A 57,671-nucleotide genomic window follows, 5' to 3' on the forward strand; every position below is an offset into this window, starting at 1 on the left:
CCGCCCGAAAGAGCCGGTTTTCGGCCCTTGCCCGCCTTTCACCGCCACGCTATCACGCGGGACAGGGAGAAGCGGCACGACCATTGCCGCCGGGAGTATCATGTCCATAGCCGATGCCATACTGCTTTTCGTCGCCGGATTCCTGTCCGGCGTGGTCAATGCCATTGCCGGCGGCGGCACCTTCCTCACCTTCGGCGCGATGACGCTGACCGGCCTGCCGCCGATCGTCGCCAACGCCACCTCCTCGATCACCCAGTTTCCGGGCTACGTCACGTCCTCGCTCGCCTATGCCAAGGAGATCAGGGCGGACTGGCGCGAGGCGGCGCTGCTCGGCGGCATCTCGCTCGTCGGTGGCCTCGCCGGCGCGCTGCTGCTGCTGTCGCTCGACAACCCGTCCTTCCGCGCGCTGGTGCCGTGGCTGCTGCTCGCCGCCACCATCATCTTCGCCGCCGGCCCCTATCTCAAGCCGAAGACGCTGCACGCCGAAACGCCGGTCTCGCCGCTCGGCTTCGTCGGACAGTTCCTCACCTCGATCTATGGCGGCTTCTTCGGCGCCGGCATGGGCATCATGATGCTCGCCGTGCTGGGCCTCACCAAGGGCGGCGACTACCATCGCCTCAATGCGCTGAAGAATTTCCTGGCCGTGGTGATCGCCGCGGTCGCCATCATCGTCTTCGCCAGCGGCGACGTGGTCGGCTGGCCGCAGGCCGCCGTCATGGTGCCGGCCGGCGCGCTCGGTGGCTGGTCCGGCGTGTGGGCGGCGCGGCGCGTGCCGCAGCCGGTGATCCGCGGCCTGGTGGTCGCGGTTGGTGCTGCGTTAACGATCTACTATTTCGCGACGGGCTGAGCGTCGAGCAAGTCCGGCCGGCGCTCGCGCGTCAGCTTTTCCGCCTCCTCGCGTCGCCATCGGTCGATGGCCGCGTGGTTGCCGGAGGTCAGCACGCCGGGGATCTCCTGCGCTTCCCAGACCTGCGGCCGCGTATAATGCGGATGCTCCAGCAACCCGCCCTCAAAACTCTCGTGTTCGCCGGACAGCGCATTGCCCATGACGCCCGGCAGGATGCGCACGATCGCGTCGAGCAGGATCATCGCCGCCGGCTCGCCGCCGGAGAGAATATAGTCGCCGATCGAAACCTCTTCGAGCTGCCGCCCATCGATGACGCGCTGGTCGACACCCTCGAACCGGCCGCAGACCACGATCGCGCCCTCGCCGGCCGCAAGCTCACGCACACGGGCCTGCGTCAACGGCCGGCCACGCGGGCTCATCAGCAGGCGCGGACGGTTATCACCCTCGGAAGCGTGGTCGATGGCGCGGGCCAAAACATCGGGTTTCAGCACCATGCCCGCCCCGCCGCCCGCCGGCGTATCGTCCACGGTGCGGTGGCGGTCGGTGGTGAAATCACGGATCTGCACGCAATCCAGCGCCCAGTCCCCGCGCGCCAGCGCCTTGCCGGAGAGCGACTGGCCGAGCAGGCCCGGAAACATTTCCGGGTAGAGCGTCAATATGGTGGCGCGGAAAGCCACGTCATTCCCCGCCGTCTTCTTCAGGCGGACGGCGGCGCCGGCTGCCCGGCCCGTCCTTTTCCTCTTCTTCGAGGCCGGCGGCAATCGGATCGATCACCAGGCGCCCGCCATCAACATCGATTTCCAAGACGGCTGCCTCGGAAAACGGAATGAGCACCGGCCGCTTGCCGGGACCCTTGAGTTCCAGCAGGTCGCCCGCGCCAAAATCGAAGATACCCGTGACCGTGCCATGGCTGCGGCCCTCGGCATCGACGGCCTCCAGCCCTTCGAGGTCGGCATAGAAGAACTCGTCCTCGTCGAGCTCCTCGTCCGGCAGGTTGTCGCGGTCGATATAGAGATCGGTGCCGTTCAGCGCCTCGGCGGCGTTGCGGTCGTTGATGCCGCGAAAGCGCACGACGACGACATTCTTCGCCTCGCGCACCTCCAGCACCTCAAAGGCGCGGCCGTCATCCGTGTGGAGATGGCCGTAATCGCCGATCGCCGTGGGATCGATGGTGTAGGATTTCACACGGACTTCGCCGCGCAGGCCCTGGGCCGCGCCGACAGTGCCCATGAGGACGGGATTTTCCAGTTTCACCATGGTTGCTTCCGTGCGTTCCTTGAAACTTCTGCTGCGCGAAATCGCTTTACGATGTTCCGCGTCCCGCTCCAAACGAAAACGGGCGGCATGAAACACGCCGCCCGCTTCAAAAGAATGTCGCCGTCGATTATTCGGCGGCAGCAGCAGCGGCGTCTTCTTCCTTCTGCTTCTTCTCGGCAGCGCGCTCGAGCGCCTTCTTGCCGGGCTTTGCCTTTTCCGGGTTGCTGCGGGCTTCGCGCTTCACGACGCCGGCTTCGTCCAGGAAGCGGGCGACGCGGTCGGTCGCCTGGGCGCCCTTGGAGAGCCATTCCTTGATGCGGTCGGCGTCGAGCTGCACGCGGTTGGCGTCGTCCTTGCCGAGCATCGGGTTCCACGAACCGACCTTCTCGAGGAAGCGGCCGTCACGCGGCGAACGGGCGTCGGCAACGACGATCTGGTAGTACGGACGCTTCTTGGAGCCACCGCGGGCGAGACGAATTTTCAGTGCCATGTCATTTTCTCCTTCAAAGTGGTGAACCCACGTTTTGGTTTACGCAGGGGTATGGTTTGCGCCGCTGTGTTCAGCGGCAATGGCTTCGTGGTGCCGGATCACCTCGTGGATGATGAAGTTCAGGAACTTCTCCGCGAAATCCGGATCCAGATTGGCATCCTTCGCCAGGCGGCGAAGGCGCTCGATCTGGTATTCCTCGCGCGCCGGGTCGGCCGGCGGCAGTTCATGCGTCGCCTTCAGCACGCCCACCGCCTGGGTGCAGCGGAAGCGCTCGGCGAGCATATGCACAAGAGCAGCGTCGATATTGTCGATCGACTGCCGGTATTCTCCCAATTGCTGCTTGACCTTCGGATCGATCGTCATGCCTCAACCCCTCACTTCTTCTTCGGCAGGCCGGGAAGGCCCGGCAGGCCACCAAGACCCGGAAGACGCCCGCCGCCGCCGAGGCCCGGAAGACCGCCGCCGCCCAGGCCCGGCATGCTGCCGGGCTTGATGCCGGCCGCTTCCGCCTGCTTGGCGAGCGCTTCGAGCTGCTTCGGATCCATCTTCGACAGATCGGGCATGCCGCCCATGCCGCCGCCAAGGCCACCGAGGCCCATCTTGCCGGCAAGGCCGCCCATCATCTGCTTCATCATGCCGCCGCCCTTCTTGCCGCCCATCATCTTCATCATGTCCGCCATCTGGCGGTGCATCTTCAGAAGCTTGTTGATGTCGGCCGCATCGGTGCCGGAACCGGCCGCGATGCGCTTCTTGCGGGAATGCTTGAGCAGGTCCGGATTGGCGCGCTCGGCCTTGGTCATCGAATTGATGATGGCGATCTGGCGGCCGAACAGCTTGTCGTCGAGGCCCGCGGCGGACATCTTGTCCTTCATGCCGGCCATGCCGGGCATCAGCCCCATGATGCCGCCCATGCCGCCCATTTTCTGCATCTGGCGCAGCTGGTCGGCGAGGTCGTTCAGGTCGAACTTGCCCTTGGCCATCTTGGCGGCCATGGCGGCCGCCTTCTCGGCGTCGATATTTTCCGCCGCCATCTCGACCAGCGAGACGATGTCGCCCATGCCGAGGATGCGGTCGGCGACGCGGCGGGGATGGAATTCCTCCAGCTCGCCCATCTTTTCGCCGACGCCGATCAGCTTGATCGGCTTGCCGGTGACGGCGCGCATCGAAAGGGCCGCACCACCGCGGCCGTCGCCGTCCATGCGGGTAAGCACGAGGCCGGTAATGCCGACGCGGTCGTCGAAATTGCGGGCGAGGTTGACCGCGTCCTGACCGGTCAGCGCGTCGGCGACGAGCAGGATTTCATGCGGATTGGACTTCCGCTTGATCTCCGCCATCTCGATCATCAGCGGCTCGTCGATATGGGTCCGGCCGGCGGTGTCGAGGATGACGACGTCATGGCCGCCGAGTTTTGCGGCCTGCACGGCGCGCGAGGCGATATCGGTCGGCGACTGGCCGGCGATGATCGGCAAGGTATCGATGCCGGCCTGCACGCCGAGCTGGCGCAACTGCTCCTGCGCGGCCGGACGGCGCGTGTCGAGCGAGGCCATCAGGACCTTCTTCTTGTCACGCGTCTTCAGCCGGTTGGCGATCTTGCCCGAGGTGGTGGTCTTGCCCGAGCCTTGCAGACCCACCATCATGATGACGACGGGGGCCGCCGCATTGAGGTCGATCGACACACCCTCGGAGCCGAGCATCGAGATCAGCTCGTCATGCACGAGCTTCACGACCATCTGGCCGGGCTTGATCGACTTCAGAATTTCCGCGCCGACGGCCTTTTCGCGCACCGCATCGGTGAAGGAGCGCACCACTTCCAGCGCCACGTCCGCTTCGAGCAGCGCACGGCGGACCTCGCGCAGCGCCGCCGAGACATCGGCCTCGGAAAGCGAGCCACGGCCTGTCAGTCCATTCAGAATGGAGCCAAGGCGGTCCTGGAGTGTTTCAAACATCACGTCATCCTTCTTGTTTCCGCAAGTAGCGGAAACGTCGGTGCCATCGGTGACAAAAACAAGACGCAAAGCCAAAAAGCACCCGAGGGCGCATCGCGCTGTCGGGTGTTGACCTCCGGGATCTGTTTATACCGCTTTGGGTCCCGGTCGGTGGCTTCAAGTCGTCTCACTTGTCGCAGATGGCGCGGCTTAAACCCCATCGGGGCCGGAAAGTCAAGGACATCGGGCAAATCCCGCCTCTCGTCACATTTCCGCGAGCCCGCGGCGACCCGTTGCAGCAAAGGGTGTGGACGCTTATCTTCCGTCAATGAACCGTCGCAAGTTTCTCAAATGGTCCGGTATAGGCGCCCTCACGATGCTCGCGGGTGGCGCGTTTGCGAGCCGCAGCCTGGCGGCGAACCGGTATTATGACGGCCCGGTCAGCGACCATTTCAACGGCACGCATTTCTTCAATCCGAACGGTGAGGAGCCGAACAATTTCTTCGAGCTGATGCGCTGGCAGTTCGGCGGCGGGCGCGCGGCCTGGCCCGCCGATTGGCCGAGCCCGTTTCCGCCGGCCGTGCCGGAAGCGCGTGTCGAGGGCGAACGCCTGGTCGTGACCATGGCGGGCCATGCGGCCCTGCTGATCCAGACGGCCGGGCTCAACATCCTGACCGATCCCGTCTGGAGCGACCGGGCAAGCCCCTTCTCCTTTGCCGGGCCGAAGCGCGTCAATCCGCCGGGCATCAAGCTCGCCGACCTGCCGAAGATCGACGTGGTGCTCGTCACGCACAATCATTACGACCATCTCGACCTCGCGACGCTGAAGGCGCTGGCCGAGCGTGACAATTGCCTGATCTTCACGCCGCTCGGCAATGACAGGATCATGGGACCGGTCGTCGGCGAAGGGCGCATCACGACCATGGACTGGGGCGGCAGCACGCCCCTGACGACTGACGTCACCCTCCATTGCGAGCCCTGCCACCACTGGTCGGCCCGCGGCCTCGGCGATCGCCGCATGGCGCTATGGTCCGCCTTCCTCATCGAAACGCCGGGCGGAAAGATCTACCATATCGGCGATACCGGCTTTCACCAGGGCATCAATTACCGGGCGGTCCGCGAGAAACACGGGCAAATCCGCCTAGCCAACCTGCCCTTCGGCGCCTACGAGCCACGCTGGTTCATGCGCCCGCAGCACCAGAACCCCGACGAGGCGGTGCAGGGCATGGCGGCATCGGGCGCCGCCTATGTGGCAGGCCACCATTGGGGCACGTTCCGGCTGACCAACGAAGGCGTGGACGAACCGCTGGCAGCACTCGAAACCGCCCTCGACGCAGCCGGCATCGCCCGCGAGCGCTTCCGCGCGCTGCGGCCCGGCGAGGTCTTCGAGGTTCCCGCCGCCACGGCCTGATGCAAGACACTGGAAATCCGCGGGCTTTTCCGCCATATAGCCCCCAAAGGGGCCTTTCGGCCCGAGACGGGCAGACGTGATGACAGAGACGGTCGATTTCGCGAAGATGAACGGGCTGGGAAACAAGATTCTGGTCGTGGACATGCGTGGCCGCGCCGATGTCGTGACGCCCGCCGCGGCCATCGCCCTCAACGCCGATCCCGCCACCCGCTTCGACCAGATCATGGCGGTCCACGACCCCAAGGTCGACGGCACCGATGCCTGGATCGACATCCTGAATTCGGACGGTTCGAAGGCGCAGGCCTGCGGCAACGGCACGCGCTGTGTCGTGCAGGCGCTCGCCGCCGAGACGGGCAAGAAAATTTTCACCTTCCAGACCGTCGCCGGCATCCTCAACGCCGTCGAGCATGAGGACGGCACGATCTCGGTGGACATGGGCAAGCCGATCTTCGAGTGGAACCGGATTCCGCTCGCCGAGGAATTCTACGACACCAGCCGCATCGAATTGCAGATCGGCCCGATCGACGCGCCGATCCTGCATTCGCCCTCCGTCGCCTCGATGGGCAACCCGCATGCGGTCTTCTGGGTCGACCGCGACGTGATGTCCTACGATCTCGAACGCTTCGGCCCGCTGCTGGAAAACCACCCGATGTTTCCGGAACGCGCCAACATCACGCTGGCGCAGGTCACCTCGACCACCTCTATGACGACCCGCACCTGGGAGCGCGGCGCCGGCCTGACGCTCGCCTGCGGTTCCGCCGCTTGCGCGTCCGGTGTCAGTGGCGCGCGCACGGGCCGCACCGGCCGCAAGGTGGCCATCACCGTCGCCAGCAGCCCGAACCGCGGCACGTTGCAGATCGAATGGCGCAACGACGACCACGTCATCATGACCGGGCCCGCCGAATGGGAATGGTCCGGCACGCTCGACCCCACGACCGGCGCCTTCCGCCGGGACGATGCCGAGGCGGCCGCCCTTTGAGCGGCGTCGAGGTCATAACCTTCGGCTGTCGGCTCAACACCTACGAATCGGAAGTGATGCGCGCCGAGGCCGAGAAGGCGGGGCTCAACAATGCCGTGCTGGTGAACACCTGCGCCGTCACCGGCGAGGCCGTGCGCCAGGCCCGCCAGGCGATCCGCCGCGCGCGGCGCAACAATCCCCATGCCCGCATCATCGTCACCGGCTGCGCCGCGCAGACGGAGAAGCACACCTTTGCCGAAATGCCGGAAGTCGACGCCGTGCTCGGCAACGAGGAGAAGCTGAAAAGCGCCGCCTACCGCGCGCTGCCGGATTTCGGCGTCTCGGCGGAAGAAAAGCTGCGCGTCAACGACATCATGAGCGTGCGTGAGACCGCGCCGCAGATGGTGAAACTCATCGACGGCCATGTGCGCGCCTTCGTGCAGGTGCAAAACGGCTGCGACCATCGCTGCACCTTCTGCATCATCCCCTATGGCCGCGGCAATTCCCGCTCCGTGCCGATGGGCGCCGTCGTCGAGCAGGCGCGAAAACTCGTCGAGGGCGGCTATTCGGAAATCGTGCTGACCGGCGTGGACGCCACCAGCTACGGCGGCGACCTGCCGGGCAAGCCGAGCCTCGGCCAGCTCGCCAAGTCGCTGCTGAAACAGGTGCCGGAGATTCGCCGCCTGCGCCTCTCCTCGATCGACAGCATCGAGGCGGACGATCACCTCTGGGACCTGATCGCCGACGAGCCGCGCTTCATGCCGCACCTGCATCTCTCGCTCCAGCATGGCGACGACATGATCCTGAAGCGCATGAAGCGCCGCCATTCCAGCGCCGACGCCGTCGCCTTCTGCGAGCGCGTGAAAACCTTGCGTCCGGAAACGAGCTTCGGCGCCGACATGATCGCCGGTTTCCCGACGGAGACGGAAGAGATGTTCGCCAATGCCGCGCGGCATGCGGAGGACTGCGGCATCGCCCACCTGCACGTCTTCCCCTACAGCCCGCGCGCCGGCACGCCCGCCGCGCGCATGCCGCAGCTCGATCGGGCGCTCGTGAAGGAGCGTGCCAGCCGCCTGCGCGACGTTGGAAAACGCCTGCACGAGGCCCATCTCGAAGGGATGGTCGGCAGCACACAGGAAATCCTGGTCGAGAACAACGGTCTCGCCCATACCGAGAATTTTACGCTCGTCGACGCCGCGGGCCTCAAGCCTCGTGCGCTTGTGCCGGTGACCATCACCGGCCACAATGGAAAACACCTGACGATGCGGCCAGCGATCCTTGCCGGTACCGCCTCCCTTCGCAACTAGCGGACACATTTCATGGCCTTCGGCTTTATCAAGAAGATTTTTACATTCGGAAAAGACACCGCCGCCGAGCCGGAGACGGAGGCGCCGCTTGCCGAGCCGCAGTTCATCGAGACGGTGCCGGAACCGGTGATCGAGACGCCGAAGACAGCCATCGCCGAAGAGCGCGATGCCCTGCTCGAAGAAGCGGAGGCCGCCAATCCCGAGGCGCCCCATCACGTCCCGGCCGAAGCCGAGCCGGATATCTACCCGCTCCCGCACGCCCCCGCCCTGCCGGTCGCCGAAGACCCCGTCTCGCCGGCTGAAATCGAGACGGCCGGCGGACCCGCAGATGACGACGTCGCTCCGGAAGCCGAAGCGATCGAGGAACAGGCCTTCGCGCCAGTAGAAGAGATCATCGAGGAAGAAGCTGCCGCGGAGCCGGTCGCAGAAATCGTCGAGGAAGAACCCGCGGCAGCGCAAGACGAGATCGCACCGGTCGAGGAGCCCCCCGCCGAAGCCGAGGACCCCGTGCTCGAAGAAGCGGCACGCATCGAGCCGAAGGCTGAAACGCCGGTCCTGCCGAAGGGTTTTGCCACCGCCGAGCGCACGCCGGTCGAGGCGGTCGTCGCACAGCAGCCAAAGCGCACCTGGTTCCAGCGCCTGCGCGAGGGCCTGTCGCGCACCTCCTCGCAACTGACGGGCCAGATCACCAGCCTCTTCACCAAGCGCAAGCTCGACGACGCGACGTTGCAGGACCTCGAAGACCTGCTGATCCAGGCCGATCTCGGCGTGGAAACGGCGCTGCGCATCACCGACACGCTCGCCTCCGAGCGCTACGGCAAGGACGTGACCGGCACCGACGTCTCGCGCATCATGGCAAGCGAGATCACCAAGGTTTTGTCGCCGGTCGCCAAGCCGCTGGAACTCGACCTCAACCACAAGCCGCATGTCATCCTCGTCGTCGGCGTCAACGGCACCGGCAAGACGACGACGATCGGCAAGCTCGCCGCCAAACTTTCCGGCGCGGGCCTAAAGGTCATGCTTGCCGCCGGCGACACCTTCCGCGCGGCGGCGATCGAACAGTTGAAAATCTGGGCGGAGCGCACCGGCTCCGACATCGTCTCCTCCAAACTCGGCGCCGATGCGGCGGGACTGGCTTACGAGGCCTACGAACAGGCGAAGCTGAAGCAGAGCGACGTGCTGATCGTCGATACCGCCGGCCGTTTGCAGAACAAGACGGAGCTGATGGCGGAGCTGGAAAAGATCGTGCGCGTGCTCGGCAAGCTCGATCCGGACGCGCCGCACACCGTTCTCCAGACGCTCGACGCTACCACCGGGCAGAACGCGATGAACCAGGTCGAGATTTTCCGCAACGTTGCGGGCGTCACGGGCCTGATCATGACAAAATTGGACGGTACGGCCCGCGGCGGCATCCTTGTGGCGATTGCCGCCAAACACAAGCTGCCGGTCTATTTCATCGGTGTCGGGGAAGGGGTCGACGATCTCGAACCCTTTGAGGCCAAGGATTTCGCGCAGGCGATCGCAGGAGTTGAAGCATGAGCAAGGCAACGCTGGAAGTGCCGGCCAAGGCCGAGGAGAAGGTCAGCCCCCTCCTCAAGATGGTGCTGGAGCTGGGGCCGCTCGTCGTTTTCTTCTTCGCCAATTCCCGCGGCGAATGGCTGGCCGCGCAATTTCCCGTGCTTGCCGAAATGGGCGGGCCGATCTTCATCGCCACCGGCCTCTTCATGGCCGCGACCGCACTGGCGCTGATCGTCTCGTGGATCCTGACCCGCACTCTGCCCATGATGCCGCTCATCTCCGGCATCGTGGTCTTCGTCTTCGGCGCGCTGACGCTCTGGCTGCAGAACGACACCTTTATCAAGATGAAGCCGACCATCGTCAACACGCTGTTCGGCGCCATCCTGCTCGGCGGACTGTTCTTCGGAAAATCCCTGCTCGGCTACGTCTTCCACGCCGCCTTCAAGCTGACGGACGAGGGCTGGCGCAAGCTGACGTTGCGCTGGGGCCTGTTCTTCCTCTTCCTCGCGGTGATGAACGAAGTGGTCTGGCGCTCCTTCTCGACGGATTTCTGGGTCGCCTTCAAGGTCTGGGGCACCATGCCCATCACCATCCTCTTCACGCTCTCGCAGATGCCGCTGATCATGCGCCATTCCATCGAGCCGCCGGAAGAGGGCAAGGCGCCCTGAGCCTCAGCTTGCAGGCGCGCCGAGCGCCTTCTCGATGGCTGGAAAGAGCCCGTTCTTGAGGCTGTTCTCGTCGAACGGGCCGACCTTCTTGTAGAGGATCGTGCCGTCCGGGCCGACGAGATAGGATTCCGGAATGCCGTAGACGCCCCAGTCGATCGCCATCTTGCCGACGGGATCGAGGCCGATGGCTGAGAACGGATTGCCGAGTTCGCCGAGGAAGCGCAGCGCATTTTCGCTGCCGTCCTTGTAGTTGACGCCCACGACATTGAGGCGCGGGTCCTTCGAGAGCGACAGGATGACCGGGTGCTCCTGCCGGCAGGGCACGCACCAGGACGCCCAGAAATTGACGAGCGTCAGCTTGCCCTTGGCGCCTTCCGCGGTCAGCGCCGGCATCGGCAGACCATCCTTTACGGCGCCGGCGAGCGGCTCCAGATCACGCCACGGCGCCTTGGTACCGATCAGCGCGGAGGGGATTTCGGAAATGTCGCGGCCGGAATTGAGCTGCGTCCAGAAGATCAGCGCAAGGCCAAGGAAAATCGCCAGCGGCAGAGCGGCGAGAATGACGCGCGTGCGGGTGCCCGTGCCTTCGGCATTGCTTTCCGTCTCGCTCATCGGGCGTCCTCGGTGCGTGCCGAGCGGCGCCGCACGCCGGCCGCTTCCAGCCGTTCGAGCTCGCGATGGCGGCTGCGATGATCGAGCCAGACCCAGAGGATCAGGCCGATGCTGACGGAGAAGGCGGCGATATACGAGGCCGTGACGTAGAAGGCGTGGCTCATGCGGCATCTCCCTCGCGGCCGGCGGCGCGCGCGGCATGGCGGCGCAGCACGGCGATGCGGCGGCGCAGGATTTCGTTGCGCATGGCGAGAATGTGCAGCGTGAAGAACAGCAGCGTGAAGGCGATGGCCATGACGAGCAGCGGGCGCAGGAACTCGGCCGAGATCGTCGGGCCATCCAGGCGGATGACGCTCGCCGGCTGGTGCAGCGTGTTCCACCATTCCACGGAAAACTTGATGATCGGGATGTTGACGAAGCCGACGAGGATCAGCACGGCGCTGACCTTGGCGGCCCGCGTCGGGTCGTCCATGGCGCGGTTGAGCGCGATCAGGCCGAGATACATCAGGAACAGCACGAAGACGGAGGTGAGCCGCGCATCCCACACCCACCACGTCCCCCACATCGGCTTGCCCCAGAGCGAGCCGGTGATGAGGGCGACGAGCGTAAAACAGGCACCGATGGGCTCGGCGGCCTTGGCGGAGACATCGGCCAGAGGATGGCGCCAGACGAGCGTGCCGAGCGCGGATAGCGCCATCACCGTGTAGCACATCATAGCAAGCCAGGCGGCTGGCACATGCACATACATGATGCGCACCGTCTCGCCCTGTTGGTAATCGCCGACCGTGGTGAAGGCGAGATAGAGCCCGACCGCGAACAGACAGAGCGTCAGCCCGGCAAGATAGGGCCAGACGATGGCGACCAGCGCCAGAAACCGCGTCGGGTTGGCGAGATCACTGAATTTTCGGATGGCAAGGCTCGGTTCGCTCATGATGGTTCTTTAACGTGTCAGCCCGGCATCTTCAATTGATCTGCCGCAATCACATTCGTGTCAGTCGCTCGAAAGCCTGAGTGCCGCGGCGGCTGCGACCGGCCCGATGACCGCGAAGAGCAGGTTGAGGGCGACGAGAATGAGAAACGGCGGCAAGAACGGCGCCGGCTCCTGGATCGCCGCATAGACCGCGCTGACGCCGAAAATCAGCACAGGAATGGCGAGCGGCAGCACGAGGATGGAGACGAGCAGCCCACCGCGCGGCAGCGCCACGGCGATCGCCGCCCCCGCCGCGCCGATGAACGTGATGGCGGGCGTGCCGGCGAGCAGCGTCAGCGTCGTCGCAGCGATTGCCGTCTCGTCCATGTTCATGAACAGGCCGAGCAGCGGCGCGGCGATGACGAGCGGCAGGCCCGTCGCGAGCCAGTGCGCGATGCATTTGACGAACACCGTGAGCACCAGCGGCGTCTCCTGCATCAGGAGCAGGTCGAGCGAGCCATCTTCGCGTTCGGCCTGGAACAGCCGGTCGAGGCCAAGCAGCGAGGCGAGCAGGGCGCCGATCCAGAGGATGGCGGGGCCGATGCGGGCGAGGAGATTGAGATCCGGGCCGACGCCGAAGGGAATGACGGCGACGACCGTCATGAAGAACAGCACGCCGATCAAGGCGCCGCCGCCGGCGCGGACGGAGAGCTTGAGGTCGCGGGCGAGGAGGGCGATCATGCCTGCATCCTCGGGCGTTTCAGATGTGGCTCACCCGCCTCTGCCCTGCCGGGCATCTCCCCCTCAAGGGGGGAGATCGAATCGTTGCGACGTCTCGCCAAACTTAGGCCAGGAAAACCGGGCAACCAGCGTGCTTCTTGCCAATCTCCCCCCTTGAGGGGGAGATGCCCGGCAGGGCAGAGGGGGGTCGCGAAGCGCATAGGCATCACCACACTGTCTCCGCCACGCCCGCAAACCCCGTCATCCGCAACTCCTTCACCCCCTCCAACCCCAACGGCTGGTGAGTCGCAGCAATCGCGATGCCGCCGCTGCCAAGATGCGCCGTCACCAACCCCGCAAACATCTTCTCGGCCGCAACATCCAGCGCCGCCGTCGGCTCGTCGAGGATCCACACCGGCCGCCAGGCGACCAACAATTTCGCCATGGCCATGCGGCGCTGCTGGCCGGCGGAGAGATAGCCGAAGGGAAGGTGCGCGATGCCGCCGAGGCCGACTGATTCGACCGCCTCGTCGACCTCCACACCCACGCCTCCGGGGAAATCCCCGAAGAAGTCCTTCCAGAAGGCGAGATTCTCATCGACCGTAAGCTCGCGCTTCATCGCATTGCGGTGACCGAGATAGTGGCAGGCCTCGCCGAGCCGCTCCACCGGGTGCGGTGCAGCAAGCAGCTTCGCCGTGCCGGATTCCGCCGGAAGCAGACCCGCCAGAACCCTCAGCAGCGTCGACTTGCCGGACCCGTTCGGCCCCTTGACGACAAGCGCCTCGCCGCCGGCGATTTCGAAGGAAATATCTTGGAAAATCAGGTCCTCGCCGCGCGTGGCGCTCAATCCCTCGGCCACGAGCCGCATGGCTGTTCACTTTCCTTTTACGACCTTGGTCGCAACGCAAAAAAATTGTCCCGATTTGCCTATAAGCGCTCTGGAACGTTTGGTGGAAATTATCTATAACGCCCGCAACACGCCAGCGGTCGGCGTGAATTTCATCCAAGCGCCGAACACGGGAATGATTCTCGCGTACGGACAGCGGAAATGGCCGCACCCGCATCCCATTCGCGCTAAACGCGCACGGGCGTTCGTACGTCAGTTTTCTGGCGACCAGACGGAACGGGGTATAAAGTGTCCAAATCCCTAGACAGCTTCAATTGTCGTTCGACCCTTACGGTCAACGGCACCGACTATGTGTATTACAGCCTGCCCAAGGCCGAGGCGAACGGCCTCGCGGGCGTCTCGAAGCTCCCCTACTCGATGAAGGTGCTTCTGGAGAACCTGCTGCGCTTCGAGGACGGCCGGTCGGTTACGAAGGAGCACATCCTTTCCGTCGCCGAATGGCTGACCAACAAGGGCACGGTCGAAAACGAGATCGCCTATCGCCCGGCCCGCGTGCTGATGCAGGACTTCACCGGCGTTCCGGCCGTGGTCGACCTTGCGGCCATGCGTGACGCGATGGTGTCGCTCGGCGGCGATCCGGAAAAGATCAACCCGCTCGTTCCCGTCGACCTCGTCATCGACCACTCCGTCATCGTCGACGAATTCGGCACGCCGACCGCCTTCGCCCGCAACGTCGAGCTCGAATACGAGCGCAACGGCGAGCGCTACCGCTTCCTGAAGTGGGGACAGCAGGCCTTCAAGAACTTCCGCGTCGTTCCTCCGGGCACCGGCATCTGTCATCAGGTCAATCTGGAGTATCTGGGCCAGACGGTCTGGACCAAGGAAGAAGACGGCGAGATCATCGCCTACCCGGATACCTGCGTCGGCACCGACAGCCACACGACCATGATCAACGGCCTCGGCGTTCTCGGCTGGGGCGTGGGCGGCATCGAGGCGGAAGCCGCCATGCTCGGCCAGCCGGTCTCCATGCTTCTGCCCGAGGTCATCGGCTTCAAGCTGACCGGCAAGCTCAAGGAAGGCGTCACCGCGACCGACCTCGTGCTGATGGTCGTGCAGATGCTGCGCAAGAAGGGCGTTGTCTCGAAGTTCGTCGAATTCTTCGGCCCCGGCCTCGACAACATGACGCTCGCCGACCGCGCGACGATCGGCAATATGGGCCCGGAATACGGCGCGACCTGCGGCTTCTTCCCGGTCGACGGCGAAACAGTCAACTACCTCACCATGTCCGGCCGCGAAGAACAGCGCATCGCGCTGGTCGAAGCCTATTCGAAGGCCCAGGGCATGTGGCGTGACGGCGACGGAGCCGACCTCGTCTTCACCGACACGCTGGAACTCGACCTCGGCGACGTCGTGCCCGCCATGGCCGGCCCGAAGCGTCCGGAAGGCCGCATCCCGCTGGAAAACATCGCCTCCGGCTTCGCCGGCTCGATGGACACCGACTACAAGAAGCCGGGCCAGCTTTCGAACCGCTACGCTGTCGAAGGCACCGACTATGATATCGGCCACGGCGACGTCGCCATTGCCGCCATCACCTCCTGCACCAACACGTCCAACCCGTCGGTCCTCATCGCTGCCGGCCTTCTCGCCCGCAACGCGGTCGCCAAGGGCCTGAAGACCAAGCCGTGGGTCAAGACGTCGCTCGCACCGGGATCGCAGGTCGTCGGCGAATATCTCGCCAAGTCCGGCCTGCAGGAAGATCTCGACAAGCTCGGCTTCAACCTCGTCGGCTTCGGCTGCACGACCTGCATCGGCAATTCCGGCCCGCTGCCGGCGCCGATCTCCAAGACGATCAACGACAAGGGCCTGATTGCCGCCGGCGTGCTCTCCGGCAACCGCAACTTCGAAGGCCGCATCTCGCCGGACGTGCAGGCGAACTACCTCGCCTCGCCGCCGCTGGTCGTTGCCTACGCGCTGGCCGGTTCGGTGCAGAAGGACCTCACCAAGGAACCGATCGGCGACGATCAGGACGGCAACCCCGTCTACCTCAAGGACATCTGGCCGACCTCGCAGGAAATCCAGGAATTCATCCTGAAATACGTCACCCGCGCGCTCTATGCCGCGAAATATGCCGACGTGTTCAAGGGCGACGAGAACTGGCAGGCCGTGCAGGTGCCGGCGGGCCAGACCTATGCCTGGGACGACCAGTCGACCTATGTGCAGAACCCGCCTTACTTCGTCGGCATGGGCAAGACCGGCTCGGGCCTCAAGAACATCGAGGGCGCGCGCGTCCTCGGCCTGTTCGGCGACAAGATCACAACCGACCACATTTCCCCGGCCGGTTCGATCAAGGCGGCGTCGCCTGCCGGTGCGTATCTCACGGGCAACGGCGTCGCCGTGGCCGACTTCAACCAGTACGGCACGCGCCGCGGCAACCATGAAGTGATGATGCGCGGCACCTTCGCCAACATCCGCATCCGCAACCACATGCTCGGCCCGAACGGCAAGGAAGGTGGCTACACGATCCACTATCCGACCAAGGAAGAGATGTCGATCTACGACGCGGCCATGAAGTACAAGGCCGAGGGCGTTCCGCTCGTCATCTTCGCCGGCGTCGAATATGGCAACGGCTCGTCGCGCGACTGGGCGGCCAAGGGCACCAACCTGCTCGGCGTGAAGGCCGTGGTGGCGCAGTCCTTCGAGCGCATCCACCGCTCCAACCTCGTCGGCATGGGCATCGTGCCCTTCGTCTTCGAGGACGGCACGACCTGGGCGACGCTCGACCTGAAGGGTGACGAAGTCGTCACGATCGATGGTCTCGAAGGCGACATCAAGCCGCGCGAAAAGAAGATCGCCAGGATCACCTATGCCGACGGCACCGTGAAGGAGGTTCCCCTCCTCTGCCGCATCGATACGCTCGACGAGGTGACCTACATGAACAATGGCGGCATTCTCCAGACCGTTCTGCGCGATCTCGCCGCCTGATCGTTTTCAGCGTCAAAATGCGAAATGCCGGGGCCAAAACCCCGGCATTTTTCGTTTTCCGGAGCGTTTTTCTCAGCTATGAGTCTCACTCCATCGTGACTTCCTGTTGAACCGGCAAGCGCGTATGACGGGCTCAAATGGCTGGCCACCCGCCGCCACTCCATTGGAAATGATCATGCCGAGACCGCACATACTGGAATGTCTGGCGATCCTGCTTGCGCTCGGAGCCGGCGCAGGGGCTGCACATGCCCAGGAATCCGTCACCAAGCAATCCATCAAGCCCAAGGGTGTCGTCGAGCTCTTCACAAGCCAGGGCTGCTCCTCCTGCCCGCCGGCCGACAAGGCGCTCGCCGCGCTGGCGCAGGAAGGCGAGGTCGTCGCCCTCTCCTACCATGTCGACTACTGGAACTATCTCGGCTGGGCCGACACGCTCGCCTCCAAGGACAATACCGACCGGCAATATGCCTATGCCCGCATGTTCGGCCGCAGCGGCGTCTATACGCCCCAGGCCGTGCTGAACGGCCGCGAGCACATCAACGGCGCCGATATTTCCGGCATCCGCTCGCGCATCGGCGCCATGCCGAACGAGGGCAAGGGGCTCAACGTACCGGTCGATGTCGAGGTGAAGAACGATGAGCTGCGCATCCGCGTCGGCCCCGGCGAGGGCAAGGCCAATATCGTCATCGCCTATTTCGAGCGCGAACGCACGATCGACATCGACAAGGGCGAAAACCGCGGCAAGCGGGTCAATTACTGGCACGCCGTCACCGACATGGAAACGATCGGCATGTGGGAAGGCAAGGAGACCAACCTGGTCCTACCGGCCGACATGCTGAAGAAGAAAAAGAAATCCGGCGGCTGCGCCGTGCTTTTGCAGCGCATGCGCACGGCCGATACGCCGGGCGCGATTCTCGGCGCGACCGTTTTGACGGGTGATAAAGCTTCGCGATGAATGTCTTTTCCCCCTTTTGGGGGGAGGTCCGGTCCGGCTTCTTCGAGGGGCTGGGGCTTGAGGGTTCGAAGAAAGACGGACCGGACCGAGACGAAGCTACCGGCAACGGAATACTGGGCAACTTCGACAGACGCACCCCGACAATACCTGCTTCCCGCACAAGGCAGCAGGCAGGTAGAGGCTGCGACTGGCGGACTTTCTCCCGTAAATTGGGCGTCTGTTTGTCTGAATTGCGGCGAGAAGGATTTTTGCGAAAACGCAAGTCTTCGCCCATCCGCCTTGCATTTCCGTTTTGGTCAGGCACACTGTCACCCAGCCGTCACAGACGAGGTGCGGAGATTCGATGACTGATCAGCCGGATTTGCAGGCTTCCAATGTCGTGGTCGACCTTAGGGAATATAAGAGCAGCCGGGATCCGCTGCCTGTAACCTTCCATCGACGGGAGCTCGATGCAATCCTCTGGGTCTACGGCCGCATGGTCGGCGAAGGGGAATGGCGCGACTACGCAATCGACCACATGCGCGACAAGGCGGTGTTTTCCGTCTTCAAGCGTTCGGGCGAAATGCCGCTCTACCGCATCGAGAAAAACCCCAAGCTTGCCGCCAAACAGGGCGCCTACAGCGTCGTCAACCAGCACGGCACCATTCTGAAGCGCGGCCATGAGCTCAACCAGGTGCTCAAGGTGTTCGACAAGGTGCTGCGGCTCATCGAGACGTAACCGCCACATCGCACCGCCGGGTCCACCCCCCTCTGCCCTGCCGGGCATCTCCCCCTCAAGGGGGGAGATTGGATGGGCGTGGGGGCAGTATCCGATTCGCAATGTTCGTGCCGGGCGAGGCGTTTCCACGATTCGATCTCCCCCCTTGAGGGGGAGATGCCCGGCAGGGCAGAGGGGGGGTGCCGTTTACGCTATCGTGCCCGGATAGCTCGCCGAAGACGGCTCGGTTTCCGCGCCGTCACCCAGCGCGCGCTGCATGAAGACCGTATCGAGCCAGCGGCCGTGCTTGAAGCCGGTGGCGGTCATGCGGCCCGAATGTTCGAAACCCGCCGCCGCGTGCACGGCGATCGAGGCCGGATGGGCGCCGCCGATGACGGCGACCATCTGGCGGAAGCCGAGCTCCGTCGAACGGCGAATGAGCTCCGCCAGCAGCGCCTTGCCGACGCCCTTGCCGCGCGCTTCCGGCGCCAGATAGACCGAATCCTCGACGAGCCAGCGATAGGCCGGCCGCGTGCGGAAGGCCGACGCATAGGCGTAGCCGAGGATGAGCCCGGTCTGCTCGATGGCGACGATATAAGGATAACCCTTGTCGGTGATCGCCTGGAAGCGCGCCGCCATCTCGTCCAGCGAGGGCGGGTCGATCTCGTAGCTCGCCACCCCGTTCAGCACGGACTCGCGGTAGATTTCGGTGAAAGCGGCAATGTCGCCGAGATCGGCGGTGCGAATGACGAAGCTCATGGAAAGCCTGTATTAAAAGCAATTTCAGCAAAAGTGTGCAGCGGTTTTGCGTCCGAAATTGCGTCAAGACAAAACAAGGATATGGGATGGGTCGTCCCATCCCATATCCAGGTTTGGCTTTCAAGCGACGTTTGACGTATCAGGCACCGTAAACGATGAGCAGGTCCTTGGCGTCGATCTGGTCGCCGGCCTTCACCAGCACTTCCGAGATCGTGCCGTCCTTCTCCGCATGCAGCGCCGTTTCCATCTTCATCGCCTCGATGGAGAGCAGCACGTCGCCGGCCTTGACCGCCTGGCCGGCCGAGACCGAGACCGTCGAGATGACGCCCGGCATCGGCGCGCCGAGATGGGCGGCATTGCCGATATCTGCCTTGCGCCGCGCCGTGGACGTCGCCGCGCGGTTGCGGTCCGGCACCTTGATGAGGCGCGGCTGGCCGTTCAGCTCGAAGAACACTTTTACCATGCCCTGCGCATCCGGCTCGCTCTGCGCTTGGTGCAGGATGACGAGCGAGACGCCCTTTTCCAGCTCGGGTGACAGCTCCTCGCCCGGCGACAGGCCGTAGAAATAGGCCGGCGTCGGCAGCACGCTCACCGGCCCATAGGTATCGGCGGCCAGCGCATAGTCGGTGAAGACCTTCGGATACATCAGGTAGGAGGCGAACTCGAAGTCGTCGACCTTCCTCTCCAGCTTCTCCTCCACCGCCTTGCGCTCGGCATCGAGATCGGCCGGCGGCAGCAGCGAGCCCGGCACCGCGGTATAGGGTTCCTCGCCCTTCAGCGCCTTCTTCTGGAGTGCTGCCGGCCAGCCGCCCGGAGGCTGGCCGAGATCGCCCTTGAGCATGGAGACGACCGATTCCGGGAAGGAGACGTCCTTGGCCGGGTTTTCCACGTCGGCGACGGTGAGGTCTTGGCTGACCATCATCAGCGCCATGTCGCCCACCACCTTGGAGGACGGCGTCACCTTGACGATATCGCCGAACATCTGGTTGGCGTCGGCATAGGCCTGGGCCACCTTGTGCCACTTGGTCTCAAGCCCCAGCGAGCGGGCCTGTTCCTTGAGGTTGGTGAACTGGCCGCCCGGCATTTCATGCAGGTAGACTTCCGAGGCCGGCCCCTTGAGGTCGCTTTCGAAGGCGGCGTACTGGAAGCGCACGGCCTCCCAGTAGAAGGAGATGCGGCGGATCCATTCCGGATCGAGACCCGGATCGCGGTCGGTGCCCTTCAGCGCCTCGACGATCGAGCCGAGGCAGGGCTGTGAGGTGTTGCCGGAAAGCGCATCCATCGCCGCATCCACCACGTCGACGCCGGATTCGACGGCGGCCAGCACGGTCGCGGCCGCGATGCCCGACGTATCATGCGTGTGGAAGTGGATCGGCAGGTCGGTGGATTCGCGCAGCGCCTTGAACAGCACGCGCGCCGCCGCCGGCTTCAGGAGACCGGCCATGTCCTTCAGCGCGATCATATGCGCGCCGGCCTTTTCGAGGTCGGCGGCGAGCGCCGTGTAATATTTGAGGTCGTATTTCGGGCGGGCCGAGTTCAGGAGATCGCCGGTATAGCAGATCGCCGCCTCGCAGATCCGGTTCTCTTCCGCCACCGCCTCCATCGAGACGCGCATGTTGTCGACCCAGTTCAGGCAGTCGAACACGCGGAACACGTCGATGCCGCCCTTGGCTGCCTGGCGCACGAAGTATTTCACGACATTGTCGGGATAGTTCTTGTAGCCGACGCCGTTGGCGCCGCGCAGCAGCATCTGGAGCAGCAGGTTCGGCGCGCCTTCGCGCACGCGGGCGAGACGATCCCACGGGTCTTCCGTCAGGAAGCGCATGGAGACGTCGAAGGTCGCCCCGCCCCAGCATTCCAGCGAGAAGAGCTGTGGCAGCGCGCGCGCATAGGTGCCGGCGACGCGGGCGATGTCATGCGTGCGCATGCGGGTGGCGAGCAGCGACTGGTGGCCGTCACGCATCGTCGTGTCGGTCATCAGCACGCGCGTCTCGCCACGAACCCATTCGGCGAATTTCTTCGGGCCGAGTTCGTCGAGCTTCTGCTTGGTGCCGGCCTGGACCGTGCCTTCGATGAAGGGCACGACGGGCTTGGCGACATCCGCCGGCGGCTTCGGGCGGCCCTTGGCCTCCGGATGGCCGTTGACGGTGACGTCGGCGAGGTAGGTCAGCAGCTTCGTCGCGCGGTCCTGGCGCTTCACCTGCTGGAACAGCTCCGGCGTCGTGTCGATGAAGCGGGTCGTGTAGGTGTTGTTGCGGAACTGCTCGTGGCTGATGATCGCTTCAAGGAAGGTGAGGTTCGTTGCCACGCCGCGGATGCGGAATTCGCGCAGCGCGCGGTCCATGCGGGTGATCGCTTCCACCGGGTTCGGCGCCCAGGCCGTGACCTTCACGAGCAGCGGATCGTAGAAGCGGGTGATGACCGCCCCCGGATAGGCCGTGCCGCCATCGAGGCGGATGCCGAAGCCCGAGGCCGAGCGATAGCCGGTGATGCGGCCATAGTCGGGAATGAAGTTCTGTTCCGGATCTTCCGTGGTGATGCGGCACTGGAGGGCGTGGCCGTTGAGGCGGATGTCCGCCTGATCAGGCACGCCCGATTCCGGCGTGCCGATCGCCTCGCCGTCGAGGATGTGGATCTGCGCCTTCACGATGTCGATGCCGGTCACGACTTCCGTGACGGTGTGCTCGACCTGGATGCGCGGATTGACCTCGATGAAGTAGAATTTGCCGGTATCGGCATCCATCAGGTACTCGACCGTACCGGCGCCGATATAGTTGGTGGCACGCGCGATCTTCAGCGAATAATCGGCAAGCTCCTTGCGCTGCGCCTCGTTGAGGTAGGGCGCTGGTGCACGCTCGACGACCTTCTGGTTACGCCGCTGGATGGAGCAGTCGCGCTCGAAGAGATGCACGACATTGCCGTGCGTATCGCCCAGCACCTGGCTTTCGACGTGGCGGGCGCGCTCGACGAGCTTTTCGAGATAGACCTCGTCCTTGCCGAAGGCGGCCTTCGCCTCGCGCTTGGCTTCCGTCACCTCGCGCAGCAGGTCCTTCGGGTCGCGGATGGCGCGCATGCCGCGCCCGCCGCCGCCCCAGGAGGCTTTCAGCATGACGGGATAGCCGATGCTTTCGGCAAGCCGATGGATTTCATCGGCATCGTCCGGCAGCGGATCGGTCGCCGGCACGACCGGCACGCCGACGGAAATCGCGAGATTGCGCGCGGCCACCTTGTTGCCGAGCTGGCGCATCGTATCGGGCCGCGGGCCGATGAAGATGATGCCGGCAGCGTCACAGGCATCGACGAATTCCGGGCTTTCGGACAGGAGGCCATAGCCCGGATGGATGGCGTCGGCGCCGGAAAGCTTGGCGACGCGGATCACCTCTTCGATCGACAGGTAACTCTCGATCGGCCCGAGGTCACGGGAAAGATGCGAGCCGCGGCCGATCTGGTAGCTTTCATCCGCCTTGAAGCGGTGCAGTGCCAATTTGTCCTCTTCCGCCCAGATCGCCACCGTTTTTATGCCGAGCTCGTTGGCTGCGCGGAACACGCGAATGGCGATTTCGGACCGGTTGGCGACAAGGATCTTGGAAATGGGCAAGTCGGACTCCTCATGACTTGAAAACGGGAATTGCTGCACCCGCGAAGAGAATTATTAGCGGGTTATTTTCAAAGTTCAATTTTGGAGTCGTCATCCGGCAAAAGAATTGCGCCGTTAAGGCTCAGGAAACGAGCCCGAGCCGGAAGGCGATGGCGACCGCGTGGTGCCGGTTGCGCGCGCCGAGCTTTTCCTGGATGCCGTTCATGTACCAGTCGACCGTATGGCTGGAAATGCCGAGCACACGGCCGATGTCATGCGAGGTCATGCCCTCGGCAAGCAGGCTCAGCGCCTCCATTTCGCGCCGCGTCAATTCCACGTCGACGATAGCCGAAAGCCGCGCAGCCGCTTCCGGATCGGCCGCCAGCAGCAGTTTCCAGTAGAGTTGCCGGGCGATGCTGTCGAAAAGCCCGATCTCGACGCTTTCCAGCTCGACCGGCCTGCCGCCGAGGCTGAGGCTGCCGAGCAGGCCGCGCCGGCCGTGCACCGGGAACATGTAGCCGTCCTCCAGCCCGTTCTGGCGCGCATCCACCATCATGCGTTCCATGCGCTTGCGATGCGGGCTGAGGCGGAAGGCGCCGAGCGTATCCCTCCAGCGAAACCCCGCCTGCGCATGGCCGAGGTAACGCACGGTCGGGTCGACCTGCATGTAGCGCTTGCGCAGATAGGTTTCCGGCCAGCCCTTGGGCCAGCGGCCGGCGAGCAGCAGGCTCGACGGGCTCTCCACCGGCTTCGGCGCCTGGATGAGACCGTAATAGTCGAAGCCGTAATGCGTCAGCAGACGTTCGAACTCGGCCGTCGTCTCTTCCCGGCCCCGCAATTCGTCGATCAGCGCAAGAAACTGTACCAGCAGGTTGATTTTCATATGCCCTGCACTTTATGCGCCCATTCCATATCCAGAAGAAATGAAGCTGGCCCTCTTTTGACCAGTCATGTCCCATTCATGTTGCCCCGCATACAATTGGCAGGATCGCATGATGAAAATCAATCGGCTAAGGGACGTCGTGACGCGCAAAACTGAAAATCACGCAACATTTCATGTGAGTCATGAAATTTGCACGCCGTTCACGAACTTTTGCCCCTTCCGCTGATTAACAGCGCACTGCAAAGAAAACGGGTGCTTTCGCTGCACCGCACAACAGGTATCGCCGGAAAGGCCTTATTCCGTGTCTTTGTTTCAGGTCTATGCAAGAGCTCTCAGTTATCTGGGGGTCTACAAGATTCGTGTGGGTTCGGTGGTTGTCGCCAATATCGTGCTCGCGGTCATCACCATTGCCGAGCCGATCCTCTTCGGTCGCATCATCGACGCCATTTCCTCCAAAGGCGACGTCACGCCGATGCTCCTGATGTGGGCGGGCTTCGGCCTGTTCAACACCTTCGCCTATGTGCTCGTCGCCCGCGAGGCGGACCGCCTGGCCCATGGCCGGCGCGCGAGCCTGCTGACGGAAGCCTTCGGCCGCATCATCTCCATGCCGCTCTCCTGGCATAGCCAGCGCGGCACCTCCAACGCCCTGCACACGCTGCTGCGCGCCTGCGAAACGCTGTTCGGCCTCTGGCTCGAATTCATGCGCACGCACCTCGCCACCGCCATCGCGCTGGTGCTGCTCATCCCCACCGCCTTCGTGATGGACTATCGCCTGTCGCTGGTGCTGGTCGTGCTCGGCGTGCTCTATGTCATCATCGGCAAGGTGGTGATGAACCGCACCCGCGAGGGCCAGGCTTCGGTGGAAAACCACTACCACACCGTCTTCTCCCATGTGTCGGACTCCATCAGCAACGTTTCGGTCGTGCACAGCTACAACCGCATCGAGGCCGAGACGCGCGAACTGAAGCGCTTTGCCGAACGGCTGATCAATGCGCAGTTCCCGGTGCTCGACTGGTGGGCGATCGCCAGCGCGCTCAACCGCATCGCGTCGACGATTTCGATGATGACCATCCTCGTCATCGGCACGGTGCTGGTGCAGCGCGGCGAAATCCGCGTCGGCGACGTCATCGCCTTCATCGGTTTTGCCGGCCTGCTCATCGGCCGCCTGGACCAGATGAAAGCCTTCGCCACGCAGATCTTCGAGGCCCGCGCCAAGCTTGAGGACTTCTTCACGCTGGAAGACGCCGTCAAGGACCGCGAAGAGCCGTCGACGGCCGGCGAACTCGGCGACGTCAAGGGCAGGGTCGAGTACCGCAATGTCTGCTTCGACTTCGCCAATGCCACCCAGGGCGTGCGCGACGTCTCCTTCACCGTCGAAGCCGGCCAGACCGTCGCCATCGTCGGCCCGACGGGCGCCGGCAAGACCACGCTGGTCAACCTGCTGCAGCGCGTCTACGAGCCGCGTTCCGGCCAGATCCTCATCGACGGCGTCGATATCGGCACGGTGACGCGCAAGTCGCTGCGCCGGTCGATCGCCACCGTGTTCCAGGATGCGGGCCTGCTCAACCGCTCGATCTCCGACAATATCCGTCTCGGCCGCGAGGGTGCGACGCAGGAGGAAATCGAGGCGGCGGCCGAGGCGGCAGCGGCAAACGACTTCATTACCTCGCGCCAGAGCGGCTACGAGACACATGTCGGCGAGCGCGGCAACCGTCTGTCGGGCGGCGAGCGCCAGCGCATCGCGATCGCCCGCGCCATCCTCAAGAACGCGCCGATCCTCGTGCTCGACGAGGCGACCAGCGCGCTCGACGTGGAGACGGAGGCCCGTGTGAAGTCGGCGATCGACCAGCTGCGCCGCAACCGCACGACCTTCATCATCGCCCACCGCCTCTCGACGGTGCGCGAGGCCGACCTCGTCGTGTTCATGGATCACGGCCAGATCGCCGAGATGGGCACGTTCAACGATCTCAGCCAGAGCAACGGCCGTTTTGCCGCGCTGCTCCGGGCAAGCGGCATCCTGACGGACGACGACGTGCGCAAGAGCCACACCGCCGCCTGATCGACGTCATCACTTCGGGGCATCGCCCCCTTCGACCGGCAGGGCACGCATGCCCTGCCGTTTTGCGTTGGGGCCGGTGATGGAGGCTTGCCAGTCGAGATAGCGCGCATAGGCGAGATGCAGCGCGATGCCGGCGAGCGTATAGAGCGTGCCGAGGATCGGGTTCTTGCCGGTCACGAACATCAGCACCTGCCCCGCCATGGCGAGGATGGTGCCGAAGATGAAGACCGCCAGCGAATGCCGCCCGACCGCCACCAGCGGATGGCTGATCGGCAGCGCCGCCCAGTTCGACAGAACGAGAATCGTCGCCACCAGATAGGCGCCGGCCAGCACATGCAGCAGCCGCGTCGTCGACAGGAACGTCTTGTCGAAGCCCGTCAGCACCGCCGGCAGGCCATAGGAAAAGTCGATGTTCCACCAGGCAAGCACGACCCACAGCATCGAGACCACGAGATAGCTCGCCGAGAGCGCCAGCAGCACGGGATTGCGCGAAAATCCCTTGCCCTTGGCGCGCAGCACGCCGACGAAGCCGATGACGAAGAGGAACTGCCAGGACAGCGGGTTGAGGAACCAATAGCCGTCGTCGAGAAAATTCGAGGGCGCGATCCGCCAGATCCCGGCGCAAAGCCAGATCGTGCCGGAGACGGCGATCAGCAGGCGTACGCTGCGCTGGTAGAGCCACAGGAAGCCCGGCAGCATCAGGAACAGCATGGCATACATGGAGAGGATGTTGTTGTAGCCGAACTGGTGGCCGAGCAGCACCATGCTGACGACGCCCTGCTCCGTGCGGTCGACGACGGCGCGCAGGTTGATTTCCGACAAGAGGTCCGGCCGCGAGAACCACAGCGCGCCGCCGGCGAAGATCGCGAAGGTGATGACGCTCGTCATGATATGCGCGACATAGAGCGTCAGCGCGCGGCGCAGGATGCGAAGGGTCACCGCCAACCGCTCGCCGACGGCAAACCGCCCGCCATAGGCAAGTCCGACCGACATGCCGGAAATCAGCACGAAGGCTTCCGCCGAATCGGAAAAGCCGAAATTCTTGTGCGTCAGGTGTTCCAGGTACTGGCCGGGAACGTGGTTGACGAAGATCGTCAGGAGGGCAAGCGCCCGGAAGACGTCGAGGCGCGTGTCGCGTGTCTGCGGCACTGCGCCCCCCGGTCCATGTCTGTCAGTCATGTCTGCTCTGGTCCACGATGGGGGTGGATCAGACCAAATAACCCTCGTTTGAAGATTTGATGACAGTTCCGTTCACACTTGCTTGCCATCCACCGTCGCCGCCCCGCTCGACGCGGATTTCCAGCGTGCGGCCGTCGATAACGAGCGTCGCCTCGTAGCCGTTCCAGGCTGCGGGCAGCACCGGCTCGATGAAGAGACGGCCACCTTCCCGGCGGATGCCGAGAATGCCCTCGACGGCGGCCCGGTAGAGCCAGCCGGCTGAGCCCGTATACCAGGTCCAGCCGCCGCGCCCCGTCCGCTCGCCTTCGCCATAGACATCGGCTGCGACGACATAGGGCTCGACGCGATAGAGTTCGGCCGCCTCCGGGTTCTTGGCGTGGTTGACGGGGTTCAACAGGTTGAAGCAGGTCCAGGCGTCTTCGGCCCGGCCCTGGCGGGCCAGCGCCAGCACGACCCAGGTCGCGGCATGGGTATATTGCCCGCCGTTTTCCCGCACGCCCGGTGGATAGGCCTTGATATAGCCGGGGTCCTGCGGGGTCTCGATGAAGGGCGGGGTGAACAGGCGGATGATGCCGTTTTCCCGATCGACGAGATCAGCCATGACCGCATCCATCGCCTGGCGCGCGCGGTCCGCATCGCCCTCGCCGGAGAGCACGCTCCAGCTCTGCGCGATCGAATCGATGCGGCATTCGGCATTTCCGGCCGAGCCGAGCGGCGTGCCGTCATCGAAATAGCCGCGGCGATAATAGGCGCCGTCCCAGCCGACCGTTTCCAGCGCCTGCCGCAGACGGCTGAGATGGCCTTCCCAGAGGTCGGCGCGGCCGTGATCGCCGCGTGTGCGCGCGATCGGGATGAAGCCGCGCAGCGTGCCGGCCAGGAACCAGCCCAGCCAGACGCTCGTGCCGCGGCCGGCTTCGCCGACCCGGTTCATGCCGTCGTTCCAGTCGCCGCCGAGCATCAGCGGCAGGCCGTTCTCGCCGGTACGCTGAAGCGCGAGATCGAGCGCGCGGGCGCAATGGTCGTAGAGCGGCGCTTCTTCCGCCGAGCGGCCCGGCTTGAAGAAGGCATCGTGCTGCCCTTCGGCGAGCGGCTGGCCTTCGATGAAGGCGAGCCTTTCGTCGAGCACCGAATTATCCCCGGTGACCCGGCAATAATATTCGACCGCATGGGCCAGCCACACAACGTCGTCAGAGATGGCGGTGCGCACGCCGGCACCGCTGTCCGGCAGCCACCAATGCTGCACGTCGCCTTCGACGAACTGGCGCGCGGCGGCGTTCAGGATCTGCCCGCGGGCGAGTTCCGGACGATGCAGGATGAAGGCCAGCGTGTCCTGCAACTGGTCGCGGAAGCCATAGGCGCCGCTCGCCTGGTAGAAGGCGGTGCGCGCCAGGATGCGGCAACCGAGCGCCTGGTAGGGCAGCCAGTCGTTGACCATGCGGTCGAGGGCGGCATCCGGCGTCTTGACCTGCAGCGTGCCGGTGAAATCGTCCCAATAGCCGCGAACCGCCTTCATGACCGCATTGAAATCGGCCGTCCGGCTCTTGTCCGCCAGCATTCGCGCACCGTCCGCATCCTCGGTGTCGCCGAGCACGAAGATCAGTTCGCGCTTCTCGCCCGGCTTCAGCGTGATGTCGACGGCGAGCGCCGCGCAGGGATCGCCGATCCCGTCGGCGGAGCCGGAGAGCGCCTGTCCGCTGACCACCGCCCCCGGCAGCACGACATCGCCGCCGCGGCCGATGAATTCGCGGCGCTTGGCGGTAAAGCCCGCAAGCGGCGCATCGACGGCGAAGAAGCTGGTCCGGCCGGCGAAATCGAAGCTGTACGGGTTGGTCGCAAAGAGCGCACCGCCCTCCTCGTCATGGCTGGTCAGCACGAAGGGCGCGGTCTTTGCCGCATTGTTGCCCATCACCCATTCGACATAGCCGTAGACCGTCAGGCTGCGCTCCGTCTCGCCGGTGTTCTTCACGACGAGGCGGGAATATTTGACCGGCTCCTCGGCATCGACTGTCTGGACGAGATCGAGCTCGATGCCGTCCTCCCAACTGCGGAAGGCGCTGTAGCCGAGGCCATGCCAGGTCTCGAACTTCACCGTCGGCTTGCGCGACAGCGCCGCGAACGGCGTCATCACCGTGCCGCGATCGCGATCGCGCACGTAGAAGGCCTCGCCCGGGCGGTTGATCACCGGGTCGTTGGTCCAGGCCGTCAACTGGAAATCGCGCGAATTGCGGCTCCAGGTGAAACCGGCGCCCTCGCCCGAGACGTGGAAGCCGAAATGCTGGTTGGAAATGACGTTGATCCACGGTTGCGGCGTCGCTTCGCCGCCGCGCAGCCGCATGGCATATTCCCGGCGCTCGCCGTTGAAACCGCCGAAACCGTTCCAGAAGGTCAGGCCGTCGCCATCGATCGTCACCGGCTCGCCGGCAGGGGATGCGGCAGGCTTCGGCAAGGCTGCGTCGGCCCTCGTCTCCTCGTCACCGCGCGGCGTGGAGAACAGCGCGACCGTGCGGGCAATCTGGTCCGAAAGGGAGCCGTTGCGGGCATGGAAGACGGCGCGCGCCGTGGCAAGCAGCGCCTGCCAGGTGGAAACCTCCATCAGGTCGCGGCGCACGGCGAAGATATGCTGGCGCACGCCATCGGACTGCCCGCGCATGCGGAGATTTTCGCACATCTGGTCGAGCGCGTGCTGCATGTCCTGCGCATAGGAGGAGGCGCGTTCGTTGAGGATCACCAGGTCGGCCGTCACGCCGCGGTGGCGCAGATATTCCTGCGCGCGCAGCGCCTCGCGGGCGACATCGAGGTCGATATCGTCGTTGATGCGCAAAACGAAGATCGGGAAGTCGCCCGAGATCGCCAGCGGCCAGAGCGCCGACTGGGCGGTGAGCCCCGTCTGGATGGTGCCGGTATCGGCGCGCAGGTGCATGTCCGGATAGATCAGGTAGCGGCCGAGCATCTGGAAGCTTGCGGCCTCCTGCGAGGTCACGCCGACATGACGCATGTGGACCTGCGAGCGCGTCCAGGCATGGATCATTTCGTGGTTGAACACGTCCGGATGGCGGTAACGGTCGATGGCGGCGTCCGCTTCGGCGCGGCTGGGCGCCGCGATTGTCCAGAAGATGACCTTGACCTTCTTGCCCGCCGGCACGCGCACGACGCGACGCAGCGCCATGACCGGATCGAGCGTGAAGCCGTCCGTGCCGGAAAGCTGCGCGCCGGCGTCGAAGGCGGCCGCCGTCGTCAGCGAGCGGCCGCGGCCGATGAAGCGGCGGCGGTCGGTCTCGATCTCGGTGCGGCGCGAGGGACCGGCATTGTCCACGATGAGATGGGCGATCACCATGTCCGGTTCGTTCGGATTGCGCTTCTGGCGCTCGGCGCGGATGACGTCGCCGCGCTTGCCGATCTCCGTCTTGATGAACATCTTCGAGAACATCGGATGGGCGCTGTCGGCGTCATCCGTCGAAATGACGGGCTCCATATAGGAGGTCACCTCGATGAAGCGGTCCTCGGTGCCGGTGTTGAGCAGCGTCAGGCGGCGGCCTTCGGCATCGTGCTCGGTGGCGACGATGCATTCGACCTCGCTCGTCAGCGTGCCGACGGTCTTGATGAACTCCGCCTTGTCGTCGCCGAACTGGGTCTTAGTGACTTCGCCCTCGATACGCTTCGGCTCGGCGGTAGCGGACCACCACTCGTTCGTCGCGGTATCGCGCAGGAACAGGAAGGAGCCCCAGCGGTCTTCGGTCGGATCGGGCTTCCAGCGCGTGACGGACTGGCCGTTCCAGCGCGAATAGCCGGCACCGGTCGCCGTCAGCATCACGGCATAGTGGCCGTTCGACAGGAAGACGGTCTCGCGCTCCTTGTTGAACGGCTCCTTGATGATACGGATTTCCGGACGCAGCAGGTCGGCCTGCGTGCTGCCGACGGTTTCCGGCTCGCGCTTGGCATTAATGACCGGAATGTCGCGCGGCGCCTTTTCCTGGAGCAGCAGCTCGGCGGCCTCGATGACGGGGTCGGCATGGAAACGTTCGCGCAGCGCCCCGTTGAAGACGACATTGGCGACCGCGGCGATCGACATGCCGTGATGGTGCGCCATGTAGTTGCGCACGACGGCGCAGGTCTTGCCCTCCGGCACGCGGGTCGGCGTGAAATCCACGGCATCATGGAAGCCGTAGACGCCGAGGGCACCGAGCTTGCGCAGACGTTCGAGGTTTTCCAGCGCCTCCTTCGGCGCATATTGCGCCGCCAGCAGCGAGGCATAGGGCGCGATCACCGCATTCTGGCCGAGGCCGCGCTTCAGGCCGAGCGTCGGCACGCCGAAATTGGTGTACTGGTAGGTCAGCTCATGGTCGCGGGCGTTGAAGGCCGCTTCCGAGATGCCCCAGGGCGTGCCGAGCCGGCGGCCATGGTTCATCTGCTCCACCACGACGAGGTTGTTCGTCTGGTTCAGGATGCCACCTTGGCGCTCCTGCATGACGAGCGGCGGCATCAGGTACTCGAACATCGAGCCGGACCAGGAGACCAGCGCACCGCGCGAACCGACCGGCACGACCGGACGGCCGAGCTTGTACCAGTGCTCGGTCGGAAGATCGCCCTTGGCGATGGCGAAGAGGCTGGTCAGGCGCGCTTCCGAGGCGAGCAGGTCGTAGCAGGCCTCGTCCAGTTCGTTGGTCTCGACGCGGTAGCCGATCGACAGCAGCCGGCGCTCCGGCCGGAACAGGAAACCGAAATCCATCGAGAAGGCGATGTCGCGCGAACGGTCGCGCAGCACGACCAAGCGGTCGCGCAACGGCTCGATGCTGCCGAGGTCGAAGACGCTGTCGGCAATATGCGCCTCGCAGGTCGCAACCAGCGCGCCCGCCCATTTGACGAGCTCGCCGCTCTCGGCCGACTTGATCTCGTGGTCGAGGTTGACGATCAGCTTGTTGACGTCGCGCGCCAGCACCGAGAGATTGATGACGCGGATGGAGGCGAATTCATGCTCGCGCTTGACGGCGGCGAGCGCATTCTGGAAGCCGGCGATGCGCTCCTCGATGAGACGGCGCAGCGGCCGCACGGTCTTGCGGTCGTCCGGCAGTTGCGCCAGCGTTTCCGAAAGGATCGAGGCGACGTCGCCGATGCCGTCCAGGCTGCCCTGCAGATGCGCCGACGGCGCCTCCGCCCATTCGCGGCACATGGAGGAGATGGCGATGAGGTGGCCGGCGAGGTTGCCGCTGTCGACCGCCGACACGTAACGCGGTCCCAGCGTTTCCAGCGTGTTGGTGCGATACCAGTTGTAGAGGTGGCCGCGATATTTCGGCATGCCGTCGATGGTGGCGATCGTCTGTTCAAGACGGCGCACCGTCTCCTCGAAAGAGATCCAGCCGAAATCGCGCGCGGAGATCACCGAGAGCAGATAGACGCCGACATTGGTCGGCGAGGTGCGCTCGGCGAGCACCGGCTGCGGCGTTTCCTGGAAGTTGTCCGGCGGCAGGTAGTGCTGCTCGGCGGTCACGAATTCCTCGAAATAACGCCAGGTGCGCCGCGCGATCTTGCGCAGTTCGCTCGCCACATAGTCGGAGACGACGAGCTGGTCTTCGGTCTCCGCCGTCTGGCTGACATACCAGGCGATCATCGGCGAGAGCGCCCAGACGAGCGCGAAGGGAATGCCGATATAGGGAAGCCCGGTGTCCGAGATCATGGCGAGCGCCACGGACAGCACCGCCAGCGCCGGCGCCTGCCACATGGACTTGTAATGGGCGAGGATGCCGCCGCGCGCAGCACTGTCGGCCTGCGCGGCCGTGCGCCATTCCAGCATCAGCTTGCGGCTGACCATGGTGCGATAGAGCGAGCGCACGATCGCATCCGCCATCAGCGCCGCCGAATGGGCGATGAAGGCGATGCGCAGCGCCACCTGCGCATTGGCCGCGCGGATATCGGAAAAGACGCGATGCACATGGGCGCGCGCGACAATGTCGTTGCGGCGCGGCATGACGCCGGAGATCAGCGACAGCGTCGGGGCGACGAAGAGCAGGAAGATCAGCACGAGCTGCCAGATCAGCGCCTGGCGCGGCTCCATATAGTACCAGCCCATGACGGAGGCGACGAGCCAGCCGATCGGGATGAGGCTGCGGCGCAGGTTATCGTACATCTTCCAGCGGCCGAGCATGGAAATGCCGCTCGACGGGCCGAAAATATAGGGCAGAAGCTGCCAGTCGCCGCGCGCCCAGCGATGCTGGCGCGAGGTTTCGACGCCGTAGCGGGTCGGGAAATCCTCCACCAGCTCGACATCCGTCACCAGCGCGCAGCGCGCCAGCGAGCCTTCGAGAAGGTCGTGGCTGAGCACCGAGTTCTCCTCGATGCGGCCCTTCACGGACGCCTCGAAAGCGTCGACGTGATAGAGACCCTTGCCCGTGAAGGTGCCTTCGCCGACGAAGTCCTGGTAGACGTCGGACACGGTGAAGACATAGGGGTCGATGCCGCGGTCGGCGGAGAAGATGCGCTGGAAGGTCGAGGCTTCCTTGCCCGTCGTCAGCGAGGGGGTCACGCGCGGCTGCAAGATGCTGTAGCCGGCGGTGACTTCGCCCTTGTCCGCGTCGATGACCGGGCGGTTGATCGGGTGGTGCAGCTTGCCGACGAGCTTCGTCACCGCATCGCGCATCAGGCGCGTGTCGGAATCGAGCGTCATGACGTATTTCACGTCCGCCGGCACGATATTGGCGCCCGGCAGGAAGGTCGTGTCGCCGTCACCACGCAAAAGCAGGTTCAGCTCGTGCAGCTTGCCGCGCTTGCGCTCCCAGCCCATCCAGCAACCTTCGGACGGGTTGAACAGGCGGCGGCGGTGCAGCAGGTAGAAGCGCGTGCGGCCGTCATAGGCGTAGCGCGCCGAAAGGGTGGCGATCTCGCGCTTGGCATAGTCGAGCACATCGAGATCGGCGGGAGATTCCTCGGACGAACTGTCGGCCCAGTCGCTGAGCAGCGAGAAATAGATCTCGCCGCGCGGATTGGCGAGGTAGTGGACTTCGAGGTTGCGCACCAGCTCGTCGACATGGTCGCGCTTGGAAATCAGACAGGGCACCACGACAAGCGTGCGCGCATCCTCCGGAATTCCGTCCTTGAATTCATAGCCGACGAGGCGCGACGGCGTGACGAAGAAGGTGACGAGCGTGTTGAACAGGCCCGTCGCCCCTTCGGAGGCCGGCAGCGCGAAGAGGATCAGCATGATCAGCCAGGCGCCGTCCGGAATGTCGAGCTGATCGAGGAAATAATAGACCGCGATCATCGCCAGAAGGGTCAGGATGATGTTCGGCCCGGCAATGGCGAACCAGTCGAGCCGGCGCCCGAAGCGTACGACGCGCTGGACGATCGAGGGGCTGTAGTCGATGCGTTTTTCGAGCAGCTTGCGCTTCTTGCCGACGAGGAAGGAGGCGACGTTGGCCTGATATTCCGGATCGTCCGCATTGGCCGCGGCGTCTTCCGCCGTCATGGCCAGCGCGATCTCGGTCACTTCCAGCTCGGTCTTGCCGGAGCGGCGGGCGAAACGCTCGATCGTGTTGCGGTATTTGTTGCGCGAGCCGAAATCGAGGTCGCTATAGTCGGAACCCTGCCGCAGCGCCTCGTCGAGACGGCTGACGCTTTCGAACCAGACCGGCCATTCCGTGTCGTCGACCGAGCGCAGGCTCTTGATCAGCGAACTCATCGTCACGTTGCCGGAGGAAAGCCGGTTGTTCTCCGCGACGATCAGTTCTTCCAGGTCCGTGCCGCGGCTTTCGATCTTGCGCTCCAGCCACTGGATCACCGCGCCGGAGGCCTGGAGACCATCGCGCAGGCGATAGAGCAGCTGGATGACGAAGGTATTGTCCTCGACGAAGCTCTCCATCGACTGGAGATGCGCGATGCACTTTTCCGGATCGTTGAGGCGGATCAGCTCGTCGGCGACCTCGTTCGCCTTGAAGCGCATTTTTCGCGAGCGCTCGACGCGGCTTGATATGCGCCGCAGGTTTTCGAGCAGCACGAAGCGGATGAAGGAGGGCAGCGCCCAGAGTTCGCCGATCTTCAGCGCATCGAGCTTCTGGAAGCCCTGCACGAAGGAGGTCAGGCCCTCATGCGAGACGCCGCTATGGGTATGCGCGACATAGAGCCAGGCGAGCGCCAGCGTGCGCGGCACCACCTGCCCTTCGATCTGGATGGTCGGAAGCTGGCGATAGAACCGCCGCGGGAAGTCGCGCCGGACCTCCTGGATCGCCTCTTCGACGACATAATAATTGTCGAGCAGCCATTCGGCGGCAGGCGTGATCTGGGCGCCCGCTTCGACATCCTTGGCCGTCGCCTGGTAGACGCGAAAGATCTCCTTCTCGTTTTCCTTGTGCCGGGCACGGAATTCGAAGGGCTGGAAGCCGGGCAGCGCCGCGGTCTTGTCGCGCGCCAGCGCTTCACCGCACTCGGCGAGCTCCTCCAGCGACAGATAGGTGGCGCGGATCGAATCGTTATAATCGATCTGCTTGGCGTCGGCGTCGCGCGAAAGGGCTTGCGGCGTATTGTGAAGGGGCATGTTTCTGATTCTGGATCCGGCCATATGGAACCATCCGGCAACGGCCTTTGCGCCGAACGGTTTGTTGCGGGCAGGCTTCATCTCGGTGCCGCGATCAGCCATGAGACCATACGGCGCCCGGATGGCGCGAATGGAATGGACATGGCTCAGGCGACACGCTGCTTGGCATCCTGGCCGCGTGGTGCATGAAAACGGCATTTTTTAGCCGCAAGGACAGAGACTTGCAACATGTCAACATGACCGGATGGCGCAGCATCGACCCTCATTTGTGGTTTTGGTGAATCGCACGACCCGGATGGGGCCGCACGAGCGCATAGGACAGGCGGATGCCAAATGCATGACATGGGGAAAAGTTCCGGTCTTCTTGCGAACGCCGATCCCGCCATTGACTTGGCAGCCCCGCCACGCCAGCTTGGCGCCGTCAGGGTCTTCCGAGTCGAAACGGCTCGGAGGCTAAGAGGGAAGCCGGTGCGATGCTCCAGATGGAGCACCAAGACCGGCGCTGCCCCCGCAACTGTGAACGGCGAGTTTCTGTCGAAGGATGCCACTGGTTTTTACACCGGGAAGGCGAGACAGGGGCGACGACCCGCAAGCCAGGAGACCTGCCCTGACAGCTGTAACGTCCATGGGCGGGGTGTCCCAAGGGTGCGCCTGCTCCCGCATGCGTGCGTCCGGTCATCCCCCAATTCACCGATTGGGGAAACAATGCTTGCCAATACCGACCACGGCCTCTCCGGCACCGGAAAGCCGGAATCCATTTTCATTTCCTGGCTGCTCTGGCAACCGCGCGGCGCCGATCTTGCCGTCGAAGCCTTGAAGGAAGTGCGCAAGCTCGCGCGCTACGAGGGCATCGATCCCGATATCGTGCGTCTGAGGGCGCTGTTCGCCTCGCTTGCCGGCGCGCGCGGGGCGGTGCACTGACGGCTTAACGCATAAAGACATATTGACATAAAGATATCTTTATGTGATCTCCGGTGGAGTATGATGACACCGGAGGGCTTTGCCATGGCCAATTCGCACCTGGACACCCTGTTCGGCCCCGAACTGCCACGCCGCGACGGCAGCGAGGTTCTCGCCGCCCTGCGGGCCGCCGCCCGCGAGCGCATCCTGGTGCTCGACGGCGCCATGGGCACGGAAATCCAGACCCTGAAGCTGGTGGAAGACGATTTCCGCGGCGACCGTTTCGGCGACTGCGCCTGCCACCAGCAGGGCAACAACGACCTCCTGACGCTGACCCAGCCCGGCGCGATCGAGGACATCCACTATCGCTACGCGCTTGCCGGCGCCGATATCCTCGAAACCAACACCTTCTCCTCCACCACCATCGCCCAGGCCGATTACGGCATGGAGGACATGGTCTACGAGCTGAACCGCGACGGCGCGCGCCTTGCGCGGCGCGCCGGCCGGCGCGCGCAGGAAAAGGACGGCCGCCGCCGCTTCGTCGCCGGCGCCCTCGGCCCAACCAACCGCACCGCCTCCATTTCGCCGGACGTCAACAATCCCGGCTACCGCGCCGTCACCTTCGACGACCTGCGCACCGCCTATGCCGAGCAGGTCCGCGGCCTCATCGACGGCGGCGCCGACATCATCCTGATCGAGACGATCTTCGACACGCTGAATGCCAAGGCGGCGATCTTCGCCACCCGCGAAGTCTTCGAGGAAAAAGACATCCACCTGCCGGTCATGATCTCCGGCACCATCACCGACCTCTCCGGCCGCACGCTTTCCGGCCAGACGCCGGAAGCCTTCTGGAACTCGGTGCGCCATGCCGATCCCTTCTCCATCGGCCTCAACTGCGCGCTCGGCGCCAACGCCATGCGCGCCCACCTCGCCGAAATCTCCTCGGTCGCGCAAACCTTCGTCTGCGCCTATCCCAATGCCGGCCTGCCGAACGCCTTCGGCCAGTATGACGAGACGCCGGACGAGATGGCCGCCCAGATCGAGGGTTTTATGCGCGATGGCTTGGTCAACATCGTCGGCGGCTGCTGCGGCTCGACACCGGACCATATCCGCGCCATCGCCGCGGCCGCTTCGCGCCACGCGCCGCGCGAAATCCCGGACATCCCGCGCCACATGCGCCTCTCCGGCCTCGAACCCTTCACGCTGACCGACGCCATTCCCTTCGTGAATGTCGGCGAGCGCACCAACGTCACGGGCTCGGCGAAATTCCGCAAGCTGATCACCGCCGGCGACTACGCAGCCGCCCTCGACGTCGCGCGCGACCAGGTGGCGAACGGCGCGCAGATCATCGACATCAACATGGACGAGGGCCTGATCGATTCCGCCCGGGCCATGACGGAATATGTCAACCTGATCGCCGCCGAGCCGGATATCGCCCGCGTTCCCCTGATGATCGACTCATCGAAATGGGAGGTGATCGAGGCCGGCCTGAAATGCGTGCAGGGCAAGCCGCTGGTCAACTCGATCTCGCTGAAGGAAGGCGAAGAGGCCTTCCTGCACCACGCCAAGCTCGTGCGCGCCTACGGCGCCGCCGTCGTCGTCATGGCCTTCGATGAGACCGGCCAGGCCGACACCAGGGCGCGCAAGGTGGATATCTGCACCCGCGCCTACAAGCTTTTGACCGAAGTCGCTGGGCTTGCGCCGGAAGACATCGTCTTCGACCCGAACATCTTTGCGGTTGCGACCGGCATCGAGGAACACGACAACTACGGCGTCGACTTCATCGAGGCGACCGGTGAAATCACCTCCACCCTGCCGCACGTCCACATCTCCGGCGGCGTCTCCAACCTCTCCTTCTCGTTCCGCGGCAACGAGCCGGTGCGCGAAGCCATGCACGCCGTCTTCCTCTACCACGCCATCCAAGCGGGCATGGACATGGGCATCGTCAACGCAGGCCAGCTCGCCGTCTACGACACGATCGAGGCCGACCTGCGCGAGGCCTGCGAGGACGTGGTGCTGAACCGTCAGCCCAAAGGCGGGGGCACCGCCACCGAACGCCTGCTGGAAATCGCCGAGCGCTTCAAGGGTGCGGCAGGCAAGGAAGCCAAGGAGCGTGACCTCGCCTGGCGCGACTGGGCCGTCGAAAAGCGGCTGGAGCACGCGCTGGTCAACGGCATCACCGAATTCGTCGAGGCCGACACGGAGGAAGCCCGCCAGAACGCCGAGCGCCCGCTGCACGTCATCGAAGGTCCGCTGATGGCCGGCATGAACGTCGTCGGCGACCTTTTTGGCGCGGGGAAGATGTTTTTGCCGCAGGTGGTGAAATCCGCCCGCGTGATGAAACAGGCCGTCGCCGTGCTGCTGCCCTACATGGAGGCCGAAAAGCTCGCCAACGGCGGCAGCGGCGAACGCCAGAGTGCGGGCAAGATCCTGATGGCGACCGTCAAGGGCGACGTGCACGATATCGGCAAGAACATCGTCGGCGTCGTGCTCGCCTGCAACAATTACGAGATCATCGACCTCGGCGTCATGGTGCCGGCAACGAAGATTCTTGAGACGGCGAAGGCCGAAAAGGTCGACATCATCGGCCTCTCCGGCCTCATCACCCCCTCGCTCGACGAGATGGTGCATGTCGCGACCGAAATGGAGCGCGAGGGCTTCGACATCCCCCTCCTCATCGGCGGCGCCACCACAAGCCGCGTCCACACCGCCGTCAAGATCCACCCGCGCTACGACCGCGGCCAGACCGTCTACGTCACCGACGCCAGCCGCGCCGTCGGCGTGGTCGGTAGCCTGCTGTCGGCCGACATGAAGCCCGGTTATGTCGAAACGCTGAAGGCGGAATACCGCAAGGTCGCCGACGCCCACGCCCGCAGCGAAGCGGAAAAGCAGCGCCTGCCAATCGGCAAGGCCCGCGACAACGCCTTCAAGGCCGACTGGTCCGCCTACCAGCCGAAGACGCCGTCCTTCCTCGGCACGCGCGTCTGGCAGGATTGGGACCTCGCCGACCTCGCCCGCTATATCGACTGGACCCCCTTCTTCCAGACCTGGGAGCTAAAGGGCGTCTATCCGAAAATCCTCGACGACGAGAAACAAGGCCCCGCCGCCCGCCAGCTCTTCGCCGACGCCCAGGCCATGCTGGAAAAGATCATCGCCGAAAAATGGTTCACGCCGAAAGCCGTCATCGGCTTCTGGCCGGCAAACAGCGTCGGCGACGACATCCGCCTCTTTACCGACGAGGCACGCAACAGGGAACTCGCCACCTTCTTCACGCTCCGCCAGCAGCTTTCCAAGCGCGACGGCCGCCCGAACGTCGCGCTCTCCGACTTCGTCGCCCCGGTGGACAGCGGCAAACAGGACTATCTCGGCGGCTTCGTCGTGACCGCCGGCATCGGCGAGATCGCCATCGCCGAACGCTTCGAGCGCGCAAACGACGACTACAACTCGATCCTCGTGAAGGCGCTCGCCGACCGTTTCGCCGAAGCCTTCGCCGAGCGCATGCACGAGGTCGTGCGCAAGGAACTCTGGGGGTACGCGCCGGACGAAACCTTTGCGCCCACCGACCTCATCGGCGAGCCCTATGCCGGCATCCGCCCCGCTCCCGGCTACCCCGCACAGCCCGACCACACCGAAAAGACGGCGCTCTTCCGCCTGCTCGATGCAGAGAAGGTAATCGGTGTCACCCTCACGGAAAGCTTTGCCATGTGGCCCGGCTCCTCCGTCTCCGGCCTCTATATCGCCTCACCCGAAAGCTACTATTTCGGCGTCGCCAAGGTGGAACGCGACCAGGTGGAGGACTATGCGCGGCGCAAGGGCATGTCCGTGACGGAGGTCGAGCGCTGGCTCGGCCCGGTGCTCAACTATGTGCCGGCGCCATCGATGGCCGCCGCCGAATAATCACTCGCCGCGGCCGCGGAAACGGCGCTGGTAGGCGGGATCGTAGAGCGAGCTCTCGCGAAAATCCTCCGCGGCCAGCGTGCGGCCGACGAAGATTAGCGCCGTGCGCTCGATCGGCTCCTCGGCGACCTTCGCCGCGATGTCGGAGAGCGTGCCGCGCACCACGCGCTCGTCCGGCCAGGACGCCTTGACGACGATCGCCACCGGGCAATCGGCCCCGTAAAGCGGCGTCAGGTCCTCGACGACCTTGTCCAGCGCATGGATCGCCAGATGAATGGCAAGCGTCGCCCCCGTCGCGCCGAAATTTTCCAGCGTCTCGCGGTTCGGCATGGGTGAGGCGCGGCCGGAGACGCGGGTGAGCACGAGGCTCTGCGCCACCGCTGGAATGGTAAGCTCCCGGCCAAGGGCCGCCGCCGCCGCCGCAAAGGAGGGCACGCCCGGCGTCATCGTGTAGCTCAGCCCATGCTTTTCCAGCCGGCGGATCTGCTCGGCAACGGCGCTCCAGACGGACAAATCGCCGGAATGCAGCCGCGCCACATCTTCCCCCGCATCCGCCGCGCGCAAAAACTCCGCCTCGATCTCGTCGAGCGAGAGCGGCGCCGTATCGACGATGCGCGCACCGGGCGGGCAATATTGCAAAAGCTCCGGCGAGACGATCGAGCCGGCATAGAGGCAGACCGGGCATTTGCCGATGAGGTCACGCCCGCGCACGGTGATGAGATCGGCAGCACCAGGCCCGGCGCCGATGAAATGGACGGTCATGTCTCAATCCTCAATATGTTTAGCCGGCTTCAGCCAGCGCCATTGCGTGACCGGCATGGTCGGTCGCCAGCCCGTCATGTTTCCAACGGGCGATGCGCGCGCGATATCCACGCGAATCAACGACCCGCCGAGCCGCGCGTGATGCGCGAGAAGCACCGCCTCCATCTCCGTCGTCACCGCATTGGCGACAAGCCGCCCGCCGGGTTTCAGGCCGTCCAGCGCCGCCTCCATCACCCCCGCCTCGCTGCCGCCGCCGCCGATGAAAATGGCATCCGGCGCAGCAAGCCCGGAAAGCACCCCCGGCGCTACGCCCTCGACGACCGAGAGGCCCGGCACGCCAAAATTCTGCGCATTGCGCCGGATGCGGGCAGCGCGCTCCAAATGCCCCTCGATCGCAATGGCGCGCAGCGACGGATCGGCCAGCATCCATTCGATACCGATCGAACCCGAACCGGCACCGATATCCCACAGCAGTTCCCCACGCTTCGGCGCAAGGGCGGAGAGCGTCAGCGCCCGCACCTCATGCTTGGTGATCTGGCCGTCATGCTCGAAAAGCCCGTCGTCGAGCCCCGGCGTAAAGGCCAACACCCGTGCATCAGGCCCGGCCGCGACCTCCACGGCACAGACATTCAGCATGTCCGCATCCACGAGGGCAAACCGGTCCGCCCGATGGCTGCTCACCCGCTCCCGCGCGCCGCCGAGCGCTTCGAGAACGGTCAGCGTCGAGCCGCCAAAGCCGCTTTCCGCCAGCAGGGCCGCCAGCGCCGCCGGCCCGTCGCTGTCCGACGTCAGCGCCAGAATCCGGCTACCGGGATGCAGGTGCGGGCGGATAAGATCGATCGGCCGGCCATGCAGCGAGACGCAGACCGTCTCCTGCAAGGCCCAGCCCAGACGCGACGCCGCAAGGCTGAAGGCCGAGGGCGCCGGGAAGACGCGCATCTCCGCCCGCGCAATGCGCCGGGACAATGTGACGCCAACGCCATAGAAGAACGGATCGCCGGAAGCGAGCACCACGACGGGCCGGCCGCGCGCCGCAAGCACCGCCTCGACGGAGCGCTCGAACGGGCTGAGCCAGACCTGTCGCTCCCCACGGATCGCCGCATCGGCAAGCTCCAGATGCCGCGCGCCGCCGAAGACGATCTCGGCCGCGCCGATCGCAGTCTTGGCCTCGTCACCGAGACCCGCTAGACCATCCTCGCCGATCCCGACGATGGAAAGCCACGGGGCGGCCGAAAGGGACTGATCAGGCGTGGACAAGCGACGCATCCTCATATTGGGCGGCACGACGGAGGCCCGCGATCTCGCAAGCCGGCTTGCCGAAAGGCAGGACCTCGCCGTCACGCTGTCGCTCGCCGGCCGCACGCTCGATCCCGCCCCGCAGCCCGTGCCCGTGCGCAGCGGCGGTTTCGGCGGCGTGGAGGGCCTTGCCGTCTATCTCGGTAACGAAGCCATCGATCTCCTGATCGACGCCACGCATCCCTTCGCCCGGCAGATTTCCGCCAATGCCCGCGTGGCGAGCAGCACGACCGGCGTGCCGCTGCTGCGGCTGGAACGCCTCGGCTGGGACGAAACCGACGGCGACCGCTGGACGCGCGTCGCCTCGACCGATGCGGCCGTGGCGGCCTTGGGCGACGAACCCCGCCGCGTGCTGCTGGCGATCGGCCGGCAGGAGGCCAAAACCTTCGATGCCGCCCCGCAGCACCACTATCTCGTGCGCAGCGTCGATCCTGTCGATCCGCCGCTGGACGCGCCGCATGTCGAATACCTGCTCGCCCGCGGCCCCTTCGCCGTGGAGGCGGAGGTCGCGCTTCTCCGTGAACGCCGCATCGACGTGATCGTCAGCAAGAATTCCGGCGGCGACGCCACCCATGGCAAGATCGTCGCCGCGCGCATTCTCGGCCTGCCCGTCGTGCTCGTCGACCGGGCCGGGGGCGGCGAAGGCAATCGCGCCGAGACGGTCGAGGACGCGCTGCGGCTCGTCGATCATCTGCTGGCATCCTTCAGGAACCGCGGCGTATAGACGAGGTCCGGCAGGTCCGGGCGCGCGATTACTCGCGTTTCCGGCGAGCCGATGACCACGCAGGTCGCCATGTCGGCGCGCTCCGCCTCGGCCTCGCCGATCGGCATGACCAGCATACGCTCATCCGGCCGGCCGGCAGCGCGGCCGAAGATCACAGGCGTTTCCGCCGGCAGCACCTCACGCAGGATCTCGAAGGCCCGGCCGAGCTGCCAGGGCCGCGCCTTGCTGATCGGATTGTAGAGCGCGATGACGAGGCCGGCTTCCGACACCAGACGCAGCCGCTTCTCGATGATCTCCCAGGGTTTCAGATTGTCGGAAAGCGAGATCGCGCAGAAATCATGGCCGAGCGGCGCACCGATGCGGGCCGCGACCGCCAGCATGGCGGTAACGCCCGGCACAACGACGAGATCGACTGATTTCCAGTCCTCCGGCCCCGCATCGATCGCCTCGCAGACCGCCGCTGCCATGGCAAAAACACCGGGATCGCCGCCCGACACGACGCAGACATTCACGCCCGCCGCCGCCCGCTCCAGTGCAGCCTGCGCCCGGTTCAGCTCCTCGCGGTTGTCGGAGGCAACCTTGATCTGGTCCGGCCTCAGATTCAGCCGATCGATATAGGGGAAGTAGCCAAAAAACTCCGTCGAGGCCTCGACGGCACGCCCGGCTTCCGGCGTCATCTGGTCCGGATTGCCCGGGCCGGTGCCGATGACGAAGAGTTTTCCGCTCATTCGCGCCCGCTCCAGCCCGGCACGAGCACCAGCGAAAAATAGGGCGCCACGTCATCGAGCTTTTCCGAAAGCCGCATGGATTTGCCCACCGGCGTGGTGCCGCGCTCGACATAGACGGCTTCGCCCAGCCGGCCGGCATTCGACAGCGCCCGTCGAATTTTCGGCAGGTTGCGGCCAACCTTCATGATGACGGCGGCCTCGGTATCGACGAGCCGGCGCGACAGCTCCTCTTCGCCCATCGTGCCCGGCAGCACGGAGAGCACGTCGTCGCCCTGCACGATCGGCAGGCCCGACAGCGACCAGCAGCCGGACATCGCCGTGATGCCGGGGATGACCTCCGTCGGGAACCGATCGGCAAGCCGCACATGCAGGTGCATGTAGGAACCGTAGAACATCGGGTCGCCTTCGGAAAGAATCGCCACCGTGCGGCCCGCAGCAAGATGTTCGGCGACCGCCGCCGCGGAGGCATCGTAGAAGGCCGTGATCTGGCTCTTGTAGTCGTCGTGGTCCTTGTGGATTTCCGTCGTCACCGGATAGTAGAGCGGCAACTCCACCATGCCGGGCTTCAACAGGCCCTCGACGATCGCCCGCCCATTGCCCGTGCGGCCGGCCTTGGCAAAATAGGCGAGCACGTCCGCCTCGCCGATCGCCCGCACAGCCTTCAATGTCAGCAGTTCCGGATCGCCCGGCCCTGTGCCCACGCCAAAAAGTCGTCCCGTCACCGTCGCCACCATGTTCATAGTCCCGGCCTCGCCAGCGAATTGAGCGCGGCCGCCGTCATGGCGCTGCCGCCGAGGCGGCCGCGCACGATGGCATAGGGCACGCCATAGGAATTTTCCGCCAGCGCATCCTTGGATTCCGCCGCCCCCACGAAGCCGACCGGCATGCCGAGGATCGCCGCCGGTTTTGGCGCGCCTTCGCGGAGCAGTTCGAGCAGGTAGAAGAGTGCCGTCGGCGCATTGCCGATCGCCACCACGGAGCCCGCCATGCGATCGAGCCAGAGCCGGATGGCCGCCGCCGAGCGCGTGTTGCCGCTTTCCGCGGCGAGGGTGGGCGTGCGCGGATCGCGCAGCGTGCAGATGACCTCATTGTTCGCCGGCAAACGTGCCGCCGTCACACCGCGCGCGACCATTTCGGCATCGCAGAAGATCGGCGCACCGGCCTGAAGCGCGCCACGCGCAGAGGCGACGAAATCCGGCGAGAAGACGAAATGCGGCGCCGCCTCGACCAGGCCGGCGGCATGGATCATGCGCACAGCCACATCGGCCTCCGCCTCGGAGAAGCGCGACAGATCGGCCTCCGAGCGGATGATGGCGAAGGATTTTTCATAGATGGCGTTGCCATCCTTGATGTAGTCGTACTCGGTCATGTGAGGCCTTGATATGCGGAAGCGAGGGTCGCGGGCGCGGTGCGGTCGAGCAGACTCTTGGCCGTCTCGTTTTCCGCACGGCGCGCGCGCAAGAGGGTGCCTATGCGCTGGATCGCGGGCTCCAGCGTTTCGGGGGAAACCGTTGCCTCAGGGGCGTCGCCAGCCCGTCCGGGCGCGACGAGGCCGATGCCGGCCGCCGTGCCGCAAAGCGTGACGGCGGCGCTGGCCGGATGGGCGCAACCCTTCGGGCAGCCGGAAATGTGCACGTCGACGGAACCATCCAGCAGGGCACCCGCATGGGCCACCATAGCGTCGGCCGCCGCATGGGTGTCGAAAGTGCCGGATGCACAGCCGGCGGCCCCGGCGCAGATCGAGATCGCGCGGCCCGGCGCATCGGCCGAACTCCAGAAACCTTCACGATCCGCATGCGCCCGAGCAGCGGCAAGCGTCGCCTCGGAGAGGCCGCGGACCAGAAGCGTGCGATGCGGCGCAAGGCGGAATTCCACGGCACCGCAGGCCGAAAGCCCGTCCATAAGGGCAGCGAGATGGTCGGCATGCATCTGGCCATAGGCGGGCGCTAGGCCGAGCACGGTTTCGCCGCCGATATCGTGAAGGCCGAGCGGATGCAACGACGATGCGGCGGGAAGAGCAAGCGGCACCTGACCCGCACCCAGCGCCTCCGGATCGAGGTCGCGGCCTCGTGCGGTCGGTCCGATGGCGGCAAGGGCTTCGACGACCGTCATGGTGCCGTCGATGACAGCTTCAGGGGAGAGCAGGGCCACGGCCTTTGCGGTCGTCCGGTCTCCGCCCAGCGAGAGCCGCCAGGCAAATCCCTCCGCCTGCGAAACGGCGTCGAGCCGGATATCGGCAACCATATCGCCAAGGTTAAGCTGGCCGCCACCATCGACGACAATGGCAAGTTTCGGCGCAAGCCGGAGCCCGGCGCCCGTTATGGCGCGACGAAGCGCTTCGGCAACGGGCGTCGCATCGGTGATTTCGGACGGATCTACGCCGGCAAGCGGCGGCACCTCGATCGCGACACCCGTTTGCGGCACGATGCCGGAGGCGGCAAGGCCCTCTGCAAGGCGCGGCACCGTATCCGCGCTCAGGCCCCGAAGCTGAAAATTGCCGCGGGCGGTGATCTCGATCAGGCCGTTGCCGTGTGCGCGCGCCAGGTCGGCAAGCGCATGCAGGTCCCGCGCGGTGAGCGCAGCCGCGACAGGCCGCAGGCGCACCAGCAGGCCGTCACCTGTCTGCATTGGGGTGGCAATGGATGGACAGGCACCACGGCGGAGGGCGGTGCGCTCAAGGGCGAGGGTCGCCGTCATGCCGCGCCCTCCTCGCTCTCGGTCGCCGGGCGGCGGATCAGGTAGGTGTCCATGATCCAGCCGTGTTTTTCGCGCGCATCGCGGCGCGTTTCGCTGATGGTTTGCGATACCTCCGCGAGCTTGCCGGAGAGCAGGATTTCGTGCGGCGTGCCGAGATAGGCGCCCCACCAGATGTCCGCCTCCGCATCCTCCACCGTGCGAAAGGCCTGCACGCCATCCAGCATGACGAGCGCGTCGCGCGTGCCCTCCGGCCAGCCTTCGGAAAGCCTTCGGCCGGTGGTAATCTGCACGGGCAGGCCGATGCGGTTCAGCGCGATGCCGTGGCTGGCGCACAGCGCCTGCATGCTGGTAATGCCGGGGATAACTTCGGTCTCGAAGGCGACGCGCCCGGCGGCGCGGACATGCTCGACGATGCGCAGCGTGCTGTCATAGAGCATCGGATCGCCCCAGACGAGCAGCCCGAGCGTCTCGTCCTCGCCGACCGCGTTTAGAAGCGTGCGCTCGTAAACGGCGGCGATGGCGCGGTGCCAGTCGTGCACGCCGTCCTCATAGGAACCGTCGGCGCGGCGCACCGGCACGGCGTAGTCATGGATGCGGCAGGCGGGGTTGGTCAGAAAGCGGTCGCAGATCTCGCGGCGCGCGTCGGCGAGAAAGGCCTTCTCGTCGCCTTTGGTCGGTATGAGGAGCACATCCGCCCGGTTCAGCGCATTGATCGCCTGAACGGTCATGTGCTCGGGATTGCCCGCGCCGATCCCGATGACCAGTAGTTTTCTCAAATTCCGTCTCCCGTGCGGCATCCGCTCCCGGTTTGCGGCCCGATTTGGGTCCCGCACCCCTTCCTAATCCCAAAAGCCGGCGGAAAACAGTCCCCGAAACGCGTCCTTTGCCGGTCTTTTTGAGACCTAAGCCGCTGCGCGGCTCGTGAGGTATGCGCGCGGCGAGGCGCCCAGCATGCGCTTGAACATGGTGGTGAAGGCCGGCACGCTTTCATAGCCCGTGTCGAGCGCCACCCGCGTCACCGGCTCGCCGGCGGCAAGCCGCGGCAGGCAGGCGAACAGACAGGCCTGTTGCCGCCAGGTGACGAAGCTCACGCCCATTTCCTCGCGAAAGAACCGCGTGAAGGTGCGCCGGCTCATGTTGAGATGTTTTGCCCAGTCGTCGATCTTCGCCGTCGGCGACGGTTGCTCGACGAAATCGCGGCAAAGCTCGGCCAGCCGCCCGCTCGCCGGAAAGGGCAGGCCGAGCCGGCGTTCCGGCAGGCGGCCGATCTCGTCGAGCAGCAGCGCCATCACGAGTTCCGCCCGTCCGCGCTCCTCGGGAACCGGTCCCTGCCGCACCGCCTCGGTGATCAACTGGCGGGCAAGGTCCGTCACCTCCAGCACGGTCGGCTCCAGCGACGCCGCCAGCCCTTCCGGCGAATAGATATAGACCGAGCGCATGCTGACATCGCTGTACATCTCGACGGAATGTTCGAGCCCGCGTGGGATGAGCAGCGCATGGCCGGGTGGTATCATCCAGCGCCCGCGCTCCGTGCCGACCAGCACGACGCCGGCAAAGACGCAGAGAAACTGCGTGCGCCGGTGGCGGTGCGGCGGCACGACATAACCGCCCGGAATCTCCGAACTGCGGATGAGAACGTCCTCATTGGACTGTTCCATCTGCGAATGCGTGCGGATGTGATCGTCGTCGAGCGCCCGCAGGCGCTCCTGGGTGAGTTTTTCCATCTTTGGCCCACTCGCGTAAGAAATGGACCTCAGCACAAAAGCAGGCCGCAGGCAATCCTTGTATGAGAGCGGCAAAAGTCGCCATACCGGGCGGATCATTCGAGGCCATTATGTCCACTGTCGTTCCCGCAGCGCCCCGGGCCGCTGCCAGCACCACCTATTCCATCATCGTCGCCGTCAGCGTCTGCCACATGCTGAACGACATCATGCAGTCGCTGCTGACGTCGCTCTACCCGCTGCTGAAAGAGAACTACGCGCTCGACTTCGTGCAGATCGGCCTGCTCACCATGGCCTTCCAGGTCACGGCATCGCTCCTGCAGCCGGCCGTCGGCATCGTCACGGATCGCTGGCCGATGCCCTTCTCGCTGCCGGTCGGCATGGGCAGCACCTTCGTCGGCCTCATCCTGCTCGCCTATGCGCATTCCTTCCCGATGCTGGTCTTCGGCGCGTGCCTGATCGGCCTCGGCTCGGCGATCTTCCATCCGGAATCCTCGCGCGTCGCGCGCCTTGCCTCGGGCGGGCGCCACGGTCTTGCGCAGTCGATGTTCCAGGTCGGCGGCAATGCCGGCACGGCGATCGGCCCGCTGCTCGCCGCCTTCATCGTGCTGCCCTTCGGCCAGACGAGCGTCGCCTGGTTCTCCGCCGTCGCACTGGTCGGCATGGTCCTGCTCACCTGGGTCGGCAACTGGTATGCCGGCGAACGCCGCCTTGCCGCCGGCCGCCCGGCCGTCAGCCGCGAGCTGCCGCTGGCGCGCGGCCGCGTCATGTGGGCCTTCGCCGTGCTGGTGCTGCTGACCACGACGAAGAACGTCTACCTCTCCAGCCTTTCGAGCTATTTCACCTTCTACACGATCGAGAATTTCGGCCTCGGCGTGCGCGATGCGCAGCTCATGCTGTTCCTCTTCCTCGGTGCGTCCGCCGTCGGCGTCTTCATGGGCGGCCCGATCGGCGACCGCTTCGGCACGCGCTTCGTCATCTGGTTCTCGATCCTCGGCGTCATCCCCTTCGCGCTGATGCTGCCTTATGCCAACCTGTTCTGGACGGGCGTGCTGACGGTGCTGATCGGCCTGATCTTCTCCTCGGCGTTCTCCGCCATCGTCGTCTTCGCGCAGGAGCTTGTGCCGGGCCGCGTCGGCATGATCGCCGGCATCTTCTTCGGCTTTGCCTTCGGCGCCGGCGGCCTCGGTGCCGCGGTCCTCGGCGGCTTCGCCGATACGCATGGCATCAACTTCATCTACAAGGTCTGCTCCTACATGCCGCTGCTCGGCATCCTAACGATCCTGCTGCCACGCCTGCCCGGCAAGCACTGACAGCAAAACGCCAAGCGGAGCGTCGCACATCCTCTCCTCGGTCATCCTCGGGCTTGACCCGAGGATCCATATGGCACCCGCGGCGTGGATCCTCGGGTCAAGCCCGAGGATGACGTCGTGGGTGGGGCGCACTCGATCGCCAACTATGGATGAAAAACAAAAACGCCCGGCTTCGACCGGGCGTTTTTTCATTGCGGAGAGGTCTTAAATGCGGGCGCCGGCAAAGTGCGCGATCTGCGCGCCGAGCTCGTAATACCCTTCCCGCACCGAGCGGAAAGACTGCGCCTCCGGTTCGCTCACCGGCAAGGGCAGGTCCTTTTCCGCGATTTCGCCGGAAACCAGTTCCGCCAGCGTGCGGCCGAAGACGGTGCCAGGCGCGATGCCGCGGCCGTTATAGCCGGAAAAGCCGATGACGTTTTCGGCAAGGCGGTGGAAGCGCGGCAGGTTGTCCGCGGTCATGCCGATCTTGCCGTACCATTCCGCCTCGAAGGCAATATCGCCGATCTCCGGAAACAGCTTTTTCAGCGCGCGCCGCGCCCAGGCCTTGTGGATGCCGGTGCCCGTGCCGCGCAGCGCGCCGACGCTGCCGAACACCAGCCGGCCGCGCTTGTCGAAGCGGAAGGAGGAGAGGATCTCCTTCGTATCCCACGCCCCCTGCTTTTCCGGCAAAATCTTCGCCTGCATCTCGGCCGAAAGCGGCACGGTGGCGAAGTTGAAATAGGGCAGGTGCAGCAGTTCGGCGCGCACCTCGTTCCACGGCGCCACCGTATAGGCATTGGTGGCGACGACCACCCAGTCCGCCGTCACCGAGCCGCGCGCGGTGTTGACCGTCCAGCGTTTGCCCGTCCGCTCCGCGCCCGTCACCGGACTTGCGGTGAAAACCTGTGCCCCGGCCGCAATCGCCGCCCGCGCAAGACCGCGCGCATAGGCGAGCGGCTGGATCGTGCCGGCGCGCAGGTCGAGCAGCGACCCGGCATAGGCGTCCGTGCCGACCTTCACCGCCGTTTCGGCCGCATCGAGCAGCCGCACCGGCGCACCACGGCGCGCCCATTGCTCGGCGCGCTGCTTCAATTCGTCGAGGCCGGACTGGCCGACCGCGCAATGCAGCGTGCCGACCGGGTTGATCTCGCAGTCGATGCCGTGTTTTTCGACGAGGTCGAACACCGCGCGCGGCGCATTGCCGAGAAGCTCCAGCAGCCGGCCGCCATGCAGCTCGCCCAGCACGCCGGGCAGCTCGTCCGGCATCACCCACATGCCGGCATTGACGAGGCCGACATTGCGCCCCGAGCCGCCATAACCGATCTCCGCCCCTTCAAGCAGCACGACCCGCGTGCCGCGCTCCGCCAGGTGCAGCGCCGTCGAAAAGCCGGTATAGCCACCACCGACGATCACCACATCCGCCTCCGCCTTTCCGGAAAAGGCAACGGTTTCAGGTGCGGGCGGAGCGGTCATCTCCCAAAGGCCATGGGAGCGCGGGTCGTTGAGCATGGGCGTCTGTCTTTTCCGGAGGAGAATTTTCTGGCCGCACCATCGGCGATGCGGCACCGGGACTAAAGCAAAAATTGCGAACGGGGTCATGCCCCGCCCGCATGACACCCCTGCTCAGGGGACTTCCTTGGCGATCCACGCGCGAAAAGCCTGGCTCAGCGGGTTTTCGAGTTTTCCCTCCGGCAGCACGAGGTAATAGCTGTTCTGCGTCTCCATCGGCCGGTCGAAGACCACCGCGAGCCGGCCGCTCGCCAGTTCCTGCTCGATGAGGTAACGCGGCAGCAGCGCGAAGCCGAGCCCGGCGACGGCCGATTCGATGACCATGGCGAACTGGTCGAAGCGGTGGCCGCGATAGGCCGTGTCCGACGCGCCGCCATTCAACTCGAACCATTGCGCCCACAATTTCGGCCGTGTCGCGAGATGCAGCAGCGGCGCGGTCTCCAGATCCTTCGGCTCGGAAAGGTTCCAGGATTCCAGCAGCTCCGGGCTTGCCGCCGGCAGGATGACCTCGCTGCACAGATAGGAACAGGCCGCCCGCGCCCAGACCGGCTGGCCGTAATGGATCGCCAGATCGAAATTCTCCTCGTCGAAATCGAACGGCGCGGAGCGCGAGGCGATGTTGACGATCGTGCCGGGATGCTGGGCGAGGAAGGCCGGAATGCGCGGCGTCAGCCAGCGGCTGCCGAACGTCGGCAGCGTCGCGATGGAGAGGCTGTGTTCGGAGGAGGCCGACGCCATGGCGCGCAGCATGGTCTCTTCCGTCTGGTGCAAGAGCTTGCGCACCTCCGGCAGGAAACGCCGCCCGTCCTCCGACAGCACGACGCGCTGGCGCACGCGCTCGAACAGCAGCACACCAAGCTGTTCCTCCAGGTCCTTGATCTGCCGGCTGACGGCGCTCTGGGTGAGGTTCAGCTCGTGCGCGGCCTGCGTGAAGGAGCCATGGCGCGCGGCGCATTCGAACGCCTGCAGCGTGGTGACGTCCGGGATCAGCCTTCGACTGAGCTTCATTCTTTCCTCGCATCAACATAGTCAGAACGGTCGCAATCGCTCAAGGAAACGATAGGGTAATGATCCGTTTTGAGAATGAACAGGGCCTCCCCCCTTGTAAAGCAATTCCAGGAAAAGTGTGAAACGGTTTTCCGTCCGGAATTGCGTTTAAACAGATGAGACCGCTTCCCATGAAAGCAAATTCGCACGTTTCCGCCGACAAGATCCGCTCGGATTTCTCCGCCGCCATGTCCGCCATGTACCGGGACGAGGTTCCGGCCTATGGCACGCTGATGTCCCTCGTCGCCACGGTGAATGCGGAAACGCTCGCCACCGATCCGTTGCTGAAGGATCGTCTGGAAGCGACCGACTCGCTCGACCGCATTTCCGAAGAGCGCCACGGCGCCATCCGCCTCGGCACGCGGGAAGAGCTGTCCATGATGCGCCGCGTCTTCGCCGTCATGGGCATGTTTCCGGTCGGCTACTACGACCTGTCGACCGCCGGCGTTCCCGTCCACTCCACCGCCTTCCGCCCGGTCGGCGCGGAAAGCCTGAGCCGCAATCCCTTCCGCGTCTTCACCTCGCTGCTCCGTCTCGATCTGATCGCCGACGAAGCGCTGCGCCATGAGGCCGCCGAGGTGCTTGCAGCGCGAAAAATCTTCACTGACGAAGCCGTCGCGCTCGTCGAGAAGGCGGAGCGTGACGGCGGCCTCGATGCCGCCGATGCCGCCCGCCTTGTGAGCGAAGTGCTCGAAACCTTCCGCTGGCACGACCACGCCATCGTCAGCACCGACATGTACAAGCGCCTGCACGATGCGCACCGCCTCATCGCCGACGTCGTCTCCTTCAAAGGCCCGCATATCAACCACCTGACGCCGCGCACGCTCGACATCGACAAGGTGCAGGCCCGCATGCCGGAAGAGGGCATCGCGCCGAAGGCGATCGTCGAAGGCCCGCCCACCCGCACATGCCCGATCCTGCTGCGCCAGACCTCGTTCAAGGCGCTGGAAGAGGCCGTCTCCTTCATCGGCGCCGATGGTAGCTGGCAGAAAGGCTCGCACACCGCCCGCTTCGGCGAGATCGAGCAGCGCGGCGTGGCGCTGACGCCGAAGGGCCGCGCGCTCTACGACAAACTGCTCAACGACACCCGCGCCCGCGTGCGCCCGGCCGCCGATGGCTCCAACGCCGCCGAGTACGAGGCCGCCCTTGCCGACGTCTTCAAGGCCTTCCCGGACGATTGGGACGGCATCCGCAAGGCGGGCCTCGGCTATTTCAGCTACTCGCTGACCGAAAAGGGCAAAAGCGTCTCCGGCCGCAAGGCCGATCTCGAAACCGCCATCGAAGCCGGCCTCATCCGCTTCGACCCGATCGTCTACGAAGACTTCCTGCCGGTCAGCGCCGCGGGCATCTTCCAGTCGAACCTCGGCGACGACGCGGCGCAGGATTTCGTCGCAAGCCCCAACCAGGTGATGTTCGAACGCGATCTCGGCGCGACGGTGCTCGACGAATTCGCCCACTATGCCGGCATCCAGCGCGCCTCGCTTGAAATGTGCCTCGGCATCGTCAACATGGCGGCCGCTGCGGAATAAGGGACAAGCCATGGTCGAGGCACGCCATATCGAAACGCTGAAAAGCCTGCTCGGCGAGAAGGGTCTTCTCACCGCGCCCGGCGACATGGCTGCCTATGAGACCGGCGCGCGCTACGACAAGGGCCGCGCCGCCTTCGTCGCCCGCCCGGCCTCGACGGAGGAAGCCTCCGCCACCGTTTCCTACTGCGTGAAAAACGGCATCGCCCTCATCCCGCAATCCGGCAATACCGGCCTCGTCTCCGGCTCCACGCCGGATGCAAGCGGCGGCCAGGGCGTGCTGAGCCTCGACCGCCTCACCGCCCTGTTCGAGCTCGACCGCGTGAACCGCACGGTCAAGACCGGCGCGGGCCTGCGCCTCTCCGATCTCAACGGCAAGCTGGAGGAGAGCGGCCTGTTCTTCCCGATCGACCTCGGCGCCGATCCCCGCCTCGGCGGCATGATCGCCACGAACACCGGCGGCTCGCGCTTCCTGCGCTACGGCGACGTGCGCCGCAACACTTTGGGCCTCACCGTGGTGCTCGCCGACGAGGCCGGCACTGTGCTCGACCTCTCCTCCGGCCTGCGCAAGAACAATACCGGCGTCGACTGGAAGCAGCTCTTCATCGGCACCTCCGGCGCCTTCGGCATCGTCACCGAATGCGTGCTGAACCTGGAACCCGCGCCAAAGCAGTCCGCAACCGCGCTCCTCGTTCCCGCCTCGGACGAACAGGTCGCGACCCTGCTCGTCGCCATGGAAGACGCGCTCGGCAGCTACCTCTCCGCCTTCGAGGGCATGTCCGGCAATGCGGTGCGCGCCGCGCTCGACCATGTGCCCTCGCTGCGCAATCCCTTCCAGGGCGGCATCGTGCCGGATTTCGCGATCCTCGCCGAAATCTCCCGCTCCACTCCCCCGCGCGAGGGCGAACAGCCGCTCGATGCGGTGCTGGAAGAGGTGCTCGCCGCGATCTGGGAGCGCGAGGACGCGCCGCTCGCCGATGCCTTCGTCGGCCCGCCGCACGAGATCTGGGCGCTGCGCCATGCGCTGTCGGAAGGCGTGAAACATAGTGGGCGATTGATCGCCTTCGATCTGTCCTTCCGCCGGGGTGACATCATGCCCTTCCTTGCCCATATGAAGGCGGACATGCCGGATCACTTCGAAGACGTGACGATCTGCGATTTCGGCCATATCGGCGATGGCGGCGTGCACTTCAACCTCGTCGTCGCGAAGGACGATCCGCGGCTTACCGACCCCGATTTCGAAATGGACCTGCGCGACTGGGTCTTCACCGTCGCGGTCGAGCAATTCGGCGGCAGCTTCAGCGCGGAACACGCCATCGGCCGCAAGAACCAGGCCTTCTACGACAAATACACCCCGGACGACCTGCGCAAGCTGGCGGCCGGGCTGAAGACCATCACCTCGCCGGGCCTGCTCGGCGCCATGACCTTTTAATAAGACACCAGGGAGAATACCCATGACGAAAGTCGACGTGAAACAGGAAACCGCAACCCTTCTCGACAAGCTCGGCGTGCCGCGCGCCGCCTGGGAAGGCGGCGACATGGCCTCCTACAGCCCGGTCACCGGCGAGGAGATCGCCAGGCTGAAGACCGTCTCGGCCGCCGACGCCGCCAAGGCGATCGAAGCCGCCCATGACGCCTTCAAGGAATGGCGCCTCGTGCCCGCCCCCAAGCGCGGCGAGCTCGTGCGCCTGCTCGGCGAGGAACTGCGCGCCGCCAAGGCCGATCTCGGTCGCCTCGTCTCCATCGAAGCCGGCAAGATCACGTCGGAAGGCCTCGGCGAAGTGCAGGAAATGATCGACATCTGCGATTTCGCCGTCGGCCTCTCCCGCCAGCTCTACGGCCTCACCATCGCCACCGAGCGCCCCGGCCACCGCATGATGGAAACCTGGCATCCGCTCGGCGTCGTCGGCATCATCTCCGCCTTCAACTTCCCGGTCGCCGTCTGGTCGTGGAACACGGCGCTGGCGCTGGTCGCCGGCAATTCCACCGTCTGGAAGCCCTCTGAAAAGACCCCGCTGACCGCGCTTGCCAGCCAGGCGATCTTCGAGCGCGCCCTCGCCCGCTTCGGCGAAGCCCCGGCGAACCTCTCCCAGGTCCTCATCGGCGACCGCGCCATCGGCGAAGTCCTCGTCGACCACACCAAGGTCGCGCTCGTCTCGGCCACCGGCTCCACCCGCATGGGCAAGGAAGTCGGCCCGCGCCTCGCAAAGCGTTTTGCCCGCTCGATCCTCGAACTCGGCGGCAACAATGCCGGCATCGTCTGCCCGTCGGCCGATCTCGACATGGCGCTGCGCGCCATTGCCTTCGGCGCCATGGGCACCGCCGGCCAGCGCTGCACGACGCTGCGCCGCCTCTTCGTGCATGACAGCGTCTACGACCAGCTCGTGCCGCGCCTGAAGAAGGCATACACCAGCGTTTCCGTCGGCAACCCGCTGGAAACCTCGGCCCTCGTCGGCCCGCTCGTCGACAAGCAGGCCTTTGACGGCATGCAGAAGGCGCTGGAAGCCGCCAAGGCCGAAGGCGGCACTATTACCGGCGGCGAACGCGTCACCGAAGCCGGCAAGGAAACGGCCTATTACGTCAAGCCCGCCATCGTCGAAATGCCGAAGCAGGCCGGCCCGGTTCTCGAAGAGACCTTCGCGCCGATCCTCTACGTCATGAAATATTCCGACTTCGACAAGGCGCTGGAAGACCATAACGCGGTCGCCGCCGGCCTCTCCTCGTCGATCTTCACGCTGAACGTCCAGGAAGCCGAGCGCTTCCTTTCGGTCGACGGTTCGGATTGCGGCATCGCCAATGTCAACATCGGCACGTCGGGTGCGGAAATCGGCGGCGCCTTCGGTGGCGAGAAGGAAACCGGCGGCGGCCGCGAATCCGGCTCCGACGCCTGGAAGGCCTATATGCGCCGCGCCACCAACACGGTGAACTATTCGAAGGCCCTGCCGCTCGCCCAGGGCGTCTCCTTCGACATCGAGTAATCGGCCATGACCGTCGCAAGCAAAATCGAGGAGGCGGGCTTTACGCCCGCCTCGCGCATCGCCGCCATCGGCGTCTCAAAAATCCTGCAGATCGGCGCCCGCGCGAGCGCCATGAAGAAGGACGGCCTGCCGGTCATCATCCTCGGCGCCGGCGAACCCGATTTCGACACGCCGGACAACGTCAAGGAAGCCGCCAAGGCCGCCATCGACCGCGGCGAGACGAAATACACCGCGCTCGACGGCACGCCGGACCTCAAGAGGGCGATCGCCGAAAAATTCCGGCGTGAAAACAACGTCGACTACGCGCTCGACGAAGTGACCGTCGCGACCGGCGCCAAGCAGATCCTGTTCAACGCCTTCATGGCGACGATCGATCCGGGCGACGAGGTGATCATCCCGACGCCCTACTGGACCTCCTATTCCGACATCGTGGAAATCTGCGGCGGCGTGCCGGTGCTGATCCCCTGCGACGCCGAAGCCGGTTTCCGCCTGAAGGCCGACCAGCTCGAAAAGGCGATCACGCCCAAAACCCGCTGGGTGCTGCTGAACTCGCCGTCCAACCCCTCGGGCGCGGCCTACAGCGAGGCCGACTACCGCCCGCTCATCGACGTGCTGCTGAAACATCCGCATGTCTGGCTGATGGTCGACGACATGTACGAGCACATCGTCTATGACGGCTTCCAATTCGTCACTCCCGTCGCCATCGAACCGCGCCTGAAGAGCCGCACGCTGACCATCAACGGCGTCTCGAAGGCCTATGCCATGACCGGCTGGCGCATCGGCTATGCCGGCGGCCCGAAGGCGCTGATCAAGGCCATGGCCGTGATCCAGAGCCAGGCGACCTCCTGCCCCTCCTCCGTCAGCCAAGCGGCTTCGGTCGAAGCGCTCAACGGCCCACAGGACTTCCTGAAGGACCGCCAGGCGAGCTTCAAGCAACGCCGCGACCTCGTCGTCTCGGCGCTGAACGCCATCCCCGGCCTCGCCTGCCGCACCCCGGAAGGCGCCTTCTACACCTTCTCCGGCTGTGCCGGCGTGATCGGCAAGACGACCCCCAAGGGCAAGCGCATCGAGGCCGACAGCGACTTCACGGATTATCTCCTGGAAGACGCCCATGTCGCCGTCGTGCCCGGCTCCGCTTTCGGCCTCTCGCCCTTCTTCCGCATCTCCTACGCCACCTCGGAAGCGGAGCTGACGGAAGCGCTGAAACGCATCGCGGACGCCTGCGCAAAGCTCGCCTGAGCCGCGACCTATGCAAACAAAACCCGCCAGCAGCCCGTCTGCGGCGGGTTTTTCCTTGCCGCGCCCGATCACGCCACGCAGGAAGCCGTGCGCTCCTATCTGCGCAGCCGCCGCGCCGGCAGACCGCCGCTTTTCCTGCTCACCCGCTCCTCCGCGATTCTCGATCTCGAGGATGTGGCGGCCGATGAAAGCATCCTGTTCTGCCCGGCCAATCACGACGTGCCCTTCCTCGTCGCACCCCATCCAGGCGCGCGCGGCTACGAGGCCGTCGCCACT

Annotated in this window: 44 protein-coding genes and 1 riboswitch (1 of these 45 running past the window's edge); of the genes, 19 read left to right on the forward strand and 25 right to left on the reverse strand. The window is 65.2% G+C overall.

All coding sequences use genetic code 11. The features are described from left to right. Positions 1 to 100: 100 nt before the first annotated feature. Positions 101 to 847, forward strand: a complete 747-nt coding sequence (locus J2Y63_RS25320) for a sulfite exporter TauE/SafE family protein (RefSeq protein ID WP_435268341.1) — start codon at positions 101 to 103, stop codon at positions 845 to 847. Here J2Y63_RS25320 and trmD read toward each other — a convergent pair. The 5 genes from trmD to ffh form a co-directional block, all read right to left on the reverse strand. Next, positions 829 to 1,524 carry a tRNA (guanosine(37)-N1)-methyltransferase TrmD gene (trmD, locus tag J2Y63_RS25325; protein ID WP_435268342.1) on the reverse strand — a complete coding sequence of 232 codons (696 nt, stop codon included), beginning with the start codon at positions 1,522 to 1,524 and terminating at the stop codon, positions 829 to 831. The genes J2Y63_RS25320 and trmD overlap by 19 nt on opposite strands. A 1-nt stretch (position 1,525) precedes the next feature. Beyond that, positions 1,526 to 2,104, reverse strand: coding sequence for a ribosome maturation factor RimM (gene rimM, locus J2Y63_RS25330; protein ID WP_435268343.1), 579 nt, complete (start codon positions 2,102 to 2,104; stop codon positions 1,526 to 1,528). Positions 2,105 to 2,231: 127 nt separating this feature from the next. Further along, the gene (rpsP, locus tag J2Y63_RS25335; protein WP_256119530.1) at positions 2,232 to 2,594 is read right to left on the reverse strand and encodes a 30S ribosomal protein S16; all 363 of its coding nucleotides are present in this window, start codon (positions 2,592 to 2,594) and stop codon (positions 2,232 to 2,234) included. A gap of 39 nt (positions 2,595 to 2,633) precedes the next feature. After that, positions 2,634 to 2,957: a chorismate mutase gene (locus J2Y63_RS25340; protein WP_435268344.1), complete on the reverse strand. Its 324-nt coding sequence runs from the start codon at positions 2,955 to 2,957 to the stop codon at positions 2,634 to 2,636. A gap of 11 nt (positions 2,958 to 2,968) precedes the next feature. After that, positions 2,969 to 4,540, reverse strand: coding sequence for a signal recognition particle protein (gene ffh / locus J2Y63_RS25345; protein WP_435268345.1), 1,572 nt, complete (start codon positions 4,538 to 4,540; stop codon positions 2,969 to 2,971). Positions 4,541 to 4,847: 307 nt separating this feature from the next. Between ffh and J2Y63_RS25350 the strand changes: the two genes are divergently transcribed. From J2Y63_RS25350 to J2Y63_RS25370, 5 genes are all read left to right on the forward strand, one after another. Then, complete coding sequence (locus tag J2Y63_RS25350; RefSeq protein ID WP_256119532.1) at positions 4,848 to 5,930, forward strand: MBL fold metallo-hydrolase; 1,083 nt, start codon at positions 4,848 to 4,850, stop codon at positions 5,928 to 5,930. Between the two features lie 79 nt (positions 5,931 to 6,009). Beyond that, the gene (gene dapF, locus J2Y63_RS25355; protein ID WP_435268346.1) at positions 6,010 to 6,909 is read left to right on the forward strand and encodes a diaminopimelate epimerase; all 900 of its coding nucleotides are present in this window, start codon (positions 6,010 to 6,012) and stop codon (positions 6,907 to 6,909) included. Continuing rightward, entirely contained in the window at positions 6,906 to 8,195 is a 1,290-nt protein-coding gene (gene mtaB / locus J2Y63_RS25360; protein WP_435268347.1) for a tRNA (N(6)-L-threonylcarbamoyladenosine(37)-C(2))-methylthiotransferase MtaB, read from the forward strand. Before dapF ends, mtaB begins: the two co-directional genes overlap by 4 nt. A 12-nt stretch (positions 8,196 to 8,207) precedes the next feature. Then, positions 8,208 to 9,734 (forward strand): signal recognition particle-docking protein FtsY, encoded by a 1,527-nt coding sequence (gene ftsY, locus J2Y63_RS25365; protein ID WP_435268348.1) that lies wholly within the window; start codon positions 8,208 to 8,210, stop codon positions 9,732 to 9,734. Beyond that, positions 9,731 to 10,381: a septation protein A gene (locus J2Y63_RS25370; protein ID WP_435268349.1), complete on the forward strand. Its 651-nt coding sequence runs from the start codon at positions 9,731 to 9,733 to the stop codon at positions 10,379 to 10,381. Before ftsY ends, J2Y63_RS25370 begins: the two co-directional genes overlap by 4 nt. A gap of 3 nt (positions 10,382 to 10,384) precedes the next feature. On the opposite strand, the gene J2Y63_RS25375 is transcribed toward J2Y63_RS25370, so the two are convergent. The 5 genes from J2Y63_RS25375 to ccmA all read right to left on the reverse strand — a co-directional run bounded on the left by J2Y63_RS25375 (position 10,385) and on the right by ccmA (position 13,491). After that, entirely contained in the window at positions 10,385 to 10,993 is a 609-nt protein-coding gene (locus tag J2Y63_RS25375) for a DsbE family thiol:disulfide interchange protein (RefSeq protein ID WP_435268350.1), read from the reverse strand. Then, positions 10,990 to 11,157 carry a heme exporter protein CcmD gene (ccmD, locus tag J2Y63_RS25380; RefSeq protein ID WP_435268351.1) on the reverse strand — a complete coding sequence of 56 codons (168 nt, stop codon included), beginning with the start codon at positions 11,155 to 11,157 and terminating at the stop codon, positions 10,990 to 10,992. Before ccmD ends, J2Y63_RS25375 begins: the two co-directional genes overlap by 4 nt. Next, entirely contained in the window at positions 11,154 to 11,924 is a 771-nt protein-coding gene (locus J2Y63_RS25385) for a heme ABC transporter permease (protein WP_435268352.1), read from the reverse strand. The genes ccmD and J2Y63_RS25385 overlap by 4 nt, the downstream gene beginning before the upstream one ends. A 60-nt stretch (positions 11,925 to 11,984) precedes the next feature. After that, positions 11,985 to 12,644: a heme exporter protein CcmB gene (ccmB, locus tag J2Y63_RS25390; RefSeq protein WP_256119540.1), complete on the reverse strand. Its 660-nt coding sequence runs from the start codon at positions 12,642 to 12,644 to the stop codon at positions 11,985 to 11,987. Positions 12,645 to 12,849: 205 nt separating this feature from the next. Next, positions 12,850 to 13,491, reverse strand: a complete 642-nt coding sequence (gene ccmA, locus J2Y63_RS25395; RefSeq protein WP_435268353.1) for a heme ABC exporter ATP-binding protein CcmA — start codon at positions 13,489 to 13,491, stop codon at positions 12,850 to 12,852. A gap of 267 nt (positions 13,492 to 13,758) precedes the next feature. Between ccmA and acnA the strand changes: the two genes are divergently transcribed. The 3 genes from acnA (at position 13,759) to J2Y63_RS25410 (ending at position 18,122) form a co-directional block, all read left to right on the forward strand. Further along, positions 13,759 to 16,452 carry an aconitate hydratase AcnA gene (acnA, locus tag J2Y63_RS25400; protein ID WP_435268354.1) on the forward strand — a complete coding sequence of 898 codons (2,694 nt, stop codon included), beginning with the start codon at positions 13,759 to 13,761 and terminating at the stop codon, positions 16,450 to 16,452. Between the two features lie 175 nt (positions 16,453 to 16,627). Beyond that, positions 16,628 to 17,404 carry a DUF1223 domain-containing protein gene (locus J2Y63_RS25405; protein ID WP_435268355.1) on the forward strand — a complete coding sequence of 259 codons (777 nt, stop codon included), beginning with the start codon at positions 16,628 to 16,630 and terminating at the stop codon, positions 17,402 to 17,404. A 343-nt stretch (positions 17,405 to 17,747) separates the two neighbouring features. Continuing rightward, positions 17,748 to 18,122, forward strand: a complete 375-nt coding sequence (locus J2Y63_RS25410) for a DUF2794 domain-containing protein (protein ID WP_319324935.1) — start codon at positions 17,748 to 17,750, stop codon at positions 18,120 to 18,122. 186 nt (positions 18,123 to 18,308) lie between these two features. Here the strand turns inward: J2Y63_RS25410 and J2Y63_RS25415 are convergent, their stop codons facing one another. From J2Y63_RS25415 to J2Y63_RS25425, 3 genes are all read right to left on the reverse strand, one after another. Continuing rightward, entirely contained in the window at positions 18,309 to 18,860 is a 552-nt protein-coding gene (locus J2Y63_RS25415) for a GNAT family N-acetyltransferase (RefSeq protein ID WP_435268356.1), read from the reverse strand. Between the two features lie 139 nt (positions 18,861 to 18,999). Then, complete coding sequence (gene pyc / locus J2Y63_RS25420) at positions 19,000 to 22,458, reverse strand: pyruvate carboxylase (protein ID WP_435268357.1); 3,459 nt, start codon at positions 22,456 to 22,458, stop codon at positions 19,000 to 19,002. 121 nt (positions 22,459 to 22,579) lie between these two features. Then, the gene (locus tag J2Y63_RS25425) at positions 22,580 to 23,320 is read right to left on the reverse strand and encodes a helix-turn-helix transcriptional regulator (RefSeq protein WP_435268358.1); all 741 of its coding nucleotides are present in this window, start codon (positions 23,318 to 23,320) and stop codon (positions 22,580 to 22,582) included. A 301-nt stretch (positions 23,321 to 23,621) separates the two neighbouring features. Here J2Y63_RS25425 and J2Y63_RS25430 point away from each other — a divergent pair, with 301 nt between their 5' ends. Beyond that, positions 23,622 to 25,379 (forward strand): glucan ABC transporter ATP-binding protein/ permease, encoded by a 1,758-nt coding sequence (locus tag J2Y63_RS25430; RefSeq protein WP_256119548.1) that lies wholly within the window; start codon positions 23,622 to 23,624, stop codon positions 25,377 to 25,379. A 9-nt stretch (positions 25,380 to 25,388) separates the two neighbouring features. On the opposite strand, the gene J2Y63_RS25435 is transcribed toward J2Y63_RS25430, so the two are convergent. Both J2Y63_RS25435 and J2Y63_RS25440 read right to left on the reverse strand, forming a co-directional pair. Beyond that, on the reverse strand, positions 25,389 to 26,558 hold the full coding sequence (locus J2Y63_RS25435; RefSeq protein ID WP_435268359.1) for an OpgC family protein: 1,170 nt from the start codon (positions 26,556 to 26,558) through the stop codon (positions 25,389 to 25,391). Between the two features lie 28 nt (positions 26,559 to 26,586). After that, a complete protein-coding gene (locus J2Y63_RS25440; protein WP_435268360.1) occupies positions 26,587 to 35,079 on the reverse strand; it encodes a GH36-type glycosyl hydrolase domain-containing protein in 8,493 nt (2,830 codons plus the stop codon). A 407-nt stretch (positions 35,080 to 35,486) separates the two neighbouring features. After that, positions 35,487 to 35,703, forward strand: a riboswitch (cobalamin riboswitch). 81 nt (positions 35,704 to 35,784) lie between these two features. Between J2Y63_RS25440 and J2Y63_RS25445 the strand changes: the two genes are divergently transcribed. Further along, positions 35,785 to 36,000, forward strand: coding sequence for a hypothetical protein (locus J2Y63_RS25445; protein ID WP_435268361.1), 216 nt, complete (start codon positions 35,785 to 35,787; stop codon positions 35,998 to 36,000). Positions 36,001 to 36,084: 84 nt separating this feature from the next. Then, positions 36,085 to 39,876 carry a methionine synthase gene (metH, locus tag J2Y63_RS25450; protein WP_435268362.1) on the forward strand — a complete coding sequence of 1,264 codons (3,792 nt, stop codon included), beginning with the start codon at positions 36,085 to 36,087 and terminating at the stop codon, positions 39,874 to 39,876. On the opposite strand, the gene cobM is transcribed toward metH, so the two are convergent. After that, positions 39,877 to 40,638, reverse strand: a complete 762-nt coding sequence (cobM, locus tag J2Y63_RS25455; RefSeq protein ID WP_435268363.1) for a precorrin-4 C(11)-methyltransferase — start codon at positions 40,636 to 40,638, stop codon at positions 39,877 to 39,879. A 3-nt stretch (positions 40,639 to 40,641) separates the two neighbouring features. Then, positions 40,642 to 41,895 (reverse strand): precorrin-6y C5,15-methyltransferase (decarboxylating) subunit CbiE, encoded by a 1,254-nt coding sequence (gene cbiE, locus J2Y63_RS25460; protein ID WP_435268364.1) that lies wholly within the window; start codon positions 41,893 to 41,895, stop codon positions 40,642 to 40,644. Between cbiE and J2Y63_RS25465 the strand changes: the two genes are divergently transcribed. Next, complete coding sequence (locus J2Y63_RS25465; RefSeq protein WP_435268365.1) at positions 41,888 to 42,658, forward strand: cobalt-precorrin-6A reductase; 771 nt, start codon at positions 41,888 to 41,890, stop codon at positions 42,656 to 42,658. The genes cbiE and J2Y63_RS25465 overlap by 8 nt on opposite strands. Here the strand turns inward: J2Y63_RS25465 and J2Y63_RS25470 are convergent. The 6 genes from J2Y63_RS25470 to J2Y63_RS25495 form a co-directional block, all read right to left on the reverse strand. Beyond that, positions 42,622 to 43,386, reverse strand: a complete 765-nt coding sequence (locus tag J2Y63_RS25470) for a precorrin-3B C(17)-methyltransferase (protein WP_435268366.1) — start codon at positions 43,384 to 43,386, stop codon at positions 42,622 to 42,624. The two genes, J2Y63_RS25465 and J2Y63_RS25470, sit on opposite strands and share 37 nt — an antisense overlap. Continuing rightward, the gene (locus tag J2Y63_RS25475; protein WP_435268389.1) at positions 43,383 to 44,120 is read right to left on the reverse strand and encodes a precorrin-2 C(20)-methyltransferase; all 738 of its coding nucleotides are present in this window, start codon (positions 44,118 to 44,120) and stop codon (positions 43,383 to 43,385) included. Before J2Y63_RS25475 ends, J2Y63_RS25470 begins: the two co-directional genes overlap by 4 nt. Before the next feature lie 2 nt (positions 44,121 to 44,122). After that, complete coding sequence (locus J2Y63_RS25480; RefSeq protein WP_435268367.1) at positions 44,123 to 44,755, reverse strand: precorrin-8X methylmutase; 633 nt, start codon at positions 44,753 to 44,755, stop codon at positions 44,123 to 44,125. Beyond that, entirely contained in the window at positions 44,752 to 46,083 is a 1,332-nt protein-coding gene (gene cobG / locus J2Y63_RS25485; protein WP_435268368.1) for a precorrin-3B synthase, read from the reverse strand. The genes J2Y63_RS25480 and cobG overlap by 4 nt, the downstream gene beginning before the upstream one ends. Further along, positions 46,080 to 46,859 (reverse strand): precorrin-6A synthase (deacetylating), encoded by a 780-nt coding sequence (gene cobF / locus J2Y63_RS25490; protein WP_435268369.1) that lies wholly within the window; start codon positions 46,857 to 46,859, stop codon positions 46,080 to 46,082. The genes cobG and cobF overlap by 4 nt, the downstream gene beginning before the upstream one ends. Positions 46,860 to 46,985: 126 nt before the next feature. After that, positions 46,986 to 47,807, reverse strand: coding sequence for an AraC family transcriptional regulator (locus J2Y63_RS25495; protein WP_435268370.1), 822 nt, complete (start codon positions 47,805 to 47,807; stop codon positions 46,986 to 46,988). Between the two features lie 110 nt (positions 47,808 to 47,917). Here J2Y63_RS25495 and J2Y63_RS25500 point away from each other — a divergent pair, with 110 nt between their 5' ends. Next, positions 47,918 to 49,117, forward strand: a complete 1,200-nt coding sequence (locus J2Y63_RS25500; RefSeq protein ID WP_327505884.1) for an MFS transporter — start codon at positions 47,918 to 47,920, stop codon at positions 49,115 to 49,117. A 204-nt stretch (positions 49,118 to 49,321) separates the two neighbouring features. Here J2Y63_RS25500 and J2Y63_RS25505 read toward each other — a convergent pair whose 3' ends face one another. Continuing rightward, positions 49,322 to 50,605, reverse strand: a complete 1,284-nt coding sequence (locus tag J2Y63_RS25505; RefSeq protein ID WP_435268371.1) for an NAD(P)/FAD-dependent oxidoreductase — start codon at positions 50,603 to 50,605, stop codon at positions 49,322 to 49,324. Positions 50,606 to 50,719: 114 nt separating this feature from the next. Beyond that, entirely contained in the window at positions 50,720 to 51,613 is an 894-nt protein-coding gene (locus J2Y63_RS25510) for a LysR family transcriptional regulator (RefSeq protein ID WP_435268372.1), read from the reverse strand. A gap of 170 nt (positions 51,614 to 51,783) precedes the next feature. On the opposite strand from J2Y63_RS25510, the gene hglS reads away from it, so the two are divergent. From hglS to J2Y63_RS25535, 5 genes are all read left to right on the forward strand, one after another. Then, a complete protein-coding gene (hglS, locus tag J2Y63_RS25515; RefSeq protein WP_435268373.1) occupies positions 51,784 to 53,181 on the forward strand; it encodes a 2-oxoadipate dioxygenase/decarboxylase HglS in 1,398 nt (465 codons plus the stop codon). A 10-nt stretch (positions 53,182 to 53,191) separates the two neighbouring features. Further along, positions 53,192 to 54,610 carry an FAD-binding oxidoreductase gene (locus tag J2Y63_RS25520; protein ID WP_435268374.1) on the forward strand — a complete coding sequence of 473 codons (1,419 nt, stop codon included), beginning with the start codon at positions 53,192 to 53,194 and terminating at the stop codon, positions 54,608 to 54,610. Between the two features lie 22 nt (positions 54,611 to 54,632). After that, positions 54,633 to 56,156 (forward strand): L-piperidine-6-carboxylate dehydrogenase, encoded by a 1,524-nt coding sequence (amaB, locus tag J2Y63_RS25525; RefSeq protein WP_435268375.1) that lies wholly within the window; start codon positions 54,633 to 54,635, stop codon positions 56,154 to 56,156. Positions 56,157 to 56,162: 6 nt separating this feature from the next. Next, positions 56,163 to 57,395: a pyridoxal phosphate-dependent aminotransferase gene (locus tag J2Y63_RS25530; protein WP_435268376.1), complete on the forward strand. Its 1,233-nt coding sequence runs from the start codon at positions 56,163 to 56,165 to the stop codon at positions 57,393 to 57,395. Positions 57,396 to 57,482: 87 nt separating this feature from the next. Then, on the forward strand, positions 57,483 to 57,671 hold the 5' portion of the coding sequence (locus tag J2Y63_RS25535; protein ID WP_435268377.1) for a hypothetical protein. It continues 69 nt past the right edge of the window; 189 of the gene's 258 nt are visible here — the first part of the coding sequence; the start codon lies at positions 57,483 to 57,485; the stop codon falls past the right edge of the window.

The sequence above is a fragment of the Shinella sp. BE166 genome (assembly GCF_051201095.1).
In the GTDB taxonomy this organism is placed as follows: domain Bacteria; phylum Pseudomonadota; class Alphaproteobacteria; order Rhizobiales; family Rhizobiaceae; genus Shinella; species Shinella lacus.

Bases quoted from the DNA above. Each gene is read 5' to 3' on its own strand.
- J2Y63_RS25505 (WP_435268371.1), bottom strand. From the start codon at position 50,605: ATGCTCAACGACCCGCGCTCCCATGGCCTTTGGGAGATGACCGCTCCG.
- J2Y63_RS25405 (WP_435268355.1), top strand. From the start codon at position 16,628: ATGCCGAGACCGCACATACTGGAATGTCTGGCGATCCTGCTTGCGCTC.
- J2Y63_RS25435 (WP_435268359.1), bottom strand. From the start codon at position 26,558: ATGACTGACAGACATGGACCGGGGGGCGCAGTGCCGCAGACACGCGAC.
- J2Y63_RS25415 (WP_435268356.1), bottom strand. From the start codon at position 18,860: ATGAGCTTCGTCATTCGCACCGCCGATCTCGGCGACATTGCCGCTTTC.
- dapF (WP_435268346.1), top strand. From the start codon at position 6,010: ATGACAGAGACGGTCGATTTCGCGAAGATGAACGGGCTGGGAAACAAG.
- metH (WP_435268362.1), top strand. From the start codon at position 36,085: ATGGCCAATTCGCACCTGGACACCCTGTTCGGCCCCGAACTGCCACGC.
- J2Y63_RS25500 (WP_327505884.1), top strand. From the start codon at position 47,918: ATGTCCACTGTCGTTCCCGCAGCGCCCCGGGCCGCTGCCAGCACCACC.
- J2Y63_RS25445 (WP_435268361.1), top strand. From the start codon at position 35,785: ATGCTTGCCAATACCGACCACGGCCTCTCCGGCACCGGAAAGCCGGAA.
- ccmD (WP_435268351.1), bottom strand. From the start codon at position 11,157: ATGAGCCACGCCTTCTACGTCACGGCCTCGTATATCGCCGCCTTCTCC.
- J2Y63_RS25475 (WP_435268389.1), bottom strand. From the start codon at position 44,120: ATGGTGGCGACGGTGACGGGACGACTTTTTGGCGTGGGCACAGGGCCG.
- J2Y63_RS25340 (WP_435268344.1), bottom strand. From the start codon at position 2,957: ATGACGATCGATCCGAAGGTCAAGCAGCAATTGGGAGAATACCGGCAG.
- J2Y63_RS25520 (WP_435268374.1), top strand. From the start codon at position 53,192: ATGGTCGAGGCACGCCATATCGAAACGCTGAAAAGCCTGCTCGGCGAG.
- cobG (WP_435268368.1), bottom strand. From the start codon at position 46,083: ATGACGGCGACCCTCGCCCTTGAGCGCACCGCCCTCCGCCGTGGTGCC.
- J2Y63_RS25470 (WP_435268366.1), bottom strand. From the start codon at position 43,386: ATGAGCGGAAAACTCTTCGTCATCGGCACCGGCCCGGGCAATCCGGAC.
- rimM (WP_435268343.1), bottom strand. From the start codon at position 2,104: ATGGTGAAACTGGAAAATCCCGTCCTCATGGGCACTGTCGGCGCGGCC.
- J2Y63_RS25375 (WP_435268350.1), bottom strand. From the start codon at position 10,993: ATGAGCGAGACGGAAAGCAATGCCGAAGGCACGGGCACCCGCACGCGC.
- ccmA (WP_435268353.1), bottom strand. From the start codon at position 13,491: ATGCGGCTCGTGGCCGAGGGATTGAGCGCCACGCGCGGCGAGGACCTG.
- ffh (WP_435268345.1), bottom strand. From the start codon at position 4,540: ATGTTTGAAACACTCCAGGACCGCCTTGGCTCCATTCTGAATGGACTG.
- J2Y63_RS25510 (WP_435268372.1), bottom strand. From the start codon at position 51,613: ATGAAGCTCAGTCGAAGGCTGATCCCGGACGTCACCACGCTGCAGGCG.
- rpsP (WP_256119530.1), bottom strand. From the start codon at position 2,594: ATGGCACTGAAAATTCGTCTCGCCCGCGGTGGCTCCAAGAAGCGTCCG.
- hglS (WP_435268373.1), top strand. From the start codon at position 51,784: ATGAAAGCAAATTCGCACGTTTCCGCCGACAAGATCCGCTCGGATTTC.
- J2Y63_RS25530 (WP_435268376.1), top strand. From the start codon at position 56,163: ATGACCGTCGCAAGCAAAATCGAGGAGGCGGGCTTTACGCCCGCCTCG.
- J2Y63_RS25370 (WP_435268349.1), top strand. From the start codon at position 9,731: ATGAGCAAGGCAACGCTGGAAGTGCCGGCCAAGGCCGAGGAGAAGGTC.
- J2Y63_RS25350 (WP_256119532.1), top strand. From the start codon at position 4,848: ATGAACCGTCGCAAGTTTCTCAAATGGTCCGGTATAGGCGCCCTCACG.
- J2Y63_RS25480 (WP_435268367.1), bottom strand. From the start codon at position 44,755: ATGACCGAGTACGACTACATCAAGGATGGCAACGCCATCTATGAAAAA.
- amaB (WP_435268375.1), top strand. From the start codon at position 54,633: ATGACGAAAGTCGACGTGAAACAGGAAACCGCAACCCTTCTCGACAAG.
- J2Y63_RS25495 (WP_435268370.1), bottom strand. From the start codon at position 47,807: ATGGAAAAACTCACCCAGGAGCGCCTGCGGGCGCTCGACGACGATCAC.
- cobM (WP_435268363.1), bottom strand. From the start codon at position 40,638: ATGACCGTCCATTTCATCGGCGCCGGGCCTGGTGCTGCCGATCTCATC.
- J2Y63_RS25440 (WP_435268360.1), bottom strand. From the start codon at position 35,079: ATGCCCCTTCACAATACGCCGCAAGCCCTTTCGCGCGACGCCGACGCC.
- J2Y63_RS25320 (WP_435268341.1), top strand. From the start codon at position 101: ATGTCCATAGCCGATGCCATACTGCTTTTCGTCGCCGGATTCCTGTCC.
- ccmB (WP_256119540.1), bottom strand. From the start codon at position 12,644: ATGATCGCCCTCCTCGCCCGCGACCTCAAGCTCTCCGTCCGCGCCGGC.
- J2Y63_RS25410 (WP_319324935.1), top strand. From the start codon at position 17,748: ATGACTGATCAGCCGGATTTGCAGGCTTCCAATGTCGTGGTCGACCTT.
- ftsY (WP_435268348.1), top strand. From the start codon at position 8,208: ATGGCCTTCGGCTTTATCAAGAAGATTTTTACATTCGGAAAAGACACC.
- J2Y63_RS25385 (WP_435268352.1), bottom strand. From the start codon at position 11,924: ATGAGCGAACCGAGCCTTGCCATCCGAAAATTCAGTGATCTCGCCAAC.
- J2Y63_RS25425 (WP_435268358.1), bottom strand. From the start codon at position 23,320: ATGAAAATCAACCTGCTGGTACAGTTTCTTGCGCTGATCGACGAATTG.